Raw genomic sequence first — 55,226 nt, forward strand, 5'->3', positions numbered from 1 at the left:
GGATTCGGACCAGCCTACCCTCGCGTTCCAGTTCGACGAGATCGCGGCGGATCGTCATGTCGGAAACGGCAAGTTCGGCCGCTGCCGCGGCGACGGTGAGCGACCCCGTCCGGCGCAGCAAAGCCAGGATGCGTGCCTGCCGGTCGTGCGCGAGAAGGCGCTGACGATCGGCGTCGCGCGGTGCGCCATGCGGCGATGTCTCGGGAAGGGTGGTGTCGTCTGCCATCGATGTATCCGGTGGGTAAGCCGCCGACGAAGCGGTCTGCTGATCTTCACACTACCGCATGATCAAACATTTTCAAACAAAAATATGTTTGCAGTGTTCGATTTTATTGGTATGCATCTCGATATCAACAAAATGCGTTCCGCCATCAAGCAGAGAGAATACGACCATGCCGGCTGTCTCCGTCACGCCTCCCGTGCTTGCCGAACTCGCGGGCAAGCGAGCCTTCGTGACGGGCGGTGGCGCGGGGATCGGCCGGGCGATCGCGACCGCCCTGACGCGGCAGGGCGTCGCCGTGGCGATCGGCGATCTGGATCCCAAGGCGGCACGTCAGGCGGCTGAGGAAATTGGTGGCGGTGCCGCCGCCGTCACGGTCGATGTCCGCCGCCGCGATTCCGTCGAGGCGGCCTTCTCCACCGTACTGGAAGCGCTTGGCGGCTGCGACATCCTGATCGCCAATGCCGGCGTGTCCACCATGCAGCACGCGCTCGATCTGACCGACGAAGAGTGGGACTTCAACTTTTCGGTCAATGCCCGCGGTGTATTCCTGGCAAATCAGATCGCTGGACGGCATTTTGTCAAGCAGGGCACGGGCTGCATCGTCAACACCGCCTCGCTTGCCGCGAAGGTCGGTGCGCCGCTCCTGGCGCATTATTCGGCATCCAAGTTCGCCGTGCTCGGCTGGACGCAGGCCTTTGCCCGCGAGCTCGCGCCCAAGGGGATACGCGTCAATGCCGTCTGTCCGGGGTTCGTCAAGACCGGCATGCAATCGCGCGAAGTCGAGTGGGAGGCGCATCTGCGGCAAGTCACGCCCGAACGGGTGGTCGCCGACTATATCGCGCAGACGCCGCTCGGCCGGCTCGAGCTGCCGGAGGATGTCGCCGACGTCGTCGTGTTCCTCTGCTCGGATCAAGCCCGCTTCATGACCGGCCAGGGCGTCAACGTGACCGGCGGCGTCTACATGACCTGACGGCCTTTCGGCGGCTGTAGCCGGATCCTGATGCGGGCACGCGCCTATCCAAAAAAGTGAACACATATGATCAGAAGTTAGGCTTTTAATGTTATATTTTGTTCTCTAAGATGACCGTTCGCTCGACTTCGGCCTTCGGCGTCAGCCGGGTCAGACGGGTTCATGAGGAAAGTCTATGGCGTCTATCGAGCTCGATCGCGTTTCCAAGCTCTACGGCAATGGCAATTACGGGGTGCATGAGGTCGATCTCACCATTCCCGATGGTGAATTCGTGATCTTTCTCGGTCCGTCGGGATGCGGCAAGTCGACGACGCTGCGGATGATTGCCGGCCTGGAGAGTATCTCCTCCGGCGATCTCCGCATCGGTGGCAAGAGCGTCGCCAATGTCGCCCCGCGCGACCGAAACGTCGCCGTGGTGTTCCAGAGCTACGCGCTCTATCCGCATATGTCGGTGCGGCAGAATATGGCCTTCGGGCTGAAGATGCGCGGCACCGACGCGGCGGTTATCGATGCCAAGATTGCAGACGCCGCTAACCTGCTCGGTCTGCAGAATCTTCTCGGCCGCAAGCCGGCAGCGCTTTCGGGTGGCCAGCGGCAGCGTGTCGCGCTCGGCCGGGCGATCGTTCGCGAACCGGCGGCCTTCCTGCTTGACGAACCGCTGTCCAATCTCGATGCGCAACTGCGTGCCGAGATGCGGCTCGAACTCGTGAAGCTGCACCGGCGCCTCGGCCGCACCATCGTCCATGTCACCCACGACCAGGTCGAGGCGATGACCATGGGCGATCGCATATGCATCATGCGCGATGGTCGCCTGATCCAGGCCGGCCGGCCGCTTGAAGTCTATGCCGACCCGGTCAACACCTTCGTCGCACGCTTCCTGGCGACGCCGCCGATGAACCTCATTCCGGCCACGCTTCAGGCCGCACCTGGCGAAGGGCTCTCCGTCCTGACCGACAGTGGTGCCGTGCTTGCCGTCCCCGCCCGCCACCGCAACGCTTATGGCGAGCGTGCCGGGCGCCGCGTCATTCTGGGCGTGCGGGCCGAGGATTTCCACGAAAGCCCCGACAAGCCGGACTGGCAGAAGATTGCCGTACGGGTTGTGGCCGTCGAGGCTCTCGGCGCCGAGAACGTCCTGATCGGCCAGATTGCCGGTCAGGCCACCGGCAGGGATGATGCTCACCCCGCGGGGGGCGACAAGCCGTTGGAGATCGCCGCCCGCCTCAGCCGTTATTTCACGGCGCCCGTCGGCTCGATGGTCGAACTCTACATCGACCCGCTGCCGATGCACCTCTTTGATCCCGAAACCGAACTGGTCATCGCGCGGCCGAGCCTCATGGGGGCCACGCGATGACCAGCATGGACAGAAACGAACGGCCGGCCTTTCGTCGCCGCTTCGGCTTGCATTTCGGGCTGATTGTCGTCTGCGCCATCGTGCTGCTGCCGCCGCTCTGGGTGCTGCGGACAAGCTTCGTCCCCGAGCAGTTGTCCTACAGCAACGAGCTGATGCCGGCCTTTACGACGGACAATTATTCGGCGCTGCTGTCGAGCCGCTTCGGTCAATCCTACCTCAACAGCCTGATCGTCGCGCTCGGCTCGGTTCTGCTCGCATTGCCTTTTGCCGCCACCACCGGCTATGCCTTCGCCCGCTTCCGCACGGGCGGTCGTTGGGCGCGTTTTGCCGTTCTGGCGACGCAGATGTTGCCGCCCGTGGCGCTGGTGCTGCCGACCTTCACGCTGTTCCGAAGCCTGGAGCTCAGCAATTCGCTGACGGGGCTGATCATCGTCTATGCCGCGCTCAACCTGCCTTTCCTGACCTGGATACTGATGGGCTTCTTCGAGGGCATTCCAGTGGATCTGGAATGGGCGGCGATGACCGACGGCGCGACCGCCTGGGGCGCCTTCTGGCGTATTGTCCTGCCGGTGTCGATGCCCGGTATCGCGGCCGCCGGCGTGCTCGGCTTTATCCTGGCGTGGAATGAGTTTTTGTTTGCCCTGGTTTTGAGCGGGCCGAAGACGGCAACCATACCGGTTGCGCTTGCGGCGTTGCAGACCTCGAACGGCGTCCAGATCGCCAAGGTTTCTGCCGGCGTCGTCCTTGCCATCCTGCCGCTGGTCGTGGCTTCCCGCTTCATCCAGCGTTTCATCGTCCAGGGCTTGACGTTCGGCAGCGTGAAATAGGCCGGCCGCTCCGAGAGCCGACATGGCTCGCTAGCCGGTTATGAAATCGTGGCGGGATCACCGCCGCGTCCAGAGGGAAAGAGGAGTAGAGAGTTATGACTTGGAACAAGCAGACCTTGATCAAAATGCTGATGACGGCCGTGAGCGGGGCAGCTGTTGTCAGCGCATCGCTTCCGGCCAGGGCGGCTGAGCCCATCACCTTGCACGCCTTGATGGAGGACGTGCCGGAAACCAAGATCATTGAAGCGCTGTTGCCCGAATTCGAGAAGCAGACCGGCATCAAGGTCGAGTTTGAGAAGATCGGCTATCCTGACATGCACGACAAGCTGGTGTCGCAGCTGACCGCGCCGCAGAGCTACTACAATGTGCTCGAGGTCGACTTCCTGTGGGCCGGCGAATTTCCGGCGGCCGGCTGGCTGGCCGACCTGAAACCCTTCGTCGAGAAATCCAAATACGATCTGAGCCCCTTCATTCCCTCGACGCTTGACCTGCTCGGCCGAACCGAGGACCAGCTGTTCCTGGTGCCCATGTACAACTACTCGATGGGCCTCCTCTACCGGAAGGACCTGATCGGCGACGAGAAGCTCAAGGCCGCCTACAAGACGGCAACCGGCAAGGAGCTCGCTTTGCCGACGACGCTCGAAGATTATGTGGCGATTTCCAAATTCATGAAGGCCAATGCCGGTGTCGCCGGGGCCGCGATGCAGGGCCAGCGCGGCGATCCCAACAGCATGGAATTCTCCAACTACCTGTTCTCCGCCGGCGGCAGCTATCTCAATGCCGACGGCAAGGCGAGCCTCGACACGGCAGAGGCCAAGAAGGCGCTCGATCTCTATGTCGACAATATCCAGCACGGCGCCCAGCAAGGTGCCGTGTCGGCCACGCTCGACGACACCATGCGCCTGATGTGCAGCGGTTCCGCCTTCAGCATGGTCACCTATTGGTGGATGCTGCCGCAGATGGACGATGCCGTGAAGTGTCCGACGGTCGCCGGCAAGGTCGGCCTGTCGGTGATGCCGGGCGGCCATGGCGAGAGCGGCGGCTGGGGCTGGGGCATTCCCAAGAACACGTCGCCGGAAGAGCAGGAAGCCGCCTGGACCTTCATCCAGTGGGTGCAGAGCAAGGATGTTTCGGTGAAGCGCGCGCTCGAGGGCCACGCGCCCGTGCGCAGCGATGTCTATGCCGATGCGGCGGTGCTGGCGAAATATCCCTTCTACAAGACCGCCCAGGATGTGGTGGCGACCGGCAAGTCGTTCCCGATCTTCACCTATTCGGCGCAATACGAGGATCTGCTCGGTACCCAGCTTTCGCTGGCGGCTGGCGGCCAGGCGACATCGGACGCGGCGCTGAAGGCAGCTTCCGACGGCCTGCAGGGGCTCCTCGACAAATAGCGGTCCGGCTCGGCAAGGAGATCCGGCGCGGCGGTGTCAGCCGCGCCGGATCTTCCAGACCCCGGATCTTGACGAGATCAGCAACGCCACCCCGACCAAGGCTCGGCCACGATGCACAATGCGATCAAAAAAGGATGGGCTGCCCGTGGCCGCGAGTGGCGGACCGGCTGGGCCTTTGCCTTGCCCGGCCTGCTGCTGCTGGCGATCGTGATGGGCTTTCCCCTGGCCTATGCCTGCATCCTCTCGATCTCCTCGATGACCTTGATCAAGCCGCAGCTCCTGCCGCTTGTCGGGTTCAAGAATTTCGCCTCGATGATCGGCGATGAGCTGTTCTGGAACGCGCTCTGGCTCACCGTGCGCTATTCGGCGGTGACCGTGGTCGGCGAATTCGTGATCGGGCTCGGCATTGCCCTGATGCTCAACCGGACGGTCCGGATGAAGCCGGTCTATTTCGCGGTTCTGACCATTCCCATGGCAATGTCGCCGATCAGCGTCGCCCTGATCTGGCGCATGCTGCTCCAGCCCAATCTCGGCATCGCCAATCATCTCATGGAGATATCAGGCCTGCCGCGCCTCGATTGGCTAGGCACGCCAGGCATGGCGCTCTGGACGATGGCGGCGATCGACATCTGGCAGCAAATGTCCTTCGTCGTGCTGATCCTCGCCGCGGGGCTCGCCGCTTTGCCGCGCGATCCCTATGAGGCGGCTGAAGTGGACGGCGCGCGCGGCTGGCAGCAATTCCTCTACATCACGCTTCCGATGCTTCGGCCGGTCGCGGCGATCACCATCATCATCCAGCTGATCAACGAATTCCGGACCTACGATCTGCCCTATGTCCTGACCAAGGGCGGGCCAGGCAACGCGACCGAAGTGCTGAGCTTCTTTGCCTATCGCCGTGCCTTTCTCGGCCTTTCGCTCAACGAAGGCGCGGCAGCCGCGTTCGTGCTGCTGCTGATCGTCCTTCTGCTCACCGTGATCTTCTTCGCCGTCCTGGAACGCTCGCAATCGGGAGAGGGCCGGAAGTAGGGCTGTTAAGCCTTGAGCAATCTATGCGGTCTATCCTGGTTTGCAGATTGTCGAGGGAACATGAAACGCAAGCCGCTCCTGCTTTTCGCCTTTCCGTTTCTCATTCTGGCGGTCCTGGCAGGGGAGCGCATGGCGACCTTGTTGCTGGGCATCTATCCAGCCAGCCCCACCGCATGGTGGCTATGGCTTGAACTGCGCCCCTTGTCGACGGTGCTTTGGCAGCAGGTGGATGTCTGGCTGGGCGGTTCCATGGCTTTCGAAGCCGCTATCCTTGCCGCCGCATCGATCGTCTGCTGGATGGCGTGCCACGCCAAGCGGTCGGCTTTCTTCTTCCTCGCCAACCATATCGCCCTGATTTTCGCCGGGCTGATGATCGCGGTCGGCAGCCATTCGGAAACGGCGAGCACGATTGCTGAATTCACGTCGCCCAAGGGTCTTCCCTATTCGCTGGCCGTCGATTTCACCTTCAAGAACAGCTTGGTGCTGCTTTTGGGCTTCGTGGCCTGTGCCTACTGCCACATCGCCTTCCTCACCGAGGCGCGGGAGCGGTCCGTCCGGGCCATCCGCATCCTGGCGCTGCAGCGCGATCTCTAGATCGTTCGCCACTTACACCTTGCACGATCCGGGCTCTGCTGGGTCTAGTTGATCCGGCGGTAATAGACCTTGCCGTCGGGCTGCTGGATGCGCTGGTAATTGGAGCTGGGAGCAGGGGGCGACGCCGAGGCGATTCTCCTCCTGGGTGCGGGCGCTTCGATGACGCCGGGCTCGCTCGCGCTTTCGCCGTCGAGGGCTTCGGGCGCTTGCGCCAGCGTGCTGGTAGCGATCTCGGATGGCTCTTCCGCACCCGGCATGGCCTCGCCGCCGGCGACCGGCATAGTCTGCCCCAGCCGGGCAATGCTGGCATCGATCTCGTTGAAGCTGCCTTGCAACTGGCTGTCCAGTTTCTCGAACCGGCTCTGAAAACCGTTGTTGACCGTGTCGAGCCGGGCCGCGATCCGCTGCTCGAACGCGCCGAGTTGCTCCAGCCGCGCCTCGACGAAACGCAGGTCGCTCATGCCCCGATAGAGATAGACCGCGGCCGCCATGTTGACCGTGGTGATCAAAAGCGCGCCACCGGCGACGATGAAGCCGATCGTCTTTGCCTTGCTGGGTTTCCCGGCGGCAGCCGGTTCGCGCTGTTCCTGGTTTCCGATATCGATCGCCGGCATGTCCGGTTCGCTGATCATCGTCATTGGACCACCACCTTTGCGCCGACCGCGACGCGTTTGAAAAGATCGATCACATCCGTGTTGGTGAGGCGAAAACAGCCCGATGTCCCGTCGAAGCCGACACCCGACGGGTCGTTGGTGCCGTGTATGCGGTAGAGCGTGTCGCGCCCGTCCCGAGACAGGTAGAGCGCCCTTGCGCCGAGCGGATTGTAAGGGCCGGCGGGCACCATTTTCGGCAGCTCCGGCTGGCGCGCGCGCATTTCCTGCGGCGGGCGCCACTCCGGCCATTCGGTCTTCGCCCCCACCTTGACGATGCCGGTCCAGCCGAACCCGTCGCGCCCGACGCTGATCTGGTAGCGCAGCGCCTGGCCCTGGCGGGTCACCAGGTAAAGCGCCTTCTCGTCCTTGCGGATGATGATCGTTCCCGGCTGCTCGGCGGTTCTAAAGGCAACGGCCTTGCGCAGGCTGGGTCCCATCGCCGGCAGAGGCGGCCGCTCCGAAAGTGCTGATCGCGCCTCGGCGAAGCCGTGGACGAACAGCGCCAGCGCCATGCCGAGCACGCAGGCGCCGGCGAGCTTTGGGGCGATCCGGTATCTATCGGGCAGCGTCATCGAGCCGCTCTTTGAACATCCGCTTCAGATCCTTGTTGAAGCGCGCCCGCCCATCCACTTCGGAAGGCGGGATGGCCCTGTTCAGCGCATCGGTCAGAAGCGCATTGTCCAGCGCGACCGACTTGATGTGCGGCGCCTTGAAGATCTTTTCGAGCTCGCTGCGCGAAAAATGGTTCCCGAACCATTTGCGCTTGTGCTTGTTGGCGACCAGCGTGATGCTGACCGCATTGCCGCGCAGCTCGCGGATCTTCTTGTAGAGCCGCTTGCCTTGCCGCAGCGAAGCGACATTGAGTTCGAACACGATGAAGATCTCGTCGCTCGTCGACAGCACGGAATTGTGCCAGGGCGTTTCCAGATTGGGCAGGTCGATGACGATGTCGTCGAAGCGGTAGGCGACGAGGTCGAGCAGCCGGAAGACGAAATCGCTGCCATGCGGCTCGAACGGCAGTTGCGGCCGCTCGAATGCATAGAGGGTGAGGCCGGACGGGCGCGACAGCTTGATGACGTCCATCAGCTCGACATCGAGCCGCTCCGGCTGGCCGATGATGCCGGCAAGATCGAACTGGTTGAACAGATTGAGATAGGCGCCGCAATTGGCGCTCTGGAAATCCAGGTCGACGAGGCAGGTGGACGCAGCGCGCTCAGCTGATTTCGACGCCAGGAATTCGGCAGCCGAGAGCGCCAGCGGCGGCGCCGGCGCCACGACGCTGGCGCTGATGAAGGTGATGATCCGGCTCTTGGTTCCCTGGTTGCCGGTGTCGTGGAAGGTCACCGCATTGAGCAGTTCCTTGCCGTCGAGCGGCTTGTGCAGCCAGTCCGAGGCGTTCATGCGCACCAAAACGCGCGTCTGCTCCGAGGTCAGCTCGTCGGAAACCGCGATCAGCGGCACGCTGGCCCACAGCGCGCGCGCCTCGACGATGCCCGGCCTGCCGAGCAGCTCGCCATTGCCGAGATCGAGGATGACGATGCCCGGGCGCGTGTCGGCCGGCGGCCCCTTGAGGAAGTCGCTCGTCTCGGAAACCCTGACATCATAGATCGCCAGCGCATCGAGCCGCGTCGCCACATCGCGCTTGAAATTCGGATCCGACGAAAACAGCGCCACCTGCTTGCGCTTAGTCGGCGTAACCTTGGTGTTGATGGCGTTCATGGCGTGTACGTGCTTTTCATGTCTTCGCCCGTGACCGTGCTCAGCATGGAGGGCATGGTGATGGTTCCGAACCCAAGCAGGCCGCCCAGAAAGAAGAACTGGAAGGGATGGTTGGTGATGCTCACCGTTATGGTTGGCACCGGGCCATTGGGGCGACTCCAATAGCCGAGGCCGGAGGCTTGATACTGGATCCTGACTTCGGATTTCTTCAGGTTGGGCAGGAATTTCTGCATTCCGGCGCGGATGCCGCTGCCGTTATAGATCGCGTCGAATGAGGCTTGGCTCGCATTCGAGGATTGGCACGCGCCTGTTCCGACACTGCAGCACGCGGTGCCCGCTACGCTCGCTGTGCAGACATAATTGTACGTGCCGGCCGGCACGGCACTGCCAACCAGCGTCGCATCACTGGGTGTCTTGGTCTCCAGGGGTAGCCCGGTCGCCACGGGTGTCGAAATCCGTGCGAGCCTCGCGCCCATCTGCACAGCCTTGTTGGCGCTGTTCCACTGATAAAAGGCATAGCCGAAATCGACGAAACCGAGCAAAAGGGTCAGCAGCAGTGGCATGACGATGGCCATTTCGACCATCGTTGCGCCGGACTGGTCCGAGCTAAACCCAATGCGTGCCATCACCATCCGAAGACACGCTCCTGATGCGATGCCGTTATGTTGAGCGTTCCGAAACCCAGATAGCCCCAGAGCCCGATACCATTGTAGGGTACTGAGGTGCTGACCTTGACGACATCCACATTGGCAGTGCTGCTGAGATAAAGCTCGGTTTTGGTGGTGGTGTCTACAGCAGGCGTATGGCTCACGGTGACCGCCACCTGCGCCGTCGTCCAGCCGGAAACCCTCGCGCTGCCATTCGTAACCGCTCCATTCACCGCGAGGTTCGTTCCATATGAAACGCAATTGGCCCAGCTGCTGTCGTTGCAGCGCGCCATGTAGCGCGCACCATCCTCGACGCCGGCCTCGAGCAGCAGGCGGGTATTCAGTATGTTCGAGAATTCGAACACGCCCGCCGACAGCAGCAGCACGAAGGGGGCCACGATGGCCGTTTCGACCAAGGCTGCGCCTTGCTCGTCGCCGCGGAATCGCCGAATGAATTGTCTGAGTGCGATCAGCATGGGCCTACCGGTACAGTTGTGCTTCGTTGCGCTGAAGCTTCTTCAGCGTGCCCAGTCCGACCAAGGTACTGATGTCCTCGATTTCGCCGTAGATGTCGGCGTTGGGCGCGCCGCCTGCCGGCTCCGTCACGAACACGCTGGCAAAGGCCTGCACTGGCAAGGTCTGTCCGCCACCATGAACATTATTGGCCGTACAGTCGACAATCGCGACGTAGAGCAGCCGCCTGTCTGGCCCTTGAGTTGTCGCATTGCACTGGGGCGAAGTCTGTTCGAAACTGCTCTTCAGAGCAGCATCATTCTTGTGCTGAAGTTCATAATTGTAGACACAATATCGACTGGGGTTCGCACCACACACGTCTTTGACGATTTGGCCTTTGGAGGTGTCCTTCGGCCAGTTCGTGTCCCAATATCCCGGCTTCGCACTGGTGCCGTAGAAATTCCAGTCGCCCGTGCCGAGAGATCCGGCATTCGAGCACCCACCGGTAATGAAGCAATTGTCCCTGGGCAGCGCCATGTAATTCTTGGCCTGACCACTATTGGGCGCAGCATAGCTGCAGTTGTTTTTTCCTACGTTCGAAGCGACCATCCCCATTCGAACATTAGGTGCCGGTGGATTGATGGCCGGATCGGTCTTGTAGGGGCCGCCATTCGTGAAGATGTCGAAGCGGGTGTTGATACCGTCGTTGACTGGGGGAATGTTGCCCGGCCGGGTCGTCACCCCACTCTGATCGTAGCAGGCGGGCGGATTGGTGACCGCGAACATTTCGGTAATCGAGCCCGTATCTTTGTCGCCCTCGGGTGATGACAGGAATCCGTAGTTGCCCGGACCATACTGAGCGCTGGTGCCGCCTTGCTGCTGCTTCAGCCAGATCATCGGTTTCTTGGTGCCCGAGACGGCAGTCTGCAAATCGTTCAGCGACGTCGAACTGTTGGTAAAGGGATTGCAGATGAACATCGGCGTGAACTGGCATAGCGCGTTGGTGAAGCCGGCCACGGCCTGCGTCTGCACGTTGAAGCCATTGCTGCCGCCGAGAAAGCTTGCCGGAAAGATCGCCGCGAAAGCGGTTGGGTTCACCGTTACTTCTGCGAATTTTGCCACTTTGGGGTCGGTGGTGCTCCAATTGTGGCCATTGGCGTCGACACCCGCCGCGTTGAGCGCAATAGTGTCGTTAGCGGGTATCCCACTCAGATACCTCACGGTCAGGTCGGCGGCGACCAGCGTATGGTCGCCCGAGGTGGAAAATTTTGTCGTGTTGGCATTGGTGTTGGTGAGGAGACTGTCACGTACCCGATTAGCCCGAGTGATCGCATCGGGGTTGCCGTCCAGCTCTGCCGCCATGGCAAGCGCATAGGCGTCGGCGCCCTTCTGCATATCATTGTGCAGTCCGTTGGCCCGACTCATATCGATGGCCAGCAGGGCGAAGCCGACAAGCACCGGCAGCATGATGGCAACGAGGATCATCGCTATGCCGCGTTGATCGTTCCAGAAGGCACGAATGGTCCCCAACATGACCTTACTCTCTGCTTTCTTGCGCCAGAGCCCCTCGCATGCCCGGCGCCCTGCGCATCCCTTCGTTCAGTTCACTGTGTCACACCCGACCCGCCGACATTGACCGTGATCGCTGGTGGCGGCGGCGGTGGCGGTGGATATTTGTACCCTTGGGCAACGGCTGCGGCGCGTGCGCCGTCGCCTTCGATATGTGTGTTTCGGGACGCCGGGTTGAGCGGGTCGACCGTCTGCAGCAGCGAATTGAACTTCTGCGTGTCGCCGGCGGCCAGGGTCACCGAATCATAATGGTTCAGATAGTCCGCGGCGCAGCCCGACAGCGCGCTGGCGCACAGAATGAGGATCAAGGCGCTATTTCTTGACATAGAGCATCTTGTCCTTCGATTTGAAGTCGAGCATGTGGCCATAGGGGCCGGTGACGCCTTCGCCGGTTTCATATTTGCGGACCATGTCCTTGGTCACTTCCAACTGGCCGAGCACGAAGAACTCCGGATCGTTGGCGGGCCGTGTCTTGTCGAACGGCGTCGCCAGCTGTTCGCCGGGCTTCACCGGCCGCACGATATGCGGCGTGACGATCACCACCAGTTCGGTCTCTTCCTTCTGGTTGCTCGAACTGCGAAACAGCGTCCCGATCACAGGCACTTGGCCGAGCCAAGGCACCTGATCCTGGAGCTTGGTGGTCTTGCTGGACAGAAGCCCGCCGACCGCGAAGCTCTGGCCGTCGCGCAATTCGACGACGGTCGACAGTTTGCGGTTGGTGAAGATCGGGTCGCCGGCGGTGGTGAAGCCGGTCAGGTCACTGACCTCCGGCGCCAGGTTCATATGAATCTTGCCCTCGTCGAGTACGACCGGCGTGAACAGCAGATTGACGCCGAATTGCTTGTAGACGATGCTTATCTCACCGTCCTTGTCGAGAGTGCGGATAGGCACTTCCCCGCCGGCGTTGAAGCTGGCCTGCTCGCCGGAAAGCGTGGTGAGGTTGGGGTTCGCGAGCGTGCGCACCGCGCCTTTGGACTCGAGCGCCTCTATGATCAGGTCGACCTTGATGTTGCTGTCGATGACGCGCGTGATAAGCGCTCCGAAGGGCGCCGAGTTGGACAGGAGGCCGCTGAGCAGACCGCCCGGTCCGAGCACGACACCGTCCTCGTCAACGGCAGCAACACCGGTACCGGTACGGGTTGTGCCATCGCCGTTCCTGCTTTTGATCGACACGCCGAGGTCGCGGCCGGTGTTGCGCTTGGCTTCCAGCACGCGCACTTCCAAATTGACCTGCTGGCTGTCATCGACGATGACGGAGTTGATGACGGCATCGGGTCCATATTGCTGCGCAACCGCCATGATCGACGCCAGCGTAGCGCCATCTTTCACATGCCCGCCAAGCCTGACCCTGCCGTTGACCGAGCCCACTTCGATGCGCGACTTTGGCGCGACCTGGCGGATCGCCTGCGCCATGTCGCTGACATCGACGCCGACCTCGATCTGGAGGGCGCCGAGCGAGCGCTTATCGGTGGAGAACAGATTAACCGTGGTGGTGCCGGCGCCCTTGCCGATGACGTAGAGCGTGCGGTCGGTCATTGGCTGGGCATCGGCGATCTTCTCGTCGCCAACGACGATGTCGCCCAGATTGGCACTCACCTGGATCGTTACCGATTGCGACATCGGCAGGAAAATCCGATGGACGCTGGGGGTCGACACATCGATGAAGCGGTCGGCCGCATTGGCCGCCAGGCCCGACAGCAACAGCGCCCCTAGGCACGACAACGCGGCCGTCGCTATCCCTAAGCAATATCCCCGCATCCCCGTCTCCCCACTCGCTGCCGGTGGCAGTCCCGTTTATTAGCCGCACCTTATCATGGTTGTCGCGGCACGTCATATGTCTCGAGCTTCACACCCCGAAAAACGCCGATCGTTGCCCGCGCCGGCGGCTCAGGCTGCACATATTTGACCACTTCCTTGACGACCGGCTGCGGTGCCGCCATCACGATCGGAGCAGGCTTTACCTTGCCCAACTCGTCGAGGCGGCTTCCCACCCGCTCCACAGCCTGGGTCAACCCGGCAATCTTGTCCTCGGCGCGCTTGCGCTCGGCTGCAGCCTCCGCTTCGGCCGCTGCCTTCCTGTCGAGCTCCGCCTGCCTGGCGGCGACATCGGCCGGCGTTTCGCCGGTCAGGTCGGAAAGCGTCACCCGCTCGGTCATTTCGCCCTTGCTGGCGGCGGCCTGGCGCAGCGCCAGCGACAATTGGCCGGCGCCTGCCGCCAGCGTCAGCTTCTGCGCGTCCTTGGTGCTGGCTTCCAGCGTTACGGACTTCACCACGGTTGGGCTATCCTTGCTCACATCGGCCACTTGGTCGATGGCGAGCACCTTCATGCTCTGCAGCAGCACATCGACGAAACTCTTGTCCGCCCCATCATCGCCGCGCACCGTTCGCGTCAGCAGCACATCGACCCGGTCGCCCGGGAAGACGAAGCCGGCGACGCCAAGCACGTCGTTGACCCTGATGGACACAGCTTTCATGCCTTCGCCAAGCACGGCCGAAAGCGTGGCGCGTTGGCCTGGTCCAGTGATCTTGCTGGCGAGGACAGGTTCGTTGGCGCTAATGGTCTGCAGCGCCTGCCTGGTGCCTTCGCCGGCCAAGGCCTCTTTCGTTGTCTTGAAGGCGCCCGTTGGAATCGAGCCCGCAGGCCATGCGACTTCGCGCAATGTGTCTGCGCTCAGCGTATCGCCGAATTTCAGTGGTATTGCCGCGACTACAACCGTGCTGGCTTGAACGATTCCCGTTTGCGCCATGGCGCTACGCTGACCGGCCAGCCAGATGTTGACCAGAACCACGGCCAGGACGCCGAACACGCCGGCGAGCACTATCATGATGAGTGTGTTGGCGCGCATAACCCCAAACCCCAAAAGGCAAGATATCGGCGGAACAGGGCCCGGATCAGTTCATCCGGGCCCTGGCATTACTAGTGATTAGCCCGCAGCAGGGCAGGTCACGCCCGCCTGAGCCGAGGCACCCTGCAGCGTTGAGCAAAGGCTGGTGAACTGCCCTGAGACCCAGGCTCCGATCGCGATGATCGCAAGGATCGACGCAGCAGCAATAATGCCGACCAGGATAGAGTATTCGACCATGGCAGCGCCGTTTTCATCGTCGCGGAACTGCCGGGTCATCGTCATGAGCTTCTTCATGTCAATTTCTCCCTTTGGAGGTTGGAACCCGACGAGACAGAGCAAAGGATGAAAACCATACCCAAGCATCCCCCGTCATCTCGATCCTAGGTCCCGAGAAAATGCAGAGTCAAACGACATTAAGGGTTCCTTAACTTTCATATACGTGATTCGGCAAGAACATTGCAAAGTCAAATCTTATCAAGCGGTTGATTCTTTTCATTTTTTGATAGCCCTTAACCATTCGTTCACAATTTGGCCGCTCATGTGGCGAAACCAGGGAAGAATTAGCAGAAATGCATATTCCTTTATATCTAAGGACTTAAGCGAGAGTTTTGCCCGTTTTCGCGGCGTGGCCGGATGCGTCCGAGATCCCCGGATAAATTTGGGGGAAGCCTGCATGCCCTCTGCATCAAATAACCAAGGGATTTGTGGTCTTTGATCTTAACTATGTCGAAAGTAATGGCTGTGCGCCGGGCATCCAGGCGCTTGTGTGCCCGTTGGTTAACGTTTAGTTTCGGCTAATGCGTGTCCAAGGGGAGTATAAGCAATTATGCTGGGGCGGTTCATAAAGGGGCCAAGCGAGCAGCAGGCAGCGCCAAAGGCCGAGTCGCTGGCTGTTATGCCTGTTGCTTCTGCCCTTTCACCAACTGCCGACACTGAAGCGCATGGTGACGATTTTCTGACGATCAAGGTCGAGCTGCATCGCCACTTGATCGACCGGTTCAACCTGACCGCTCTTGAAAGTGCTTCCAAGGATGAGATCCTGAACGAGATCCGTCCAATCGTGCGCGAGTTCGTTCGCGCTCGCGCGGTGCCGCTGAATGCGCGCGAACTCGATCAACTCACCAGCGACACCGCCGACGAGATGCTGGGCCTCGGGCCGATCGAACCGTTGCTCAAGGATGATTCCATTACCGACATCCTGATCAACACTCACAAACGCGTTTTCATAGAGCGGCGTGGCATAGTCGAAGAGACGCCAATCCGGTTTCGGGATGAGGCGCATCTGCTGCGCGTCATCAACAAGATCGTTTCGGCTATCGGCAGGCGTGTCGATGAATCGTCGCCGATGGTCGATGCCCGGCTGGAAGATGGATCACGCGTCAACATCGCCGTGCGGCCGATCTCGGTCGACGGTCCGCTGGTGTCGATCCGCAAATTCTCGAAAAATCCCTATTCGCTCGAACGCCTGATGGCATTCAATTCGATCCGTCCGCCCATGATCGAACTGCTGCGGATCGCCGTGCAGGCGCGCAAATCGATTCTGGTTTCGGGCGGCACCGGCAGCGGCAAGACCACTTTGCTCAATGCCTTGTCGAGCTACATCCCCTCAAAGGAGCGGCTGATCACCATCGAGGATGCGGCCGAACTGCAACTGCAGCAGCCGCATGTCGGCCGCCTCGAAACGCGCCCGCCCAATGTCGAGGGGAAAGGTGAGGTTCGCCAGCGCGAATTGCTGAAGAACGCGTTGCGCATGCGGCCGGACCGCATCATCGTCGGCGAGGTGCGCGGCGAGGAAGCCTTCGACATGCTGCAGGCCATGAATACGGGCCATGAAGGCTCGATGACGACAATCCATGCCAACACGCCGCGCGATGCGATCTCGCGGCTGGAGCAGATGGTCGGCATGGCCGGCATGCCGATGACGCATGAATCAATCCGGGCGCAGATTGCTTCGGCCATCGACATCATCGTGCAGACGCAGCGTCTTTCCGACGGCGGCCGGCGCGTCACCTCCATATCGGAACTGACAGGTATGGAGGGTAATGTCGTCCAGCTTCAGGAAATCTATCATTTCGTCCGCCGTGAGGTGACGGCCGAGGGCAAGGTGATCGGAGACTTTCGCGCAACCGGTGTCCGTCCGCGCTTCGCTCCAGAGGCCGCGACGCTTGGCCATCATTTCGCCAAGGACGCCTTCAACCCGCAGGTTGCCCTCTGATGCCGACGGGTCAAGCTCTGCTCTACTTCATCTACATGCTGGCGGCAGCTTCCCTCATTCTCGCCGGCGAAGCCTTTTATCTTTCATTTGCCGGCCGCCGCTCCCGGTCCGTGGCGGTCAATCGCCGATTGAAGCGGCTCGCTGGCGACGTCTCGGCGGAACAAACCTTACAGGGATTGCTGCGGGAGCGTGGCCTCACCGACTCCGGCGATTTTCTCTTTGGGATGGTCTGGTTGAACAGGCTCTATACCCAATCCGGCATCACTGGAAACCCACTGACCTTCGCCGCAACGTTCCTGTTTGCGGGGCTGGCGATGGCATTGCTGCTGGCGTTCCTCCTCAATTTCTCCATCTTGGCGTCACTCATTATCTTTCTGGTCGTCGGGCTCGTCTTGCCGCTTCTCGTTCTCCGGCGTGCGCGCAACAAACGAATCCTGAAGTTTGCCAAACAGCTGCCGGATGCGCTCGACATGATCGTACGTTCGCTGCGCGCCGGACACCCGGCTTCGGTCGCCATTGGTCTGGTCGCGCGCGAAATGCCCGATCCGCTAGGAACCGAGTTCGGCATCGTCTCCGATGAGATAACCTTTGGTCTCAGCATCGAGCAGGCTGTGCGAAAGCTTTCGCAGCGCGTCGGCTTCGAGGGGCTTCAGCTATTGTCGGTGTCGCTGTCGATCCAGGCGAAGACGGGCGGCAATTTGACCGAAATTCTGGCCAATCTTTCTTCGGTCCTGCGTGAACGGCAGAAGCTGCGCATGAAGATCAGGGCGCTTTCGGCCGAAGGTCGTGTCTCAGCTTGGATCATCTCCTTGTTTCCTGTTGTGATGTTCCTGATACTTCAACTCATTGCCCCGGCCTATTACGGCACTGTCTGGGGCAGCCCGCTCATTCTTCCGGTGTTCCTGATCTTCGGGCTGTGGGCGCTGCTTGGCGACTTCATCATGTACCGGATGGTCACTTTCGATTTTTGAGTGGAGCGACGAAAGAAATTGTTTTCGAACATTCAGGACCTGGGCTTCTTGGTGTCTATTGCCGTCTTTGTGGCGGCGGTGTCCCTCTTCCTGTTCGGTGCGCTTGTCTTCCTCCCGGCTCTGCAGACGCGAAAGCTCGTCGCGCAGAGCCTGATGGGCGAAGGAATTACGGACCGCCGATCGATGCTCGGACAAGACCAGCTTGCCAAGCTTTCGGCGCAACGGCCGGTCGATGCATACTTCAAGGCGATCGAAAAGGAGCGCGATGAGCCGAATGCTTTGGAGGCGAAGCTCTTTCGTGCCGGCTTTTACAAATCAAGCGCACCGCTGGTTTATACCCTGTCCCGTCTGGTTGCAGTCTGCATTGGGTTTTTGGCCATCTATGCACTGCTGTCGTGGGTCCTTCCACCAGAACTGCCCGGTTTCATAACCTTTGCCGGCTCTGCTTTGTTCGGCCTCGCCTGCATCGTGATTCCCGCCATTCTGCTCGACCGCTTCGAGAACAGCCAAAAACAGGTCTATCGGCGGGCTTTCCCCGACTTCATGGACATGATGATTACCTGTGCCGATGCCGGCATGAGCCTGGAGGCGGCGGTCGAGCGCGTCAGTCATGAAATGGCTGCCACCCACAAATGGCTGGGAATACAGCTGTCGATCATGAATCTGCAACTACGCGCCGGCAAGCCGTTGCGGGAAGCACTACGGGAACTCTCGGATCGCATCGGTCTTGAGGAGGCGCGGGCACTTGCCGTGCTGTTCCGGCAATCGGAAGAACTTGGCACCAGCCTTACTGATGCCTTGCGTGTTTATAGTGCCGAAATGCGTGGGCAAAGAATCCTGAGTGCGGAAGAACGCGCCAATTCTCTGCCCGTCAAGATGATGATCCCGCTGGGCCTCTGCATCTTTCCGGTCGTTATGATGGTCATCATGTTGCCGGTCATCATTCGCATGAAGGGCATTTTCTTCTAGTTTGGTATATGATTTGGTCCTAATGTGAGTCGGGGACCCTAGGGGACACATTTATGAAGAGGGTTATCGCGGCCGCGGCCTGTCTGCTCATGGCGGTGCTTGCCGGTTGCCAGACGGCGGACACAACCGACGGTGTCGTGCGCACCAACGAGCCGTCGAAGGGCGACGTGACGTCTTTTGGCGATGCTTTCGACGGGCTGAAAACGGTCAGCGACGTCGAGTATTACGCCTCCGACCAGGCCGTCGCGGAGGCCAAGAACCAGTTCCGCGCCGAAAATTACGGCAATGCCGGCGCGCTGTTCTTCAAGGCGACGCAACTGGCGCCCAATGACGGCAACGCCTGGATGGGGCTGGCCGCCTGCACCGACCGGATCCACCGCTTCGACCTGTCCGACCGGGCCTATGCCAGGGCCTTCAAGCTGGGCGGCGCGACGCCCGAATATTACAACAATGTCGGCTATTCCTATCTACTGCGCGGCAAGTTGCAGGATGCCCGCTCGAACTTCCTCAAGGCTTACGAACTGGCGCCCAACGACCCGACCGTCGCCAACAATCTGAAGCTGCTGTCGTCCAGCGTGCAGAATATCGAGCGCTAGCATGCTGCTCGTCGAAGCACTGCTGCTGAAGGTGCTCGCAATCCCTCTGCTGGCAAGGATTGCCTGGGTCGATTTTACCACCCAGAAGATTTCCAATCGCGACGTGCTGCTGCTGCTTTGCCTGGGCGCGGGGGGCTTGCTGCTGCTGTCGCTCCAGTCCGGGTCGTGGTGGGACATGGGACTGAGCGCCGGTGCAGGGCTTCTGTTGTTCGTCGCGTTCTTGCCGTTCTGGGCCTTGCGCAAGATCGGCGCCGGCGATGTCAAGCTGATAGCAGTCGTACCCTTCCTGGTCGGCGGCAGCGGTCTCGCGGTGTTTTCGGTGCTGCTTCTGGTTTTCGCCTTGGCCACCGCGGCGATCGTGAAAAACCCCTTCCTGCTGCCCGCAGGTGCTTTTCGGCTCATCGTCCAGCATCTGGACCGCAAGGGCGTGGTGCCGTTCGGCGTGCCGATCTCGCTGGCCGCGATTTGTACGCTGGCGTTCCTGATCTACAAAAGTTTGGTGCTGGCGAGCGGTTCCGGGATCCTGAATCAGCTTAACTGAACGGCGGCAGCCCGATCTGCTATGCGAAGCGCGGGCCACGCCGCCGCATTCAGAGGCAACGCCAACCAAAACGCAAACGTTGCGCTGTGAGGATCAAGCGCGATCATGGTGGTGGCTGAAATCACAATTGAGATCGGCGCCAGGACACGAAGCACGGGAAGAAGGTTCGGCATTCGGCCACGATAGGCCGGACGGGTTAATCAAAAGTTCAGACGGCCTAGCCGTTGCCTCTTTCTTGTCGGGCGTGGAAGCGATGTTTCAATGACTGCTTAGGTAAGGGGGTGAAAATGTTGAGCGAGGATTTTTTTGGTCGTATAGCCATCATCTTTGTCATGACGGTTTTGGTGACATCCGGTGCGATACCTCTGTTCCTCTATTTCCGGCAGGGTACCTCGGCAGGTTCGCTCGCAGTCGTCACTCAACTGGCGTCAACCGCGTTTCTGTTGTTGCAGCTTGTGATGACAATCATCCGCCTACCGCCGAAGGGAACTGCGCAGGGAATTGAACCGAGGATAACCTCAGTAGCTGGAACATTTATGGTCCTGCTCGCACTAACCCTGACACCGGCATTGAAAAATGAGGCGGTGCAAGTGACGGCGCTCGGCTTGGTTTTGATCGGTACGGCCAGTTCGATTTTCTGTCTCTATTGGCTGGGCCGTTCCTTCTCTCTCATGGCGACAGCTCGTCGCCTTGTTACTACCGGCCCGTACTCGATCGTTCGGCATCCGCTCTACATCTGCGAGGCGGTATTCGTTCTCGGGATGATCCTTTCGCACTTTTCAATGCTGATGGTGGGACTGGGTGCGTTTCAGTTCTTTTTGCAGTATAGACGCGCGAGAAATGAAGAGTCTATCCTTGAGAAAACCTTCCCAAAGTACGGCGATTACGCTCGGCGCGTCCCCATGATATTACCGGGGTTCCTTGGTGGGGCCATACCAGACCCTGGGGCCAACAGTCAGGACTAGCCCTGTTGGTTTCGCCCGTGCAAATACTTCGTTTCGTTGCCGCGCTGATGGTCGTATATGTCCACGCTGCGCAGACTGCCGTTGAGGTCACCGGATCTAATGGTTTGTTGCCTCATGATTTTCAGGTGGTCGGCTACGCAGGGCTGACGGCTTGGGTCACTGGCGCAAATCAGCACCATGGACAAAAATGTACCATAGCTGAGTGCAGGGAGTCAAGAAAAAATTCCTATCAGGTTGATGGCTAGATAACAATCACAGGGAGAAGGCAGCATGGCACTTCACCTTTCGGCGGATGCTCCGGTCTCGGTCGCGGCGCCTCCACAGAAATACCTGTTTGGTCCGTTCATCGATTTTTTCATGCTCGGCGGGAGCGCGTTCCTGATCCTGCCGATCCTGTATTTCGTGCCGCTCAAATATGAGGGCGTCGTGGCGCTGGCGGCGTTCTTGCTGTCGCATCTCATCAACCAGCCGCACTTTGCCCATTCCTACCAGATTTTCTATCGCAATTTCGCACGCAAGGTGCGCGGTGACGGATACGACAGGAATCTCCAGATACGCTACATCATCGCGGGCATTGCCGTCCCAATGATCATGGTCGCTTTCTTCGCCTATGGCTCCGTAACCGGCAACGCCCGCCTGCTGGGATATGCCACCAACGCGATGGGCTTTTTCGTCGGCTGGCACTACGTCAAGCAAGGCTATGGCATGCTGATTGTGGACGCGGTGCTGAAGCGCAAATTCTTCAGCGATCAGGACAAGAAAGTGCTGCTGTTCAACGGTTATGCCGTGTGGCTGTTCGCCTGGCTCCAGACAAACGTGGTGATCACCGAAAGGCAGTACTGGGGCCTGGACTACTACACATTCGCTGTCCCGCCCTGGCTCCTCAACATCGCGCTCGCGGTCGCCGCTGCCTCCTCGGCGGCCACCGCCGTGATGTTCGTCAATCGCTGGCGCAAACATGGCGGCGCGCTGCCGTATAACGGCGTCGTCGCTTACGTCGTGTCGCTCTATGCCTGGATTCTGTTCGTGGCCCTAAATCCGCTTTGGCTGCTCGTGGTGCCGGCGCTCCATTCGTTGCAGTATCTGGCGGTCGTCTGGCGTTACCAGACCAATGTCGAGCGCGACCGCGCGGATGCCGTCAAGGATCCGGAATTCAGGGTGCTGTCCATTCTTGGGCCGATGTACAGGCTGCGGGTGCTGATATTCATCATCGCCGGCACAATTCTCGGTGCTCTCGGTTTCTGGCTCGTGCCGATGGCGCTGAGTGCCCTGGTTCCCTACGACAAACAGGTGCTCGGCTCGTCGCTTTTCCTCTTCATCGCGTGGATATTCATCAACGTGCACCATTACTTCCTGGACAATGTGATGTGGCGTCGCGGCAACCCGGAAGTCTCGAAATATCTGTTCCGCTAACCCTCAGTCCGTTGGATGTTCAGTCCCGCAGGAGATCGAACATCAGCTTGAAGAAGCGGTCCGCGTCGACCTCATGGGCGATGCGGGCATTGTCCTTTTCACCGCGCTCGCCCCAGTAGTCGGCGATGGTCGCGCCGAAGGCGTAGGTGCCGGACAGATCGACGCCGATATGGGCAGGGCGCGTGCGCACCAATGTCGGGTCGATGGCCAGCGCCAGCGCCAGCGGATCGTGCATGGCGCCGCCGACGCCCATCGAGTTGCGGTGCAGCTTCTCGTAGAACAGCAGCCAGTCGTTGACGAGCCGGCCGAGCGGCGTGTCGATGGTGGCGAGTTCGGCATATTGCGGCGCCTCGATCAGCACCTGCATGGTGACGTCGAGGCCGACCATCAGGATCGGCACGCCGCTGTCCAGCACGATCTTCAGCGCTTCGGGATCGCAGAACGCGTTGAATTCGGTCGGCGTGATGATCTCGCTCTTGCGGTAGAACACGCCGCCCATCCAGATCAGTTCCTTGATCTTGGGCAGCACGTCGCGATGCTTGAGGATCATCAGGCCGATATTGCTGAGCGGGCCGGTGGCAACGACCAGGATCGGTTCGGGCCCGGCGCGCAGCCTGTCGGCCAGGAAATCGACGGCATGCTGGTCAACCGGCTTGATCGTCGCCTGCGGCAGGTAGGGCGAGCCCTCGAGCCCGCTCGGGCCATCGGCGGTGCCGAGCACCAGCGGGCGCGCCAGCGGACGGTGGCAGCCCTGCGCGACAGGCACGTCGCCGGCGCCGATATACTCCAGGATGCGCAAGGCATTGGCGGTCGTCTTCTCGACCTCCGCATTGCCGCAGGTCGTGGTGACGCCGATGAGTTCGATGGCCGGCGAGCGATGCGCCATGACCAGCGCGATGGCGTCGTCGTGGCCGGGGTCGCAGTCGAACAGGATAGGAGTTGGCTTGGTCATCATGTCGTCTTTCACGCCGCCCGCTCGTAGCGCGCTATGGTTTTCTTGAAGCCGTCGAGGAAACGCCGGCCGTCCAGGCCGGTGCAGATGCGGGTGGTTTTCGGCCCGCCGCCGGGCAGCAATTGCCGGCCGCGATAAGCGACGGTCTGGCCGCGCGCCAGCCTGCCGTCGAGCACGACGTCGGCGAACAGCGGCTCGGTCATCGTCGCCAGGCCGGGATCGAAAGCCAGCGCCACGGTGATCACGTCATCCATCGGGAACCCGACGAGGTCGAAGAATTCGCGCCAGATGTCGATGTAGATCGGGAAGCTGTCGGCGATCATCTCAAGGACGGGATTGTCCCTGGCGACGGCCTGCATGTCGGCGATGTCGTCGCGCGTCAGCATCGAGTCGGCGACGCGGTTGTCCTCGCAGATGTCGAGGGGGACGAGGATCTTCTCGACATCGGCGTTGAGCACGATGCGCGAAGCCTCCGGATCGGCCCAGATGTTGTACTCCGACAGGGGTGTGATGTTGCCCGGCGTCTGGAAATTGCCACCGAGCACGATCAGCCGCTTGAGTGCACCGGTCAATCGCGGCTCCTGCAACAGCGCCATCGCCGCGTTGGTCAGCGGGCCGGTCGTCACCAGCGTGATCTCGCCCGGATTGGGCATGACCGTCTCGATTATGAAATCGACCGCATGTCCCGACGTGGCCTGCCGCACCGGCGTCGGCGCCGGCGGGTTGAACTTCTTCAGGCGATCGCCGAAGCGGGCGACGAGCCGTTTTTCGAAATGCACCGGCGCCTCCATGTCGGCCTTGGCGTTGCCGACGATCGGCCGCCACGCACCGGCGTGAACCGGGATGTCGTCACGCCCGGCGAGCGTCAGCGTGTTGAGGACGACGTTGGTGACCTGTTCGATCGGGCCGGCCGCACCGGTCACGGTGGTGACACCCTCGAGCCGGAGTTTGGGATTGACCGCTGCAAACAGCACGGCGAGAATATCGTCGCCGGCTGAATCCACGTCGAGGATTATGCGTTCCATAAAGGCTTCCTTCACTGGGGATTTTTGCCGCCGGGTTCGGTGTTCCTGTCTACCGACAGCAGTTTCCGCATCGATTCCAGCGTCTCCGCGATGATCCTCGGGCGCGCCCGGTAGGACAGCGCGAACAATGCGATCAGCGCGACGACATAGGGGACGGTGAGAACCAGGTAGGACGGATAGCCAAACGTCTGCAGGCGCAACGAAAAGGCATCGGCGAAGCCGAACAGCAGGCAGCCGGCCAGCACCTTCAGCGGATCGCCGTTGGAAAAGATCAGGATCGCCACCGCCATGAAACCACGGCCCGACGACATGTTTTCGGTGAACATGGTGATGTAGCCGAGGGACAGATGCGCGCCGGCGAGGCCCGCCAGCAATCCGCACAGCAGGGATGCGATGTAGCGGACGCGGGTGATCGAGATGCCAAGCGCCTCGGCGGCTTCCGGCTTTTCGCCGACGACGCGGATATAGAGGCCGAGCCGCGTCCTGTTGTAGCAGACGACCAGCAGCGGCACGGCGATGAAGGCGGCATAGACGAGCGGCGTGAAGCCGGAGATCAGCGGCGCCCAGGAGCCGAGAAGGTCGCGGGCGCCGGGCAGCTGGACTTTCGGCAGGCCGACGATGCCGTGACCGACGATCGAACCGCGCGTGCCGAAGATCGCTTTCATCAGCGAGATCGTCATGCCGCCGGCCAGGATGTTGAGCGCCAGCCCGACGACCACTTCATTGGCCTTGAAGCTCACCACCAGGACAGCAAAAACCAGGGCGAAGACGAGCGCCGCCGCAACGCCGCAGGCGACGCCCGCCAGTGCGGAACCGGTCCAGATCGAACCGAGGACGGCGAAGAAGGCGCCGACCAGCATCTGCCCCTCGAGGCCGATGTTGAAGATGCCGGCCTTGGTGGTGAACGAGCCGCCAAGCGCGACCAGAAGGATGGGCGCGGTGGTGCGAAGCGTCGCCGCGATCAGCGCGACGTTGATGAGCTTGTCTAGAATTTCCATCGCCGCTCCCCTGCCTGGCTGTCGCCGCGCTTTCTCACCAGCACCTGGGCCGACACGCTGAGGATGATCAGCGCCTGGATCACGGTGATGATCTCGCGCGACGCGCTGGTGTCGACCTCGAGCAGCAGCGATCCGTTGCGCAGGGCGCCGAAGAACAGTGCGGTGAAGATGGTGGCGACCGGCGAGCCATTGGCAAGCAGGGCGGCGATCAGCCCGTCGAAGCCGAAACCGGGGGCAAATCCTTCCATGAAGCGGTGATGGACGCCGAGCGTCTCGACGCCGCCGGCCAGCCCGCCGACGGCCCCTGAAAGCAGCAGGACCAGGAAACCCTGCCGTTTCACGTTGACGCCGCCATATTCGGCGAATTTCGGCGCCGAACCGACCATCGTGACGCCGTAACCCCATCTGGTGTAGCGGAAGACAAAGGCCGCGCCGACCGCCAGCACCAGGCCAATGACCAGGCCCCAGTTCAACCGCGAGAAGGCGAAGATCTCCGGCAGATAGGATGTCGCCAGGATCGGCGGCGTCTCCGACCAGCCGCCCGGCCGCTTGAACAGGAAGATGGTGAAGTAGGATGTGAGCAGCACCGCCACGTAGTTCGACAGGATCGTCGAGACGACCTCGTTGGTGTTGTAGCGGGCGCGGAAATAGGCGGGGATGGCGACCCAGGCCGCGCCTGCCACGACCGCCAGCGCCAGTGCTGCCAGCGTGTGGATGCCCGCGGGCAGGGGCATGGCAAAGCCGACCCAGGCGGCGGCGAAGCCGCCGAGGAACAGCTGGCCCTCGATGCCGACGTTGAACATGCCGCCGCGCAAGCCGATGCAGGCAGCGACACCGCAGATCAGGATCGGCGTCGTCTGCAGCAAGGTCCCGGCAATCTTCTCCTGATCGCCGAAGGCGCCGCGCAACAGTGTCATGAACACACGCACCGGGCTTTCGCCGACCATGAGGATGATGATCGCGCCCATCAGCAGTGCCACGCCGATGGCGATGACCTGGCCGGAAACGGCATGCAAATGGTCTCTCATGATGCGGTCTCCGCGGCGAATTCCGGCGCGGCCACGCCTGCCATCATCATGCCGATGCGCTCCTCGTCGGCGTCATCGCCAGAGACCTCGCCCATGATCCGCCCGTTGAACATTACCAGGATGCGGTCGGCAAGGGCGGCCAGTTCGTCGAGTTGCACGGAAATCAGCAGGATCGCGCGGCCGGCGGCACGCTGGCGCATGATCTCGTCATGAATGGCCTCCTGGGCGCCGATGTCGACGCCGCGCGTCGGCTGGTCGATCAGCAGGAAATCGGCGCCATTGGTGAATTCGCGTGCCAGAACGACCTTCTGGATGTTTCCGCCCGAAAGCCGCTTGACCGCATCGCTCGGTCCGCGCGCGCGAATATCGAAGCTCTTGATCAGCGTTTCGGCGTTTTGATTTATGGCATTCCAGTTGAGCATGCCGCCACGACTCCATGGTGCGCGATGCTGGCGGCCCATCAGGGTGTTGGCCGCTATCGAAGCGTTGCGATCGACCCCGCGTACCATGCGGTCGCCTGGAACATGGGCGAGGCCTGCCTGGCGGATCGCGGCGGGCGAGAGATCGGTGAGATTCTGGCCCTTCAGCCAGGCCCCGCCATGGCTTGCCGGCCGCAGGCCCGAAAGCACTTCCGCCAGCTCCGTCTGTCCATTGCCGGCCACACCCGCGATTCCCACCACCTCGCCGGAGCGGACCGTGAAACTGGCATCGCGAAGAGCCGGCAGCAGGCGATCGTCGCGCGCCCACAGATCCTTCACTTCGAGCACTACGTCGCCGTGCAGCGAAGCGCGCGGCCGGCGGTCGAAGCTCACTTCGCGGCCGACCATCATGTGCACCAACTCGTCCTTGCTGAGCTCGGCCGTCGGCCGGGTCGCCACCTTCCTGCCGTTGCGCAGCACCGTCACCGTGTCGGACACTTCCATCACCTCTTCCAGGTGGTGCGAAATGAAGATCACCGTCATGCCTTCGGCCACGAAGCTGCGCAGCGTCTGGAACAGTTCACGGCTCTCCTGCGGCGTCAGCACGGCGGTCGGTTCATCGAGGATGATGGTGCGCGCGCCGCGCACCAGGACCTTCAGGATTTCGATGCGCTGTTCTATGCCGACCGAGAGCAACCCGACGCGCTCGGTCGGATCGACCTGCAGGCCGAAGCGCTTCGACAGGTCGCGCGTTCGCGCCACCTGCGCAGCGTGGTCGATCAGTCCATGGCGACGGATTTCCATGCCGAGAAAGACGTTGTCGGCAACCGAGAGCGAGGGAACCAGCTTGAAATGCTGGTGAACCATGCCGAGGCCGGCCTTTATCGCCATGGACGGGTCGGCGATCACGATCTTTTCACCGTTCAGCCGGATCGAGCCTTCGTCCGGCTGCAAGAGGCCGAACAGGATGTTCATCAGCGTCGTCTTGCCGGCACCGTTCTCGCCGATGATGGCGTGGATCTCGCCGCGGCGGACCGCAAGATCGATGCCGTCATTGGCGACGAATGCGCCAAAACGCTTGGTGATGCCAGTCAACTCGACGGCCATCGCGGCATTGCTGTGGAGGGTCGGCGACCCCGGCGTGTTCGACAACATGGCTCTCGCAGATTGGACACTGATCCGCCGCGGCAAGCCGCGGCGGATCAGTCTAGCGCTTTCTTGGGAGGGAGGCGCTGGTGTTGGCTTATTTCGCCTTGGCGATCACGATCTTGCCGTCGACGATGCCCTTTTTGATCTCGTCGAGCTTGGCGGTCATCTCTGCCGGGATCTTGGCGGCGATGTCATCGCAGACCTTGACCTCGACACCGCCCGAGGCGAGGTCGAAAGTGCGGGTGCCGGCGGTGATCTTGCGGCCCTCGACCTCGTCCTTGATCAGCGTATAGACGGCGATGTCGCCGCGCTTCAGCATGCTGGCGAGCACATTTCCGGGGGCCGAGCCGCACATGTCGATGTCGACGCCGATCGAATATTTGTCGACCGCGGCACTTGCCTGCATCACGCCTTCACCCGTCGGGCCGGCGACGTTGTAGACAATGTCGGAGCCTTGGCCGTAAAGCGCCTGGGCAAGTTCGCTTCCCTTGGCCGGGTCGTCGAAGGTTCCGGCGAAGACGGAGTTCACCTTGACGTCGGGCGCGGCATATTTGGCGCCTTGCTCGTAGCCGCCCAGGAAGTTGCGGATCACCGGGATATCGCGGCCGCCGACAAAGCCGATGGCCTTGCCGTCGCCGATCTTGTCGAAGGCGGTGCCCTTGGCTTCGATCATGCCGGCAAGCGCGCCGGCGACGAAGGATCCCTGCTCCTCGGCGAAATTGGCGTAGATCATCTTGGGGTTGTCGAGGACGCCATCGATGAACACGAAGCGTTGGTCAGGATATTCGGCGCTGACCTTTTGCAGCGAGTCCACCAGCTCCCAGCCCATCACGAAGATCAGGTCGTACTGTTTGCCCTTGGCAAGATTCTCGAACTGCTGCTGGTAGTCGAGCGCGCGATTGCCGGTGTCGACCAGCTTGAGATCGATGCCGAAATCGGTCTTGGCCTTGTTGAGGCCGTTGACGATCGAAACGCCAAAACCCTGTGCAAAGTATCCCGAGATGGCGGCCACGGAAACCTTGGCCTGTGCGGCGGCCGGTCCGAACGAAATGGCAAGCATCGTGCCGGCCAGGAATAAACTCTTGAGCGCCCTTTTCATGTCATTCCCCTTCAGCTTTTTTCAGCTTTTGAAGCCACGCTTTGACCATCCCCCACACATCGCCGGGACAACGGCGAGTTCGTTGATGGTCATATGAGTTTAGGAGCGGCTTAACAGGCTGTCAATCGTCATCCGATGCAGTTTTCTTGGCCCTTCACCCGCTTGCTCGACGTCTGTGCTTGACAAATGTCGATAGGCATAATTGTTGATACTCTAACGAGTTTTATGAACGACGGGATGAAGGAAGCGAACAATGCCGGCTGTGGTGGTCAGGAAATTTCTGGTTCAGATCGAAGAGATATTCCATGAGGGCGGACCCCACGCGGCACGCCCGCTCAAGCGAGGCGCGATCGTCGCGGTCATCGCCAACCCTTTTGCCGGACGCTATGTCGAAGAGATCACCGGCTTCATGGAAGACCTGAAGCCGCTCGGTCTCGATATGGCTCGGCGCCTGATCGACGCCATTGGTGAGGGCGGCCAGGCCATCGAAGGTTATGGCAAGGGTGCCATAGTCGGCGCCGCCGGCGAGCTTGAACATGGCGCGCTCTGGCACAATCCGGGCGGCTACGCGATGCGCGAACTGCTCGGCAATGCCAAGGCGATCGTGCCTTCGACCAAGAAAGTCGGCGGCCCCGGAACGCGCATCGACATCCCGATCACGCACATAAACGCCTCCTATGTGCGCAGCCATTTCGATGCGATCGAGATCGGCATTGCCGATGCGCCGCGCAGCGACGAAATGGCGGTCATCCTGGCGATGACCACCGGCGGACGCGTCCATGCACGGGTCGGCGGCCTTGCCGCCGCCGACATCAAGGGCGAGGACGGATTGCGATGAGCCCGGAAATCCGCCGTATCATCACCATCGTCGAGGAAACCCGGATCGAAGGCGGGCGGCCCGTCGATCCGCCGACGCGGCGTGCCGCAGCCATTGCGGTCATCCGCAACCCCTATGCGGGTACCTACGTCGAGGATCTGTCGGCACTCAGCGCCATCGGCGAAGCGTTGGGAGATATCTTGCCCAGGCGCGCCGTCGCTGCTCTGGGCATTGCCGGCAACCGGGTCGAGAGCTTCGGCAAGGCGGCCGCCGTCGGCGCCGATGGCGAGCTCGAACATGCCGCCGCCATCCTTCATCCAAAGCTCGGCGCCCCGTTCCGCGACGTGCTCGGCAAGGGCGCCGCGCTCATTCCCTCATCGAAGAAGCGCGGCGGCCTCGGTGTGCCGCTCGATATTCCGCTCGGCCACAAGGACGCGGCGCGGGTGCGCAGCCATTTCGACGGTATGGAAGTTCGTATTCCCGACGCACCGCGTGCCGACGAGATCGTCGTCGCTATCGCCGTCACCGATTCCGGCAGGCCGCACCCGCGCGTCGGCGGGCTGACCAAGGACAAGATTGTCGGGATTGACGGCGTCGGCTGACCGTCAGGCCGCCAGGACTTCCGGCACCCGCATCGCGGGCGGGGTGTTGCGGCTCCGGCCGGTCCGCACCACGCCGTCGATGACGACCATTCCAATGCCTGGAAGATTGCCGAGCGCCACGCTGTCGAGCAGCCCGTCGCCGGCGCCGCCGATCGCCTGATCCATGAAGATCAGGTCGGCGGCGCGACCGACCTCGATGATGCCGCGATCATCCAGTCCGCGCACGCGCACCGTGTTGCCGCTGGCAAAACAGAACGCCACTTCCGGCGCGATACCACCAAGCGAAGCCAGCATGGTCAGGGTCCGCAGGATACCGAGCGGCTGCACGCCGGATCCGGCCGGGCTGTCCGTGCCCAGGATGACGCGCGAAAGTTCGCCGCGCTGCCTTGCCAGGTCGAGCACGAACAGTCCGGTGCGCAGATTGCCGTTGTGGACGATCTCAAGCGCCCTCGAACCCTTCTCGCAGATCTGCCGTATTTCCGCGTCGGGCAGGGCGGTTGGCCCGCCATTGACGTGGGCGACGATGTCGGCGTCGACCTCCAGCACGACATCCGCGCCGATACGGCCGGAACCGGGCAGTGACGGACCGCCCGTGTGGGTCATCGAGGTCATGCCGTATTTGCGCGCCCAGGCGATCATCTGCCGGCCGGTCGGACCGTCCTTGACGCCGCCAAGTCCGACCTCGCCGACAAGTGTCACGCCGGCCTCGGCGAGACTGCGGAAGTCTTCCTCGGTAAGGCCGGGTTCCAGGATCGGTGCCCCGGCCAGGATCTTCATGCCGTTCGGACGGAAGTTGGAGAAGGTGCGCTGCGCCGCGATCGCCAACGCCTTCAGCCCGACAAGATCGCGCGGTCGGCCCGGTGTGTGGACCTCGCCAGCCGAAATGATCGTGGTGACGCCGCCATGCACGGTCGAATCCATCCAGCCGATCTGGTTCTGCCGTGGCGTCCAGTCGCCGGCCACTGGATGGGCGTGGTTGTCGATAAGCCCTGGTGTGACCGCGCAGCCCATCGCATCGATGATTGTTGTCGCATTGCCGCTGTCGACGTTATCCGCCTTGCCAATGCCTGATATGCGCCCGTCGGTCACGACGATGGTGTCGGCGTCGATGATCGGTTGTGCGAGATCGCCGCTCAGCATGAGACCGATATTGCGGACGACGAGCGTGTTGGCAGACGACTGGAGGTCGGACGACATCGGTTCTCACTTTTGCTGTTATGGAAAAAAGGACTGGACGCGGCTTATTTGCCGCCGTCGCCATTCGTTGGGTCGTCGTCATTGATGCGCTGGAGCAGGCGAAGCAGCGTCGCCTGCTCAGCCGGGGAGAGCGGCGACAGGAACCGCCGCCCGACCTCGACGCTGCGTTCGAGCCGCTCCAGCGTATAGTCGGTTCCTTTGCTGGTCAGCGCGATCATCGTCAGGCGTTGGTCGGTTTCGGAGGCGCTGCGCGTGATCAGCCCGTGTTTGAGCAGTTTGCGCATGACGATGCTGATGGTCGACGGGTCCATCGCCGTCAGCCGGCCGAGATGGTTCTGCGAGACTTCGCCATGTTTGAGGATCGTGGCGAGCGCCGCGAATTGCGTTGGCGAAAGGTCTTCACCGGCCATGACCTGCTGGAAGCGCAGTGTCGCGCGCTGATGCGCCCGGCGGATGACGTGCGCCGGGTGACGGTCCAGTTCATAGCCGGTCTCGGCGTATTGCTGCAGCACTTGCTCGCGGCTCGGGGGTGCATCGCCGCTCGGCGTTTTCGAGGTCGCGCCTTTTTCGGATTGCGGTTTCTTTTCAGTCGTCACACCGGACTCCTATCGCCGCTGTCTCGGATGTCGCCGGTTTGGAAAAGCTCAAGCCGCGACCTCCGCTGGTTGAAGCGACGTCCCGTCGCGGAGGGCTGCGACGACATCAGCCGAATCGCTGACCACGCCGAAATGGGTCGCTATGTCGTAGAGCGAGCTTTCCTGCTCGCGTGGTCCCGTTGCCGCGCAGCAATCGCTTGGCACCACCACCTCATAGCCCTGGAAAAAGGCATCATGGACGGTCGAGCGCACGCAGATGTTGGTGACCACGCCGAAAATGACCAACTGATCGACCTGCATGTCTTTCAGCGTCAGGTCCAGGTCGGTTTGAAAGAAGGCCGAGTAGCGCCGCTTGATGACATGGATCTCATCATCGCGGGCGCCGAGATCCTCGATGATCTCCGGCCCCCAGCTTCCATCCAGGCAATGCGGTGTGCGCTTCAGCCATTCGCGCTCGCGTCGCATGCCCGGCCGGTGGCTGTCATGGACCCAGATCACCGGCACGCCGGCGGCGCGCGCGGCCTCGATCACGGCCAGTTGCGGCGCGACCAGCGTCTCGTACCCAGGCAGGACCATGGCCCCGCCGGGCTTGCAGAACTCATTGACCATATCGATGACGATAACGGCTGCACGGCGTGGATCGAGGCGCACCGCATCATCGTGCCGATGTGAGGAAAAACTGTCCACGGACATGGCGAGCTCCTTTGACCGATCGTTGATGCTCATACAAAAAACCCTAGTGGATGCCAAGTCAATCCCGTTCGACGCAAAGCGTGCTGGTCGGCCTTGCGCACCGCGCTCCGACAAGCGTATGCGCTATTTGCCCATCGCGAAATGGCCTTGACAACGCTTGTCAGGCATGTGCTCGATTTGTATGACCATCAATGATATTCAAGCCGCTGAATTGCGGAGCCGAGGCCGAGATATGAAAACCATCGTCACCGGAGCCAGCGGCCTGCTTGGCCGCCATGTGGCCGAGGCTCTGGTTGCGGCCGGCCACGATGTGCTTGGTGTCGATGCCGTGGTGCCGGGTGAGGTCGCATGGCGCCACGCAACCGCCGATTTGACCGATCTGGGATCGACACTGCAGCTGGTGCGCGATTGCGATGCCGTTGTGCATGTCGCGGCCATTCCGCGGCCGACCGGCCGGGCCGGCGGCGAGGTGTTCAAGACCAACATCGCGACCGCCTACAATGTGGTCGAGGCAGCCGCCATGGCCGGCGCTAGGCGCTTCATCTATGCCTCATCCTTCAGCGTTTTCGGCTATCCCTTTTTCGAAAAACCTGTGCGGCCGCCCTATCTGCCGGTCGACCTGGACCACCCGGTCGGCGCGCAGGATCCGTACGGCCTGTCGAAATGGCTGGGCGAGGAAATCGTCGACGCGGCAGTGCGCCGCGGCGCCTTTTCGGCGGTCAGTATCCGCATGCCGTGGATCCAGACGCCGGGTTCATTTTTCGAGGGCGTCGGGCCGCGCCGCGCCACGGCCGACAGTGCCCGCGACCTGTGGGCCTATCTCGACGCGCGCGACGCCGGGCAGGGCTTCCTGCGGGCGCTTGAATGGCAAGGCGACGGCCATCTGCGCGTCCTGCTCAGCGCCGCCGACACCTTCATGGAAGAGGAAACCGAAGCGCTCGTGCGCCGGGTCTATCCCGATGTCGCTCTATCGCGGCCGATCGCCGGCTTTGGCGCCGTGCTCGACACGGTCCATGCGCGCGAAACGATCGGCTTCGAACCACAATATTCATGGCGTTCCTATCCAAAGCCGGAGACCGGGGGATGAAACGATTCGACCAGAAGAAGATCCTTGTCACTGGCGGCGCCGGCGCGATCGGCGGCGCGGCGGTGCGGCGTTTCCTTGACGAAGGCGCGCGCGTCGCCATTGTCGATCGCAATGGCGCGGCGGCGCAGCAACTGGCTCGCTCACTGGGTGAAAACGCCATTGCCATCGAAGCCGACGTCACCGATGAAGCGGATGTGCGGCGCGCCGTCGAGGCGACCGTCGAGACGTTCGGCGGCCTCGACGTGGTGTTCAACAATGCCGGCATTTCCGGCGTCGTCGCTCCCGTTCACGACCTGCCGGTCGAGGACTGGGATACGACCATCCGTATCAATCTGCGCGGTATCTTCCTCGTCCTGCAGGCATCGCTTCGGGCGATGATCAAGGCGGGGACAGGTGGCTCGATCGTCAACATGGGCTCATCCATGGCCGGTTGGGACGTCCTTTCGGGCGGTGCCGGCTATGTCGCTTCCAAACACGGCGTGGTCGGCCTGACGCGGGTTGCGGCGCTCGATGCCGCGCCCTACGGCATACGCGTCAATGCCATTTGCCCCGGCGTGATCGAGACGACGCTTGGCGTGCCGGCTTCCGGTGACGGCGAATTCAAGAGCAGCGTCCAGCATTTCGCCGACCGCATTCCATTGCGCCGCATCGGCCAGCCGGACGATGTCGCGGCCGCCGTGGCTTTCCTGGCCTCGGACGAGGCGAGGCACGTCACAGGCGTGGATTGGCTGATCGACGGCGGCCAGACCTTGCAGAGCTGGGCCAACGCCCCTGATGGCGGTGCGTTTCCGAAATTTCGCTAAAGCTCAATTTCGCTGCTCGATTTGCTTGAGCATTGATCTGCAAGAATTCGGCAAACCAATTGTCGGATGCCGGCCGCTCCCGCTAAAGGCCAGGCCCCATTCGCGATCTACTTCACGCCGATGCCGGCGGTCAGGCCGCCATCGATCTTGTAGTCCGCGCCAGTGCAGAATCCGGCCTTCGACGAACACAGGAAAGCGATAAGTTCGGCCACCTCCTCCGGCTCGCCGATGCGCCCGATGGGGTGCGCTTCGCCGAAGCGCTTGTAGGCGGCCTCGACATCGGCGTCCGTGCCGTCCTCGCCGCGGGCGGCCTTCTCCAGGATCGGAGTGCGGATCGAGCCGGGGCTGACGGAATTGACGCGGATGCCGGAGCGCGCATGGTCCAGGGCCAGGGCACGCGTCAGCGTGTGGATGGCGCCCTTGGTGGTGGCATAGGCGGCGACGTTTTGCTGGCAGGCAAAGCCCTGCACCGAAGCGACGTTGACGATGGCGCCGCCGCCCCTGCGGACCATTTCCGGGATGCCGAAATGCGCGGTCAGATAGATCGACCCGACATTGACCGACATCGCCTTGTTCCAGGTCTCGAAATCGGTGCTGACGGCGGTTCCGTACGGATGCACCGCCGCCGAATTGACGACGATATCGAGGCCGCCGAACCGCTCCACGCCGGCCGCGACCGCGTCGCGAACCTGATCGGGCACGGAGACGTCGGCGCCTATCACCAGCGCCCCGGCTCCGGAGCTTTCCAGTTCCGCTTTCAACGCAGCGTTGGCCGCGCGGTCGATGCCGCAGGCGATGATCGCAGCGCCCCCTGCAGCGAGGCGTCTGGCGGTTGCGAGGCCAATCCCGGTCGTCCCCGTCACCAAGGCAACCTTGCCGTCGAAATCCTTCATTGGGAAAACTCCTTCATTCGCTGTCCGAAACCGGTTCCTAGTTTGACACCCATTGTGGTCCAACAATAGGTTGCCATCCTCTCGCAGAAGGAAGCGGCAATGGAACAGTGCTGGCGCTGGTATGGACCAAACGACCCGGTAACGCTCGATCATGTCAGGCAGGCCGGTGCGACCGGCGTGGTGAGCGCCTTGCACGATATCTATGACGGGCGCGCCTGGCCGCTCGAGAGCATTCTGGAGCGCAAGCGTGTCATCGAGGCTGCCGGCCTGACATGGTCGGTGGTCGAGAGCATTCCGGTCCACAACTCCTTCAAGATCGGCGCGCCGGAACGCGAGCGCTACGCCGGCTACTATCGCGACTCAATCCGCGCGCTCGCCAAGGCCGGCATTGCGACGGTCTGCTACAATTTCATGCCGGTGGTCGACTGGACCCGCACGGATCTCACCTATCGGCTGCCGACGACGGGCTATGCGCTGCGTTTCGACGCCATCGATTTCGCAGCCTACGACCTGTTCGTGCTGAAGCGCGTCAATGCCGAAGCCGGCTATACCGCTGCCCGTATCGCCGAAGCGGAAGCGCGGCTGAAGGAATTGAGCAGCGAAGCGATCGACAGGATCGAACGCAACCTGATCGCCGGCCTGCCGGCGACCGAGCGCAGCTATGACAGGGACAGTTTTCGCGAGGCCCTGGCGGACTACGATGCGATCGGACCAAAGGAGCTGCGCCAAAACCTTGCCTGGTTCCTGCGCGAGATCATTCCGGTGGCCGAAGAGGAGGGGGTGCGCATGTGCATCCATCCCGACGACCCGCCCTTCTCGCTCTATGGCTTGCCACGCATCGTTTCGACAGCCGAGGATGCGCGTTTCATCCTTAACGCCGTCGACAGCCCCGCCAACGGCCTGACGTTCTGCACCGGCTCTTATGGCACGCGCGCCGACAATGACATCGTCGCCATGGTCAAGGAATTCGCCGACCGCATCCACTTTGTCCACCTCCGCAACATCACCATCGAGGATGACGGCTCGTTCTACGAAGCCGAGCATCTCGAAGGCGGCACCGACATGGCGCATGTTATCCTCGCTCTGATGCAGGAAGAGGCGCGCCGTCGCAGGGAAGGCCGTGCCGACTGGCGCATTCCGATGCGACCAGACCATGGCCATCTGCTTGCCGACGACATCGGCAAGACCAGGATCAACCCCGGCTATTCGCTGATCGGCCGGCTGAAGGGCCTCGCCGAGCTGCGCGGCATCATGCGCGCCATCGAGCGGTTCGAGCTGGCTTGAAGCCGTCTTGCCGGTCGGCTGGCGGGATTTACAGACGATCACGCGCGATTGCGCTTCCGCTGCGACTTATACGCTGTCGCACTGGAAAGTGCGGTCCACGAGAGGCATGGCGGGTAAAGCACTTGTCGGGAAATTATTTGCCGACAGGTCATAATATGCAGCGCTGACGTTCTTCCATCCGGCCCGGATTGGACTTCCTGTTGCTTTGATCGGCACGCCTTGCGTGTCACTTTGAGATGCATTCATGCTCGAAGCTCTTGCCGGTGGTCGCTTCTACTTCTCCTAAGCCAGGGCAGAGAAAAGAAGGAAGCTGACCATGCCCAGAATTGTGCCGGTGCTTGACCTGAGCCGCCTCGAACAAGGTGCGTCCGAGTATCGTACCTTTCTCCTGGACCTGCGTACGGCAGCCCGGGACGTTGGCTTCTTCTATCTCAGCGGCCACGGAATTTCCGCCCCGGAGATCGACGACGTGCTCGATGCCTCGCGACGGTTCTTCGCGTTGCCGGAGGCCGACAAGCTGGCCATCGAAATGGTCAAGTCCCAGCAGTTCCGCGGCTACACCCGCGCCGGCGGCGAACTGACCAAGGGCGCGGCCGACTGGCGTGAGCAACTCGACATCGGCGTCGAGCGCCAGCCCATAGCGCAGGGACCTGGAGTTGCACCGTGGACACGGCTGCAGGGGCCGAACCAGTGGCCGTCTGCACTGCCGGAGCTCAAGCCGGCACTGCTTGCATGGCAGGCCAAGGCGACCGCGGTGGCCATTCGGCTGCTGAAAGCCTTCGCACTATCGCTCGATCAGCCCGAGGACGCCTTCGACGCGATCTATCGGGACTCGCCCAACCATCGCATGAAGATCGTCCGTTATCCCGGCCGTGACGCGACCGAAGGCGACCAGGGCGTCGGCGCGCACAAGGATGGCGGTTTCCTCACCCTGCTGCTGCAGGACGACAACAAGGGCCTGCAGGTCGAATATGACGGAAGCTGGGTGAATGTGGATCCGCTCCCTGGAACGCTGGTCGTCAACATTGGCGAACTGCTCGAACTGGCATCGAATGGGTATTTGCGTGCCACCGTTCACCGCGTCGTGACGCCGCCTGCCGGCGTCGAGCGGATCTCCGTTCCCTTCTTCTTCAGTGCGCGGCTGGACGCGACCATACCGCTTCTGACCCTGCCCGAGGAATTGGCGGCCGAAGCGCGCGGGCCGGCAAGCGATCCGGACAATCCGTTGTTTCGCGATGTCGGCACCAATGTGCTCAAAAGCCGACTGCGTTCACATCCCGACGTGGCACGCCGCCACTATGCCGATCTTCTCGAGGCCGGAGCGGCGGGTTCGTGAACTCAGCTCTGCACGAATTTTTGCCGTTTCATATGTTTTTTGGAATGCCATTCGTCGCCAAGGCTTCGAGATAGGCGCAAAAAGGTAAAATCGTTTAGCGGTTTCCTCCCATTCCGCTGGACGGTGTTCCCCTCTGAAGGTTCAAACCTTCTTTTGGCCGGGCCGCATTCGAGCCCGGCCATTTTTTGTCCTGGTCCCGGACAGCGCAAAACCTATGCTGCAAAAGGCCGGCGTGGAGGAACAGGATATCTTCCCGAGTTGCGCGGACCGTCCGATCCTGAGTTTAGGATTCGAGCGCTAGTGCTCGACTGTATCGATCGGTCGAAACGACTTTCATGACACAAAAACAATTGCACCTCGGCGCCTTCATGCGCCCCGTCAGCCTGCATACCGGCGCCTGGCGCTATCCGGGCGCCTATGCCGACGCCAATTTCAATTTCGCGCATCTGAAGCGCTTCGCCCAGACCTTGGAGGCGGCGAAGTTCGACGCCTTCTTCATGGCCGACCATCTGGCCGTTCTCAACATGCCGATCGAGGCGCTGCGGCGCAGCCACACGGTCACCTCGTTCGAGCCGTTCACGCTTTTGTCGGCGCTCGCCGCCGTCACCGACCATATCGGGCTGGTCGCCACCGCATCGACGACGTTCGACGCGCCCTATCATGTTGCCCGCCGCTTCGCCTCGCTCGACCATATCAGCGGCGGACGCGCCGGCTGGAACATCGTCACCACGTCCAATCCGGATGCGGCGCTCAATTTCGGCCTCGACGAGCATGTCGAGCATGACGAGCGCTACCGGCGGGCCCGGGAATTCTACGATGTCGTCACCGGCCTGTGGGACAGCTTTGCCGACGATGCCTTCATCCGCGACGCCGAAAGCGGGTTCTATTTCGACCCGGCCAGGCTGCATGTGCTCGACCACAAGGGTGAGCATCTCTCGGTGCGCGGCCCACTCAACATCGCGCGGCCAATCCAGGGCCGGCCGGTCATCGTGCAGGCCGGCGCCTCGGAGGCAGGACGCCAACTGGCGGCGGAGACAGCGGAGGTCATTTTCGCCGCCCATGCCGATCTCGCGGCGGGGCAGCGCTTCTTCGCCGACGTCAAAGGCCGTGCGGAAAGGCTTGGCCGGTCGCGTGACGACATCAAGATCCTGCCCGGCGCCTTTGTCGTTGTCGGCGACAGCGTCGAGGACGCGCAGGCCAGGCGGGCGAAGCTCGACAGTCTCGTCTACTACGAGAGCGGCATCGCCTCGCTGTCGATCGCCATCGGACATGACGCGTCCGGTTTTGATCCCGACGCGCCCTTGCCCGAAATCCCCGAGACCAATGCCTCGAAGAGTGGCCGCGAGCGCGTCATCGAACTGGCACGCGAGGAGAACCTGACCGTCAGGCAGCTTGCGCAAAGGCTGGGCGGCTATTCCGGCCTTGCTTTTGTCGGCACGCCTGAAACAATCGCCGACGAGATGGAGGAATGGCTGATCGGCGAGGGTTCCGACGGGTTCAACATCATGTTTCCATACCTGCCCGCCGGGCTCGATGATTTTGCCGAGAAGGTGGTGCCGGAATTGCAACGGCGAGGGATCTTCAGGCGGCAATATGAAGGGTCGACACTGCGCGAGAATCTCGGCCTGAAGCGTCCGCCCAACCGGTTTTTCGAGTAGAGCCTTCTTCGCAGGGAGATTTTCGATGTCGATCCAGTCCAACACCCGCATCGTGCTCGCGGCGCGGCCACAAGGCCGGCCAAAGCCGGATGATTTCCGCATCGAGACGGTTGATGTCGTCCAGCCGGGAGAGGGCGAACTGCTGCTGCAGATCCTCTATCTGTCGCTCGATCCCTATATGCGCGGGCGCATGAACGCTACGAAATCCTATGCCAGGCCCGTCGATGTCGACGGCGTGATGGAAGGCGGTACCGTTGCGCGCGTCGTGATCTCTCGCCACCCGGAATTTACCGAAGGGGATATCGTGTTGTCCCATTCCGGCTGGCAGAGTTTTGCCTTGTCCGACGGTGTCGGGCTGCGCAAGCTGGATCCCGCTGCGGCACCCATCACTACGGCGCTTGGCGTGCTCGGCATGCCGGGCTTCACGGCCTATGCCGGTCTGCTCACCATCGGGCAGCCGAAGCCTGGCGAGACGGTCGTCGTGGCGGCCGCCAGCGGCGCGGTCGGGTCGGCCGTTGGCCAGATCGCGCGCATCAAGGGCGCGCGTGCCGTCGGCATTGCCGGCGGTGCCGACAAGTGCGCCTTCGTGCGAGACGAACTCGGCTTCGATGCGGTCGTCGATCACCGTGCCGATGATTTTGCCGAGCAGTTGAAGGCAGCCTGCCCCGGTGGCATCGACATCTATTTCGAGAATGTCGGTGGTCCTGTCTGGGACGCGGTGTTTCCGCTGCTGAACGAATTTGCGCGTGTGCCGGTCTGCGGGCTGATCGCGCAGTACAACGTCATCGCGGATGCCGGCGTCGACCGGTTGCCGGTATTGATGCAGCAAGTGCTGCACCGCAGCCTGACGATCAGGGGGTTTATCCAGCGTGAATTTGTCGACCAGCGCCCGGCCTTCTATCGTGAGATGGCCGAATGGATATCGTCCGGCCGCGTCCGCTACAGGGAAGATATCGTCGATGGCATCGAAAATGCACCACAGGCCTTTCTCGGCCTTCTCGATGGCAAGAATTTCGGCAAGCTGATCGTGCGTATCGCGGAATAAATGCCGCGCAACGATCAGGCGGGGCTGCTTGGGTAATTTCTGCCGCAGCCGTGGCCGCGGGGCGTGATTGCCAGCAGCCGCCGATCAGCCGGTTGCCCCGGCTGCCGATGACGCCGAGCGGCGAGAAACGCAACTTGCCGATCTGGGCGATGGTCGCGGCGTCGCGCTCGCGCAGGCTTGGATTGCTCACGGCACGGTTTCTGTCTCGAGTGCCGGCAGTGCCGCCGCCAGCCGGTCCGCCCATTCCTCGATGCCGGACCGTGTCGACAAAAGATCCTGCCGGATCTCGACGAGGACGGCGGCGATGCCGCGATCGTCGCCATGGATGGGCACGGCGTAGTCGGCGTCGCGGCTGATCACATAGGGTACATTGGCCGCAACATTGAGCGCCGCATCGGTGCGCAGGCCCGAAAGGATCGCTTCGGCGAGACCTCTTGCTTGGTCATGCAGCACGCCGGCATGCCAGGGCCTGCTGACGCCGAGGAAGACCGGCGTGAAAGAATGGATCGTCACGATCCGCGTCTGCCGGCCTGCTTGTGCCCGGCGGTCGAGATAAGCGGTCACCCGGTCATGGAACGGCGAAAAGATGATCTCGGCGCGCCGGGTCCGCTCCGCCGCATCGATGCCGACATTCCCGGGAATGTCGGTGTCTTCCGACAGTACCGGAATGCTGCCTGGCGTGCCCAGTGGCCGGTTGAGGTCGATCAGCAGCCGCGAATAGCCGCTGAGGAAGGCCGGAGCATCGAGCTTCGACGACAGCAGGCGGGTCACTTCGGCGGCGCCGATATCCCAGGCGATGTGGCGCTGCAGATGGTGGGCATCGAGGCCAAGCTGTCGATACTCGACCGGCATGTGGTTGGACGCATGCTCGCACAACAGCACGATATCGGAACGGCCGTGCTCGTTGAGGGCCTCGACGGCCTCGGGCCAATCTTTTTTTGTCACTGCGGTCATCAATAGAGCGTCCGGTAGAGATCGCAGATGGAGGCCGGATCGAGACCGGCAAGACGCTCGGCTTCATGTCGCTTGAGGCCGACGAAGGTTTCGATGAAGACGGGCGCGAACCATCCCGTCACGGTGCCGTCGGCCAGCAGCGCGTCCAGTGCCGCGGGCAGGGTTTCGGGCAGGCGCACCAGACCAAGACTTGCCCGCTCCGCCTCGCTCATCAGTGTCGGGTCGCCGGTGACCAAAGGTGGCGACGGCAGGCCCGCCTCCAGCCCCTCCAACCCGGCGCGGATGATCGCCGCCAGCGACAGATAGGGATTGCCGGTGGCGTCGGCGGCCCGGTATTCGATGTTGTATTGCCGCGCCGGATCCCGTCCGCCGATCGTCACCGTCGGGCAGATGCGCAGCGACGCCTCGCGGTCGCGGTCGGCAAGCCAGGTGTAGGAAGAACTCCAGCTGTGCGGCTTCAGCCGGTAGAAGGACGACACGCTCGACGCCGTCATGGCGGTCATCCCAGGCAGATGGCGCAGCACGCCGGCACAGAAGGCGCCCGCTTTGGCGGAAAGGCCGCCCGCCAGTGCCGGATCGTAAGTCATCGGCTTGCCGGCCTCGTCGACGAAGCTGAAATGGATGTGGACGCCGTTGCCGACGGCGGTTGGCGCTGTCTTGGGGGCGAAGCTCGCACGCCAGCCGGCATTGCGCGCCAACTCGCGCGTGATTTCGCGGATGGCGACGGCGCGGTCGGCCGCCGTCAGCGCGTCCGCCGGCTCGTGCGTCACCTCGAACTGCTCGTCGCCGAATTCGGCGATGACCACCTCGGGCGCGACGCCGGCTTCCTCGAGCGCCGCCATCAGATTGGGCGCGAAAGGGTCGGCGCGGCGCAGTGCGGCGAAAGACATTGAATGCGCCTGTGCGAAGCCGCCGTCGGCAACGTTGAATTCGTGCTCGAAAGCGGCGATGACCGACAGGCCGGTTGCGGCTTTCAAATCGGCCAGCGCGTCTTTGAGCATCGTGCGGGTGCAGCCGAGCCATGGGCTGCCGTCGAGCTCGACGATGTCGCCGGCGACCATATCGAATGGCGTTGCCGATCCGGTGCGTGTCGTGCGAAAGCGCGCTTCGAGATCGGGGATCAGCCGCAGGTCGCCCGACGAGCCCCAGGGGTTGGGATCGACGATCGAGTTGAACGGTGTCAGCGACAGATTGGCCTGCAGCCAACCGACGCCGGTCGTGGCGGTCTTCTGCAACTTGCTTTCGGCAACGAAACGGCCCCGCGTGACGGCGGAGAGATCCGTGGTGACGACGGCAACCAGAGGCTCGACAGTCGACGTCATGCCGGTTTTCCCAAAGCGTTGAAGCGGTCGACGACCGTGTCGGTGTCAGCCACCCAGCAGTAGCCGCCGAAGGCCTTGAGCGCGATGTCGTGGCGTTTCTGGGTGATGGTGGCGCAGGCATCCGATACGCAGGTGACAAGATAGCCGCGGTCGGCGCCGTCGCGCACCGCCATGTCGACGCATTGATCGGTCAGCACGCCGACCACGACGAGATAGCGGATGCCGAGGTTCTTGAGGAGATAGTCGACATTGGTCGAATTGAAGATGCCCGACGACGTCTTCGGCAGCATGATCTCGTCGCCAACCGGCGCCAGCGATGCCACCGGCAGTCCTTCGGGGAGACTGGGCGCAACATGGATCGGTGTCAGCTTGTGGTCGAGCGAGCGCTCACGGCCGTCTTCGGTCAGGCTCTGAATGATGGTGTGCAGCACCTCGACGCCATTGGCCCGCGCCGCCGCCAGCAGGCGCTCCTGGTTGGGGATCGTCTGCGAGGATGTCTGCCGGTAAAAATAATGATCGGGGCCACGTTCCGGATGCGACGGATCGGCGCCCGGCTCCAGCCAGATGCGCTGCATGTCGACGAGCAGCAGTGCCGTTTCGCCGGCACGGAAGGCTTCGTCTCGTTTGGGTAGGGCCTGGGTCATGCTTTGTCGTCCTGCTTTGCTGATTTGGGTCCCGGTGTCTTGCGGGGGCCGGGTGTCTTGCGCGCGCCGTTCTCTTGCGGTTCGCTGTCGAGCGTCACGGCATTGGCATGCCGCACCTTTTCGAGTCGCTCGATGCGGGCGCGGGCCTCGTCGCCCAGCGTCGAAACGATATGGGCGACCAACGCTTCCATCTGTGCGATCGCAGGCGCCAGCGTGTCGTAAGGTGAGGCGACTTCGAGCGGGCTGACGATGGTGACTTCGGCGAGATCTGATATCGGCGACAGCCATTGGTCGGTGAACAGGACGATGCGCACATCGAGCGCCGCCGCCTGTTTTGCATAGGCCATCACATCGAGTTGGTAGCGGCGGTAGTCGAAGACGACGAGCACGTCGCGCCGGCCGAGGTCGGCCAGCGTGTCGAAGATCTGCGGAGAGAGCACGCCAAGATCGCGAACCCCGGAGCGGAACTGCACGAGATAGCCGGCCAGCATGCCGGCGATGTGGCGGCTGAACCGGCCGCCAACCATCACGATCTCGCCCTTGGCCTCCATCAGCAAGCGGGCCGCCCGCTCGTAAGTCTGGACGGGTGTCGCGGCGGTGGCTTTCTGCAAGGCCGTGGTGACGCTATCGAGATAGGCCAGCACGGCGCTGTCGTTGGAACCGCTCTGCCGCTTGGCCTCCATCATCAGCAGCGGCGAGTGCAGTCTTGCCTCGACTTCGGCCAGAAGCCTCGCCTGGAAATCCGGAAACCCTTCATAGCCGAGCTTCATCACCAGCCGCACCACGGTTGGATCGCTGACGCCAGCGCGCCGGGCGAGCGATGAGGCGGTACCGAGGCCGGAGGTCGGATAGTCCGTCAACAGCAGTCGGACGATCTTCTCCTCCGACGGCGTCAGCGCAAGATCCCCGCGCATCAGAACATCGCGTATCGCCATGGGCCTCCCCGGAATCCGTGTTCTCTTGTTTTGTCGAGTTTATTACAGAGATTTAAATCTCGGTCAACAATGAAGAGATGTTGACATTGCGCGATCGCTGGCCCTACCTTGTCGAAAAGCAGCCAAGAGACTGTGGGGAACAGCCATGCGAAATGGAAGCGACGTCATCGTCGTCGGTGCCGGTATTGTCGGATCGAGCGCGGCCTATGATCTGGCCAAAGCCGGTGTGAAGGTCACGCTGGTCGAGCAGACCCATCCCGCCGGCGGCCCGTCGGGCAGATCGTCGGCGCTGCTGCACGCCTTCTACCTGATGCCGGAACTGTCGCAGCTATCCATCCGTGGCCGAGAGATCCTGGTGTCGCTGCCCGAAATCGCTGGCGAAGGATCCTTTGTCACCGAAATCGGCATGATGTGGGTCTGCGGCAACGACAACAAGGCGAGCTGGACGTCGGCAGCCGAACGCATCCGCGGCGAGGGCGCGCGCATCGAGACATTGTCGCCGCAGGCCTTTGCCGATGCCGCACCGGGCTTTGCGCTGGACAATGTCGCCGTCCTGGTATCCGCGCAATCCGGTGCGCGACAGCGCGCCGACCTGGAACTTTGCCGTCGTGCATTGTCATGGGCATCCGGTGCCGCTCGACGATCACGGCACCGCCCGGCATCTCCTGCAGCTTGTCGATGTGCTGGAGAAGGATCGCGACGATCGCTGGCGCATGCGTGAGCTCGGACCAGGCGGCATGGAGCGGCGCATACCTGGTATCATAGGGTTTGACCTGCCGATCGGGCGGCTCGAAGCCAAGTTCAAGATGGGCCAGGATGAGCGCCTCTACGACACAGGCGGAGCCATCAGGGTGCTGGAGCAAAACGATCCGGCGCTGGCAACGATGATGAAGGCGCACAACGCGCATCGCCAGGACTGAGCGCCTGCATGCGGCAAGGAAAAGAAAAATGATCCCCAATCTCAACATCGTGCCCTTCGTCAGCGTCGATCATATGATGAAGCTGGTGCTGAAGATCGGCGTCGAACGCTTCCTCGTCGAACTCGCCGGCTACATCGAGAATGATTTCCGTCGCTGGGAGCTGTTCGACAAGACGCCGCGCGTCGCCTCGCACAGCGCCGAGGGTGTCATCGAACTGATGCCGACCAGCGACGGCGAGGTCTACGGCTTCAAATATGTCAACGGCCATCCCAAGAACATGCGCGAGGGACGCCAGACCGTGACCGCCTTCGGCATGCTCGCCGACGTCCACAATGGCTACCCGGTATTGCTGTCCGAAATGACCATCCTGACGGCGCTGCGCACGGCGGCGATGTCGGCTCTGGCCGCCAAGTATCTGGCGCCGGCCGGCTCCAGCTGCATGGCGCTGATCGGCAACGGCGCCCAGGCCGAATTCCAGGCGGTGGCCTTCAAGGCGCTGCTCGGCGTCGACAGGCTGAGGCTTTACGATATCGACCGCTCGGCCACCGAAAAATGCATCCGCAATCTCGCCGGTCTAGGCTTCGACATGGTCGCCTGCGGCACCGCGCAGGAGGCGGTCGAGGGGGCTGACATCATCACCACCGTCACCGCCGACAAGCAGTACGCCACCATCCTCACCGACAACATGGTCGGCTCCGGCGTGCACATCAACGCGGTCGGCGGCGACTGCCCCGGCAAGACCGAATTGCATCGCGATATCCTGCTGCGCTCAGACATCTTCGTCGAATACCCGCCGCAGACCCGCATCGAGGGCGAGATCCAGCAGCTTGCGCCGGATCATGAGGTGATCGAGCTGTGGCAGGTGATGTCAGGCGCCGTGCAAGGCCGGCGCGATTCCGGCCAGATCACGCTGTTCGATTCGGTCGGCTTCGCCATCGAGGATTTTTCGGCGCTGCGCTATGTCAGGGATCAACTGCGCTCGACCGGCCTCTACCAGGAACTCGACATGCTGGCCGACCCCGACGAACCGCGCGACCTGTTCGGCATGCTGTTGAGGGCGGCCCAGCAGGGTTGAGGCATAGAGTGTTCAGCCAGCCGAACCCCACATGGCATCCGGCACCACCACCAGCTTGCCGACGAAATCCTTGGCAATGAAATCCGCCTGCGCATGGTGGAAATCGGAGAGCTTGTAGACGCCACCGACCAGCGGCCGGATTTTCTTCGCCTCGATGTAACCAACGATGCGACGGAAATCCGCGCGCGTGCCCTGGCTCGAACCATGCAACTGCAACTGCTTGAGATACATGGTCCTGAGATCGAGTTGCACGACCGGACCGGCAATCGCGCCGGCGGTGGTGTAGCGGCCTTCGGGCCTGAGAATACGCAAGAGGTCGTTGAAGATCGCGCCGCCGACCAGGTCGGCCACCACGTCGATCGGTTGGCCGCCGGTCGCTTCAATCACGGCTTGCGGCAGGTCTGCGACGCCACGGGTGATGACCGCCTCGGCGCCGATGTCCAGCACCGCCTGTTCCTTGCCCTTGCCGACGACGGCATAGGGAATGGCGCCGCGCGCCCGTGCCAGTTGCACGATGCCGGAACCGACGCCGCCCGAGGCGCCGGTGACCAGCACGCGCTCGCCGGCCTTCAAGCCGGCGCGCTCCAGCATCTGTTCACCGGTCAGGTAAGCGCAGCAGAAGGTGGCGAGTTCGACGTCGCTCATGTCGGTATCGACGACATGCGCATTCTCGGCCGGCACGGCCTGATATTCGGCGTAGCCGCCGTCGCGGCCGTGGCCCATATAGTCGATGTCGGCGAGCGAATCGTCGTCGCGATTGTAGATGGAGAAATCGACCATCACCCGTTCGCCGATACGCTCCGGCGACACACCTTCGCCGACGGCGGCGATGGTACCGACGGTATCGGTGCCCTGGATGCGCGGGAAAACAAGCGTGTTGCCCTGGCGTCGCCATGTCGACACGGCGGCAGCATCCTCCTCCGTACCATAGGCGCCCTGGCGCACCCAGACATCGGTGTTGTTCATGCCGCAAGCGCTGACCTTGACCAGCACTTCACCTGGCGCAGGCGAGGGCACTTTCACATCGCTGCGGTAGACGAGTTTTTCCGGCCCGCCGTGCCCGACAAGCAGCACGGCGGCCATGGTGGCGGGGAGGGTTCTGGTCATGGCATTCATAGTCGATCTCAGAGATTGGCAAACACGCTCTTGACCGCATCGGCGGTCTTCGACACGACGATGTCGGCTTCCTCGCGGGTCAGGCAGAGCGGCGGCGCGAAGCCAAGAATGTCGCCCTGCGGCATGGCGCGGCCGATGACGCCGCTTGCGGCAAGCGCTGTCGCCACCTGCGGTCCGATCTTCTGCGAAGCGTCGAAGAACACCCGGTCGTCCTTGTCGGCAACGAATTCCACCGCTGCCAGCATGCCGTCGCCGCGGACGTCACCGACATGCTTGTGGCCGCCGACCGCCTTGGCCAGCTCGGCGCGGAAATAGGCGCCGGTCTCCTTGGCATTTGTCACAAGATCCATCTCGTCGATCAGCTCGAGATTGGCGACGCCGGCGGCAACGCAGATCGGATGTGCCGAATAGGTCCAGCCATGGCCGAGCGAACCGAGCTTGTCGGAGCCCTCAACCAGCACCTGCCACATCTTGTCGGCGACGATGACGCCCGACAGCGGCGCATAGGCCGAGGTCAGGCCCTTGGCGATGGTGATCAGGTCCGGCTTGATGCCGTAATGGTCGGAGCCGAACATGGTGCCCAGTCGGCCGAAGCCCGTCACCACTTCGTCGGCGACCAGAAGCACGTCGTACTTCTTCAACACCGCCTGGATCTTTTCCCAATAGCCGGCCGGCGGCGGCACGATGCCGCCGGTGCCGAGGATCGGCTCGCCGATGAAGGCAGCGACGGTTTCCGGGCCTTCGGCCAGGATCATCTCCTCGAGCTTGTCGGCACAATGCTGCGAAAACTGCTCCTCGCTCATCGAGCGGTCGGCGCGGCGGAAGTAGTAGGGTGCCTCGGTGTGCAGGATCGGCGCGCGCGGCAGGTCGAAGGCGTTGTGGAACAGGTCGAGCCCGGTCAGCGATCCCGTCATCACGCCCGAGCCGTGATAGCCGCGCCAGCGCGAAATGATCTTCTTCTTCTCCGGCCGGCCGAGCACGTTGTTGTAGTACCAGATCAGCTTGATGTTGGTTTCGTTGGCATCCGAACCGGAGAGGCCGAAATAGACCCGCGACATGCCCTCCGGCGCGCGATCGATGATCATCTTGGCCAGCGTGATCGAGGCCTCGGTACCGTGGCCGACATAGGCGTGGTAATAGGCGAGGTTCTTCGCCTGGGCGGCGATGGCGTCAGCGATCTTCTGGCGGCCGTAGCCGACATTGACGCAATAGAGCCCGGCGAAGGCATCGAGGCTCTTCCTGCCATTGTTGTCCCACACGGTGACGCCTTCACCGCCGGCCATGATGCGTGTCGGGCTTTCGCCCCGCGCATGCGTGCCCATATGGGTCGAGGGATGGAAGAAGTGGTCGCGATCCCAGGCGGCGAGTTCGTTGGACTGGTCGAGCATTTTTTTGACTCCTTGAGGGATGGCAGGACGAACCTAGGCGACGTCCAGACAGAGATACTTCAGATCGGTGAAGGCTTCGAGCCCGTGGCGCGAGCCTTCGCGCCCGATGCCCGATTGCTTGACGCCGCCGAACGGGATCGGCGCGCCGGTGATCTTGACGCGGTTGATGGCGACCATGCCGTAGTCGAGCGCGCGGCCCATGCGCTGCTGCCGGCCACCATTCTCGGTCACGACATAGGCGACGAGGCCATACTCGGTGGCGTTGGCGCGGGCAATCACGTCATCCTCGCTGTCGAACGGCGTCACGGCGGCAACCGGGCCAAACGTCTCCTCGCGCATGATCAGCGCTTCGTCACTGACATCGGCCAGCAGCGTCGGCTGGTAGAACAGCGGGCCGGCCTGGTGCCGTTTGCCCCCGGTGAGGCAGCGCGCGCCGTGAGCGATGGCATCGGCGACCTGTTCCTCCACCTTCTTGATGGCGCGCTCATGCATCAGCGGCCCGATGTCGATCTTCTCGGCTAGGCCATTGCCGGTCCGCAGCGTCTCGATGCGCTTGGCGAAGGCGGCGCAGAACCGATCGTAGATCGGACGCTGGACGTAGATGCGGTTGGCGGCGAGGCAGTCCTGGCCCGACGTGGCGAATTTGGCGTCGATGGCGATATCAACCGCTTTGTCCAGATCTGCATCGGCAAAGACGATCAGCGGGGCATGACCGCCAAGCTCCATCACCAGCCGCTTCATGGTCGGCGCGCTCTGGGCGGCGATCAGCCGGCCGATCTCGGTCGAGCCGGTGAAGCTCATGGCACGCACGCGCGGATCTTCGCACATCCGGCCGACGATCGTCGAAGCCTTGCCGGTGACGATGTTGAAGACGCCCACGGGCAGGCCGGCGCGTTCGCCGAGTTCGGCCAGCGCCAGCGCCGACAGCGGCGTTTCCGAGGACGGATGCGCGACGATGGTGCAGCCGGCGGCAAGGGCGGCGGCCGCCTTACGGGTCAGCATGGCCGACGGAAAATTCCACGGCGTGACGACGCCGACGACGCCGAGCGGCTCGCGCCGCACCATCATCTCGGCGTTCGGCAGATGGCTGGTGACGCTCTCGGCGTTCAGGCGTTTTGCTTCTTCGGCATACCATTCGACGAAGGAGGCGGCGTAGTCGATCTCGCCCAGCGATTCCTGCAGAGGCTTGCCCTGTTCAAGCGTCATCAGCAGAGCCAGATCATCCTTGGCGCCGACGATCAGCTCGAACCATTTTCGTAAAATTTTCGAGCGCTCCTGCGGCAACAGCGCCCGCCAGGCCGGGAAGGCGCGCGCCGCGGCATCGATCGCCTTTGTCGTCTGCCGGCCATCGAGCGCGGCGACGAAAGCGACGGTCGTGCCGGTGGCCGGATCGGTGACCTCGAAGCTTTCGGCAGCCTCGCTTGCGGTCCAGTGGCCATCGACATAGGCGAGTTCGCGCAGCAGCCGGCGGTCGGCGAGGCCGTCGAGCGCTTCATGGCGATGCGAGCGGGCGAAATGCGCGGACATGGTCAAAGCCTCCCGGTTCGGACTGATAAGGGAAGACTATCCGCCCGATGCAGATAGAGAGGCTGTTTGGAAGTCCTGGCGTAGAGAGACTCTCTCTATCGGGTTGCCCGGCGAGAGAATCTCTCCGCTCCTATGACGACGCCGGCAAAAGCTCTGCGAGGGGCAGCGCCACCTCGTCCTTCACGGTCTTGATGACGATGTAGGTGAAGTAACGATCGATGCCGATCTCGCGGTCCAGCAAGCCATCGACCAGCCGCTGATAGGCGTCGATGTCGCGCGCCATTACCTTCAACAGATAGTCGACGCCGCCGCCGACAGACCAGCAGGCGACGATCTCGGGAACATCGCGTATAACGCGCTCGAAGCGGTCGAAATCGGCCTGGCGGTGGTTTGCCAGCGTCACCTCCATCAGCACGGTGGCAACGGGTGCCACGACGCGCATGGCGATCCTGGCGTGATAGCCCGAGACGATGCCGGCCTTTTCCAGCTTGCGCAACCGCATCCAGCACGGCGTCGGAGACAGGCCGACCTGCTCGGCCAGCGCCAGCTTGGTGATGCGTCCGTCGCGCTGGATGGCGTCGAGGATTTTCAGGTCGATCGGGTCGAGTTTCGCTGATGTCATCAGGGCTCACTTTTTCGTCCGAGCACCATGACGGCGCATTATTTCGATTGTCAATTGCACTGATTTCGATCTCTAATAAGTCATGACATTGTGGCAACCCGATCCCGCGCTTATCCGGCGGCCGGCCTATCAGTCGCTGGCCGACCAGTTCGCGCGCGCCATCCATGACGGACGCCTTGCCAATGGCGCGCGGTTGCCGACCCATCGCAGGCTGGCCGACGACCTCAAGCTTTCGGTGCAGACGGTCAGCCGCGCCTATGAGGAACTGATCCGCCGCGGCCTGATTTCGGGCGAGATCGGCCGCGGCAGCTTCGTCCAGACGCAGCGCCGCGAGCCCGAGCCGCCCTATCTGCCGGAGCGGCTCGGTGAAGTCATCGACCTTTCGATCCTGAAACCGGTCTGCGAGCCGATGCATCTTGAGCGGCTGAAGCAGGCACTGGGATGGCTGGCTGAGAACCTGCCGTCGAGTTCAGCACTTTCGTTCCGGCCCAACATGGTGTTTCCCCGCCACCGCGCGGTGGCGGTCGAATGGTTGAGACTGTGCGGCCTCGATGCATCGCCGCAGAACGTCAGCCTGACCAACGGCGCCACCGCCGGCATGACAGTGGCGCTGATGAGCGTCGCGCCGCCGGGCTCTACGGTCGCCACGGAGGCGATCGGCCACCATACGCTGGTGCCGTTGGCACGCTATCTCGGCTTCAACCTGGAAGGCCTGCCGATCGACGACAACGGCCTGATTCCGGAAGCGCTGGACGAGGCCTGCCGGCTTTCCGACATCCGCGCGGTCTTCGTGCAGCCCTCGGTCATCAATCCGACGGCGACGCTGATGGATGCGCGGCGGCGAGAAGAGATCGCGGCGGTCGCGCGCAAGCACGATATCGCCATCATCGAGAACGATGTGCTGGGTCCGCTGGTCGAAGACCGGCCGCCGCCGGTTGCCGCGTTCGCGCCGGAGCGTACGCTCTACGTCACCTCCTTCACCAAGATCACCGTGCCCGGCCTGCGCATCGGCTATCTGGCCGCACCCGACCGCTACGTCGCCGCCGTCGCCAACCGGCATCTGGTTTCGAACTGGATGGCGACGCCGCTGGTGGCCGAGATCGCCACCAAATGGGTGACCGACGGCACGGCGATGGAGCTTGTCCACTGGCAGCGCGCGGCTTTGCGGCGCCGGCAGGATATTGCAGCGCAGGTGCTGGCGGGGGTCGACTATCGCGCCCGGCGAGACGGGCTGCATGTCTGGCTTCAACTGCCCGCGGACCGTGCCGAGGAAAGCTTTGTCGCCCAGGCCCGCCTGCAAGGCGTGGCTATCGCGCCCGGAACATCCTTCCGTATTTCGGGTGCGCCCTGGCATCCGGCGGTGCGTATCTCGCTGGGTTCGACCACCGAGGGGGAACTGCGCGCCGGCCTCGGCGTTGTCACCAAGCTGCTGCTTGGCGATCCGGAGCATCTGCTGCTCGCAATCTAGGTCCGGTTTGCCCGGAAATTGTGCGGAATCAGAATAATTGTCATGATATTATTTTCCCAATTGACATGATTTGGCGCGTTCCGCATCGTTAAGGGGCATAAGCTTCTCCAGCACGGGGAAATAGATTTGTCCGCACCAGCGCCCATCATCAAGATCGACAGCATCTCGAAAAGCTTCGGCAGCTTCAAGGTGCTGGACGGCCTGTCGATGCAAGTCATGCCCGGCGAGAAGCTGGCACTGATCGGCCCATCGGGTTCGGGCAAGACGACGATCCTGCGCATCCTGATGACGCTGGAGCGCATCGATGGCGGTCATATCCAGATCGACGGCGAGCAGCTCTATCACATGGAGCGCAATGGCCAGCTGTTGCCCGCCGATGAGCGGCATCTGACAAGGATGCGCCAGAAGATCGGCATGGTGTTCCAGCTGTTCAACCTGTTTCCGCACAAGTGCGTCATGGACAATGTCACGCTGGCGCCGATGCTGACCAAGGGCACGCCGCGTGCCGCCGCCGAAAAGCGGGCGATGGAACTGCTCGAAATGGTCGGCATGGCCGACAAGGCCAAGAACATGCCGGCGCAGCTGTCCGGTGGGCAGAAGCAACGCGTGGCGATCGCTCGGGCGCTGGCGCTGTCGCCGAAGATCATGCTGTTCGACGAGGTGACGTCGGCGCTCGATCCAGAGCTGGTCGAGGAGGTGATGAACGTCATGCGCAAGCTCGCCGCCGAGACCGACATGACCATGCTGCTGGTCACCCACGAGATGGGCTTTGCCCATGATTTCGCCGACCGGGTGCTGTTCTTCGATCGCGGCAGGATCGTCGAAGAAGGCAAACCGGACGAGATTTTCCGCAATCCCAAGCAGGAGCGCACGCAAGGTTTCCTGAAGAAGATCATCGCGGCCGGACATCGGGTCTGACCGCAATGCCCAGGGCGACGAAGTCGTCCCGAGGCGGCGAGGGCCGCCATGCAACAAAGCAAGACAAGAAACAAGGAGTTGGGAACAATGAACAAACTTGGCATTCTGGCCGGCGTTGCCGGTCTTGCACTGACGGCGGTGCTGGCCGCCTCGATCCCCGGTTCGGCCGATGACAGCAAGCTCGAGCAGCTCAAGGCGCAAGGTTTCGCCCGCCTCGCCATCGCCAACGAGCCGCCCTATACGGCGGTCGCCGCCGACGGCAAGGTTTCGGGTGCCGCGCCTGATGTGGCCCGCGAGATATTCAAGCGGCTCGGCGTCGCCGACGTTGCCGCTTCGATCTCCGAATATGGCGCCATGATCCCCGGCCTGCAGGCCGGTCGCTTCGATGTCGTCACCGCCGGCCTGTTCATGAAGCCGGAGCGCTGTGCTGCGGTCGCCTATTCGGAACCCGTGCTGTGCGACGCCGAGGCGATGCTGGTGAAGAAAGGCAATCCAAAGGGCTTCAAGAGCTATGAGGATGTCGCCAAGGATACGACTGCGACCATCGGCGCGCCGGGCGGCGGCACCGAGGAGAAGCTCGCGCTCAATGCCGGCGTGCCACGCGATCGCGTCATCGTCGTGCCGGATGGCCAGAGCGGCGTGAAGATGCTCCAGGATGGCCGCATCGACGCTTATTCGCTGCCCGTCCTGTCGATCAATGATCTGGTCAAGAAGGCCAACGATCCGAACCTCGAAGTCATCGCTCCGGTGCAGGGCGCACCGGTCTATTGCGACGGCGCCGCTTTCAAGAAGGGCGACGAGGCACTGCGCGACGCCTTCGATGTGGAACTGGCCAAGATGAAGAAATCAGGCGAGTTCGCCAAGATCATCGAGCCCTACGGCTTCTCGGCGGCAGCCGCGATGTCGACCAGCCGCGACAAGCTCTGCGCGGCGAAGTGATTCTTCCTTCTCCCCGTTCAACGCGGAGAAGGTGTCACGAAGTGACGGATGAGGGGCGGCGCCAAACCTTCGCAAGTTCGCGCCGCCCCTCATCTGCCTGCCGGCATCTTCTCCCCGTAAACGGGGAGAAGATGCTAAACCCAACGTTGGAAACCGAATGACCCAGTGGTCCGGCTATTTCGGCCTGATATTGCAGGGAGCGCTTGTCACCATCGAGCTGACGCTGATGGGGTCGGTGCTGGCGCTGATCATGGCCTTCCTCGCCGGCATGGGGCGCGTGTCGCGCTTCTTTGCGCTGCGTTGGTTGGCCACCGCCTACATCGAGTTCTTCCGCGGCACCTCGATCTTCGTGCAGTTGTTCTGGGCCTATTTCGTGCTGCCCTTCATCGGCATTTCGCTGACCCCGTTGCAGGCCGGCGTGCTGGCGCTCGGCCTCAATGTCGGCGCCTACGCCGCCGAAGTGGTGCGCGGTGCCATCCAGTCGATCGGCCGCGAACAGTATGAGGCCTGCACAGCGCTCAATCTCGGCCGCTGGCAAGGCATGCGCCACATCATCCTGCCACAGGCGCTGCTGGTGATGCTGCCGACCTTTGGCAACAATGCCATCGAATTGCTCAAGGCGACCGCCGTGGTGTCGCTGATCTCGCTCACCGACCTGACCTTCCAGGCGCAGGTGGTGCGCGCCCAGACCGGCAACACCCTGGTGCCGTTCACCACCATCCTGATCATCTATTTCATCCTCGCCCTGCTCATCTCGTGGGGCGTGCGCTCGCTGGAA

At 62.5% G+C, this 55,226-nt stretch carries 56 protein-coding genes and 1 pseudogene (1 of these 57 running past the window's edge); 28 read left to right on the forward strand and 29 right to left on the reverse strand.

What is annotated here, in order from left to right; translation table 11 throughout:
- The coding region (locus EN949_RS03320; RefSeq protein WP_127371630.1) for a DeoR family transcriptional regulator at window positions 1-226 on the reverse strand (226 nt) is incomplete at its 3' end.
- Between the two features lie 166 nt (window positions 227-392).
- On the opposite strand from EN949_RS03320, the gene EN949_RS03325 reads away from it, so the two are divergent.
- The 6 genes from EN949_RS03325 to EN949_RS03350 all read left to right on the forward strand — a co-directional run bounded on the left by EN949_RS03325 (window position 393) and on the right by EN949_RS03350 (window position 6,382).
- Entirely contained in the window at window positions 393-1,193 is an 801-nt protein-coding gene (locus tag EN949_RS03325; protein WP_024502263.1) for an SDR family NAD(P)-dependent oxidoreductase, read from the forward strand.
- A gap of 175 nt (window positions 1,194-1,368) precedes the next feature.
- Window positions 1,369-2,544, forward strand: a complete 1,176-nt coding sequence (locus EN949_RS03330) for an ATP-binding cassette domain-containing protein (protein ID WP_024502264.1) — start codon at window positions 1,369-1,371, stop codon at window positions 2,542-2,544.
- Between the two features lie 5 nt (window positions 2,545-2,549).
- The gene (locus EN949_RS03335; protein WP_032808731.1) at window positions 2,550-3,371 is read left to right on the forward strand and encodes a carbohydrate ABC transporter permease; all 822 of its coding nucleotides are present in this window, start codon (window positions 2,550-2,552) and stop codon (window positions 3,369-3,371) included.
- 95 nt (window positions 3,372-3,466) lie between these two features.
- Window positions 3,467-4,762 (forward strand): sugar ABC transporter substrate-binding protein, encoded by a 1,296-nt coding sequence (locus EN949_RS03340; protein ID WP_082827473.1) that lies wholly within the window; start codon window positions 3,467-3,469, stop codon window positions 4,760-4,762.
- Between the two features lie 111 nt (window positions 4,763-4,873).
- Window positions 4,874-5,788, forward strand: coding sequence for a sugar ABC transporter permease (locus tag EN949_RS03345; RefSeq protein WP_013530273.1), 915 nt, complete (start codon window positions 4,874-4,876; stop codon window positions 5,786-5,788).
- Window positions 5,789-5,848: 60 nt separating this feature from the next.
- Entirely contained in the window at window positions 5,849-6,382 is a 534-nt protein-coding gene (locus EN949_RS03350) for a hypothetical protein (RefSeq protein ID WP_063170086.1), read from the forward strand.
- A 44-nt stretch (window positions 6,383-6,426) separates the two neighbouring features.
- Here EN949_RS03350 and EN949_RS03355 read toward each other — a convergent pair whose 3' ends face one another.
- The 10 genes from EN949_RS03355 to EN949_RS03400 all read right to left on the reverse strand — a co-directional run bounded on the left by EN949_RS03355 (window position 6,427) and on the right by EN949_RS03400 (window position 14,563).
- Entirely contained in the window at window positions 6,427-7,020 is a 594-nt protein-coding gene (locus EN949_RS03355; RefSeq protein WP_127366256.1) for a hypothetical protein, read from the reverse strand.
- The gene (locus EN949_RS03360; protein ID WP_127366255.1) at window positions 7,017-7,607 is read right to left on the reverse strand and encodes a L,D-transpeptidase; all 591 of its coding nucleotides are present in this window, start codon (window positions 7,605-7,607) and stop codon (window positions 7,017-7,019) included. The genes EN949_RS03355 and EN949_RS03360 overlap by 4 nt, the downstream gene beginning before the upstream one ends.
- Window positions 7,591-8,754 carry a pilus assembly protein gene (locus tag EN949_RS03365; RefSeq protein WP_127371631.1) on the reverse strand — a complete coding sequence of 388 codons (1,164 nt, stop codon included), beginning with the start codon at window positions 8,752-8,754 and terminating at the stop codon, window positions 7,591-7,593. The genes EN949_RS03360 and EN949_RS03365 overlap by 17 nt, the downstream gene beginning before the upstream one ends.
- Window positions 8,751-9,386 (reverse strand): TadE/TadG family type IV pilus assembly protein, encoded by a 636-nt coding sequence (locus EN949_RS03370; RefSeq protein ID WP_127366253.1) that lies wholly within the window; start codon window positions 9,384-9,386, stop codon window positions 8,751-8,753. Before EN949_RS03370 ends, EN949_RS03365 begins: the two co-directional genes overlap by 4 nt.
- Window positions 9,380-9,877 carry a TadE/TadG family type IV pilus assembly protein gene (locus EN949_RS03375; protein ID WP_127366252.1) on the reverse strand — a complete coding sequence of 166 codons (498 nt, stop codon included), beginning with the start codon at window positions 9,875-9,877 and terminating at the stop codon, window positions 9,380-9,382. The genes EN949_RS03370 and EN949_RS03375 overlap by 7 nt, the downstream gene beginning before the upstream one ends.
- A 4-nt stretch (window positions 9,878-9,881) precedes the next feature.
- Window positions 9,882-11,387 carry a pilus assembly protein TadG-related protein gene (locus EN949_RS03380; RefSeq protein ID WP_127366251.1) on the reverse strand — a complete coding sequence of 502 codons (1,506 nt, stop codon included), beginning with the start codon at window positions 11,385-11,387 and terminating at the stop codon, window positions 9,882-9,884.
- 71 nt (window positions 11,388-11,458) lie between these two features.
- Entirely contained in the window at window positions 11,459-11,731 is a 273-nt protein-coding gene (locus tag EN949_RS03385; RefSeq protein ID WP_245459162.1) for a hypothetical protein, read from the reverse strand.
- Window positions 11,732-11,735: 4 nt separating this feature from the next.
- The gene (locus EN949_RS03390) at window positions 11,736-13,181 is read right to left on the reverse strand and encodes a type II and III secretion system protein family protein (protein ID WP_127366250.1); all 1,446 of its coding nucleotides are present in this window, start codon (window positions 13,179-13,181) and stop codon (window positions 11,736-11,738) included.
- Window positions 13,182-13,234: 53 nt separating this feature from the next.
- On the reverse strand, window positions 13,235-14,269 hold the full coding sequence (gene cpaB / locus EN949_RS03395; RefSeq protein WP_127371480.1) for a Flp pilus assembly protein CpaB: 1,035 nt from the start codon (window positions 14,267-14,269) through the stop codon (window positions 13,235-13,237).
- Window positions 14,270-14,347: 78 nt separating this feature from the next.
- On the reverse strand, window positions 14,348-14,563 hold the full coding sequence (locus tag EN949_RS03400; RefSeq protein WP_127367637.1) for a Flp family type IVb pilin: 216 nt from the start codon (window positions 14,561-14,563) through the stop codon (window positions 14,348-14,350).
- A gap of 532 nt (window positions 14,564-15,095) precedes the next feature.
- Between EN949_RS03400 and EN949_RS03405 the strand changes: the two genes are divergently transcribed.
- From EN949_RS03405 to EN949_RS03435, 7 genes are all read left to right on the forward strand, one after another.
- Window positions 15,096-16,484: a CpaF family protein gene (locus EN949_RS03405; protein ID WP_127371632.1), complete on the forward strand. Its 1,389-nt coding sequence runs from the start codon at window positions 15,096-15,098 to the stop codon at window positions 16,482-16,484.
- A 35-nt stretch (window positions 16,485-16,519) separates the two neighbouring features.
- A complete protein-coding gene (locus EN949_RS03410; RefSeq protein WP_245459103.1) occupies window positions 16,520-17,455 on the forward strand; it encodes a type II secretion system F family protein in 936 nt (311 codons plus the stop codon).
- 18 nt (window positions 17,456-17,473) lie between these two features.
- The gene (locus EN949_RS03415; protein ID WP_127366104.1) at window positions 17,474-18,424 is read left to right on the forward strand and encodes a type II secretion system F family protein; all 951 of its coding nucleotides are present in this window, start codon (window positions 17,474-17,476) and stop codon (window positions 18,422-18,424) included.
- Between the two features lie 53 nt (window positions 18,425-18,477).
- Window positions 18,478-19,020 (forward strand): tetratricopeptide repeat protein, encoded by a 543-nt coding sequence (locus tag EN949_RS03420; protein ID WP_024502281.1) that lies wholly within the window; start codon window positions 18,478-18,480, stop codon window positions 19,018-19,020.
- Between the two features lies 1 nt (window position 19,021).
- Window positions 19,022-19,561, forward strand: coding sequence for a prepilin peptidase (locus EN949_RS03425; protein ID WP_127366105.1), 540 nt, complete (start codon window positions 19,022-19,024; stop codon window positions 19,559-19,561).
- Window positions 19,562-19,848: 287 nt separating this feature from the next.
- A complete protein-coding gene (locus EN949_RS03430; protein WP_127366106.1) occupies window positions 19,849-20,526 on the forward strand; it encodes an isoprenylcysteine carboxylmethyltransferase family protein in 678 nt (225 codons plus the stop codon).
- Between the two features lie 270 nt (window positions 20,527-20,796).
- A complete protein-coding gene (locus EN949_RS03435) occupies window positions 20,797-21,939 on the forward strand; it encodes a hypothetical protein (RefSeq protein ID WP_127366107.1) in 1,143 nt (380 codons plus the stop codon).
- Between the two features lie 19 nt (window positions 21,940-21,958).
- Here EN949_RS03435 and EN949_RS03440 read toward each other — a convergent pair whose 3' ends face one another.
- The 6 genes from EN949_RS03440 to EN949_RS03465 all read right to left on the reverse strand — a co-directional run bounded on the left by EN949_RS03440 (window position 21,959) and on the right by EN949_RS03465 (window position 28,609).
- Window positions 21,959-22,906: a nucleoside hydrolase gene (locus tag EN949_RS03440; protein ID WP_164754812.1), complete on the reverse strand. Its 948-nt coding sequence runs from the start codon at window positions 22,904-22,906 to the stop codon at window positions 21,959-21,961.
- Window positions 22,903-23,916 (reverse strand): nucleoside hydrolase, encoded by a 1,014-nt coding sequence (locus EN949_RS03445; RefSeq protein ID WP_127366108.1) that lies wholly within the window; start codon window positions 23,914-23,916, stop codon window positions 22,903-22,905. Before EN949_RS03445 ends, EN949_RS03440 begins: the two co-directional genes overlap by 4 nt.
- Before the next feature lie 11 nt (window positions 23,917-23,927).
- Complete coding sequence (locus EN949_RS03450) at window positions 23,928-24,914, reverse strand: ABC transporter permease (protein WP_013530293.1); 987 nt, start codon at window positions 24,912-24,914, stop codon at window positions 23,928-23,930.
- Window positions 24,902-25,942: an ABC transporter permease gene (locus tag EN949_RS03455; RefSeq protein ID WP_127366109.1), complete on the reverse strand. Its 1,041-nt coding sequence runs from the start codon at window positions 25,940-25,942 to the stop codon at window positions 24,902-24,904. The genes EN949_RS03450 and EN949_RS03455 overlap by 13 nt, the downstream gene beginning before the upstream one ends.
- The gene (locus EN949_RS03460) at window positions 25,939-27,516 is read right to left on the reverse strand and encodes an ABC transporter ATP-binding protein (protein ID WP_127370769.1); all 1,578 of its coding nucleotides are present in this window, start codon (window positions 27,514-27,516) and stop codon (window positions 25,939-25,941) included. The genes EN949_RS03455 and EN949_RS03460 overlap by 4 nt, the downstream gene beginning before the upstream one ends.
- 88 nt (window positions 27,517-27,604) lie before the next feature.
- Window positions 27,605-28,609 carry a BMP family ABC transporter substrate-binding protein gene (locus tag EN949_RS03465; protein ID WP_013530296.1) on the reverse strand — a complete coding sequence of 335 codons (1,005 nt, stop codon included), beginning with the start codon at window positions 28,607-28,609 and terminating at the stop codon, window positions 27,605-27,607.
- A gap of 253 nt (window positions 28,610-28,862) precedes the next feature.
- Between EN949_RS03465 and EN949_RS03470 the strand changes: the two genes are divergently transcribed.
- Window positions 28,863-29,447, forward strand: a complete 585-nt coding sequence (locus EN949_RS03470) for an amino acid synthesis family protein (RefSeq protein WP_013530297.1) — start codon at window positions 28,863-28,865, stop codon at window positions 29,445-29,447.
- The gene (locus tag EN949_RS03475) at window positions 29,444-30,028 is read left to right on the forward strand and encodes an amino acid synthesis family protein (RefSeq protein WP_127370768.1); all 585 of its coding nucleotides are present in this window, start codon (window positions 29,444-29,446) and stop codon (window positions 30,026-30,028) included. Before EN949_RS03470 ends, EN949_RS03475 begins: the two co-directional genes overlap by 4 nt.
- Window positions 30,029-30,031: 3 nt before the next feature.
- Here the strand turns inward: EN949_RS03475 and EN949_RS03480 are convergent, their stop codons facing one another.
- From EN949_RS03480 to EN949_RS03490, 3 genes are read right to left on the reverse strand one after another with little or no spacing between them, the layout of a single operon-like run.
- Entirely contained in the window at window positions 30,032-31,225 is a 1,194-nt protein-coding gene (locus EN949_RS03480; protein ID WP_127366563.1) for an amidohydrolase family protein, read from the reverse strand.
- Window positions 31,226-31,269: 44 nt separating this feature from the next.
- Complete coding sequence (locus tag EN949_RS03485; RefSeq protein WP_024502291.1) at window positions 31,270-31,821, reverse strand: MarR family winged helix-turn-helix transcriptional regulator; 552 nt, start codon at window positions 31,819-31,821, stop codon at window positions 31,270-31,272.
- A 48-nt stretch (window positions 31,822-31,869) separates the two neighbouring features.
- A complete protein-coding gene (locus tag EN949_RS03490; protein ID WP_063173769.1) occupies window positions 31,870-32,514 on the reverse strand; it encodes an isochorismatase family cysteine hydrolase in 645 nt (214 codons plus the stop codon).
- Window positions 32,515-32,746: 232 nt separating this feature from the next.
- Between EN949_RS03490 and EN949_RS03495 the strand changes: the two genes are divergently transcribed.
- Together EN949_RS03495 and EN949_RS03500 are read left to right on the forward strand one after the other, a co-directional pair.
- Complete coding sequence (locus tag EN949_RS03495; RefSeq protein ID WP_024502293.1) at window positions 32,747-33,601, forward strand: NAD(P)-dependent oxidoreductase; 855 nt, start codon at window positions 32,747-32,749, stop codon at window positions 33,599-33,601.
- Window positions 33,598-34,404, forward strand: coding sequence for an SDR family NAD(P)-dependent oxidoreductase (locus EN949_RS03500; RefSeq protein WP_024502294.1), 807 nt, complete (start codon window positions 33,598-33,600; stop codon window positions 34,402-34,404). Before EN949_RS03495 ends, EN949_RS03500 begins: the two co-directional genes overlap by 4 nt.
- Before the next feature lie 107 nt (window positions 34,405-34,511).
- On the opposite strand, the gene EN949_RS03505 is transcribed toward EN949_RS03500, so the two are convergent.
- A complete protein-coding gene (locus EN949_RS03505) occupies window positions 34,512-35,297 on the reverse strand; it encodes an SDR family oxidoreductase (RefSeq protein WP_127366562.1) in 786 nt (261 codons plus the stop codon).
- 99 nt (window positions 35,298-35,396) lie between these two features.
- Here EN949_RS03505 and uxuA point away from each other — a divergent pair, with 99 nt between their 5' ends.
- The 4 genes from uxuA (at window position 35,397) to EN949_RS03525 (ending at window position 40,620) form a co-directional block, all read left to right on the forward strand.
- Window positions 35,397-36,581: a mannonate dehydratase gene (gene uxuA / locus EN949_RS03510; protein WP_127366561.1), complete on the forward strand. Its 1,185-nt coding sequence runs from the start codon at window positions 35,397-35,399 to the stop codon at window positions 36,579-36,581.
- Between the two features lie 316 nt (window positions 36,582-36,897).
- A complete protein-coding gene (locus EN949_RS03515) occupies window positions 36,898-37,917 on the forward strand; it encodes an isopenicillin N synthase family oxygenase (RefSeq protein ID WP_127370766.1) in 1,020 nt (339 codons plus the stop codon).
- A gap of 335 nt (window positions 37,918-38,252) precedes the next feature.
- The gene (locus EN949_RS03520; protein ID WP_127367203.1) at window positions 38,253-39,575 is read left to right on the forward strand and encodes an LLM class flavin-dependent oxidoreductase; all 1,323 of its coding nucleotides are present in this window, start codon (window positions 38,253-38,255) and stop codon (window positions 39,573-39,575) included.
- Window positions 39,576-39,600: 25 nt separating this feature from the next.
- A complete protein-coding gene (locus tag EN949_RS03525; RefSeq protein ID WP_024502301.1) occupies window positions 39,601-40,620 on the forward strand; it encodes an NADP-dependent oxidoreductase in 1,020 nt (339 codons plus the stop codon).
- Window positions 40,621-40,806: 186 nt separating this feature from the next.
- On the opposite strand, the gene EN949_RS03530 is transcribed toward EN949_RS03525, so the two are convergent.
- From EN949_RS03530 to EN949_RS03545, 4 genes are read right to left on the reverse strand one after another with little or no spacing between them, the layout of a single operon-like run.
- The gene (locus EN949_RS03530) at window positions 40,807-41,574 is read right to left on the reverse strand and encodes an N-formylglutamate amidohydrolase (RefSeq protein ID WP_024502302.1); all 768 of its coding nucleotides are present in this window, start codon (window positions 41,572-41,574) and stop codon (window positions 40,807-40,809) included.
- Window positions 41,574-42,896 (reverse strand): glutamine synthetase, encoded by a 1,323-nt coding sequence (locus tag EN949_RS03535; RefSeq protein ID WP_013530317.1) that lies wholly within the window; start codon window positions 42,894-42,896, stop codon window positions 41,574-41,576. Before EN949_RS03535 ends, EN949_RS03530 begins: the two co-directional genes overlap by 1 nt.
- Window positions 42,893-43,540, reverse strand: coding sequence for an isochorismatase family cysteine hydrolase (locus EN949_RS03540; protein WP_127367474.1), 648 nt, complete (start codon window positions 43,538-43,540; stop codon window positions 42,893-42,895). The genes EN949_RS03535 and EN949_RS03540 overlap by 4 nt, the downstream gene beginning before the upstream one ends.
- Window positions 43,537-44,475, reverse strand: a complete 939-nt coding sequence (locus EN949_RS03545) for a MurR/RpiR family transcriptional regulator (protein WP_063170109.1) — start codon at window positions 44,473-44,475, stop codon at window positions 43,537-43,539. Before EN949_RS03545 ends, EN949_RS03540 begins: the two co-directional genes overlap by 4 nt.
- Window positions 44,476-44,620: 145 nt before the next feature.
- Between EN949_RS03545 and EN949_RS03550 the strand changes: the two are divergent.
- The 3 genes and pseudogenes from EN949_RS03550 to EN949_RS03560 all read left to right on the forward strand — a co-directional run.
- A pseudogene (locus EN949_RS03550) lies at window positions 44,621-44,989 on the forward strand (FAD-dependent oxidoreductase); the annotation flags it as partial.
- 28 nt (window positions 44,990-45,017) lie between these two features.
- Window positions 45,018-45,395: an FMN-binding negative transcriptional regulator gene (locus EN949_RS03555; protein ID WP_245459476.1), complete on the forward strand. Its 378-nt coding sequence runs from the start codon at window positions 45,018-45,020 to the stop codon at window positions 45,393-45,395.
- A 28-nt stretch (window positions 45,396-45,423) separates the two neighbouring features.
- Entirely contained in the window at window positions 45,424-46,470 is a 1,047-nt protein-coding gene (locus tag EN949_RS03560; protein WP_127367634.1) for an ornithine cyclodeaminase, read from the forward strand.
- A gap of 12 nt (window positions 46,471-46,482) precedes the next feature.
- Here EN949_RS03560 and EN949_RS03565 read toward each other — a convergent pair whose 3' ends face one another.
- The 4 genes from EN949_RS03565 to EN949_RS03580 form a co-directional block, all read right to left on the reverse strand.
- Window positions 46,483-47,586: an alcohol dehydrogenase family protein gene (locus EN949_RS03565; protein ID WP_127370765.1), complete on the reverse strand. Its 1,104-nt coding sequence runs from the start codon at window positions 47,584-47,586 to the stop codon at window positions 46,483-46,485.
- 8 nt (window positions 47,587-47,594) lie between these two features.
- Window positions 47,595-48,974: an aspartate aminotransferase family protein gene (locus EN949_RS03570; protein ID WP_127371633.1), complete on the reverse strand. Its 1,380-nt coding sequence runs from the start codon at window positions 48,972-48,974 to the stop codon at window positions 47,595-47,597.
- Between the two features lie 33 nt (window positions 48,975-49,007).
- Window positions 49,008-50,501, reverse strand: coding sequence for an NAD-dependent succinate-semialdehyde dehydrogenase (locus tag EN949_RS03575; RefSeq protein ID WP_127371462.1), 1,494 nt, complete (start codon window positions 50,499-50,501; stop codon window positions 49,008-49,010).
- Between the two features lie 130 nt (window positions 50,502-50,631).
- Window positions 50,632-51,123: an Lrp/AsnC family transcriptional regulator gene (locus tag EN949_RS03580; RefSeq protein WP_127367341.1), complete on the reverse strand. Its 492-nt coding sequence runs from the start codon at window positions 51,121-51,123 to the stop codon at window positions 50,632-50,634.
- An 82-nt stretch (window positions 51,124-51,205) separates the two neighbouring features.
- On the opposite strand from EN949_RS03580, the gene EN949_RS03585 reads away from it, so the two are divergent.
- The 4 genes from EN949_RS03585 to ehuC form a co-directional block, all read left to right on the forward strand.
- A complete protein-coding gene (locus EN949_RS03585; protein ID WP_013530325.1) occupies window positions 51,206-52,591 on the forward strand; it encodes a PLP-dependent aminotransferase family protein in 1,386 nt (461 codons plus the stop codon).
- 126 nt (window positions 52,592-52,717) lie between these two features.
- Entirely contained in the window at window positions 52,718-53,509 is a 792-nt protein-coding gene (gene ehuA / locus EN949_RS03590) for an ectoine/hydroxyectoine ABC transporter ATP-binding protein EhuA (protein WP_027162225.1), read from the forward strand.
- 87 nt (window positions 53,510-53,596) lie between these two features.
- Window positions 53,597-54,448, forward strand: coding sequence for an ectoine/hydroxyectoine ABC transporter substrate-binding protein EhuB (gene ehuB / locus EN949_RS03595; protein ID WP_013530327.1), 852 nt, complete (start codon window positions 53,597-53,599; stop codon window positions 54,446-54,448).
- A 157-nt stretch (window positions 54,449-54,605) separates the two neighbouring features.
- Window positions 54,606-55,226: the 5' portion of an ectoine/hydroxyectoine ABC transporter permease subunit EhuC gene (gene ehuC, locus EN949_RS03600; RefSeq protein ID WP_013530328.1), read on the forward strand. It continues 39 nt past the right edge of the window; the window shows 621 of its 660 coding nt (coding positions 1-621); the start codon lies at window positions 54,606-54,608; its stop codon lies beyond the right edge, outside the window.

Origin of the sequence: Mesorhizobium sp. M7A.F.Ca.US.007.01.2.1 (genome assembly GCF_003998165.1) — a bacterium.
Taxonomy (GTDB): Bacteria; Pseudomonadota; Alphaproteobacteria; order Rhizobiales; family Rhizobiaceae; genus Mesorhizobium; species Mesorhizobium ciceri.

Excerpts from the sequence above, each read along its gene's own strand:
- EN949_RS03515 (WP_127370766.1), top strand. The coding sequence starts at position 36,898 with ATGCCCAGAATTGTGCCGGTGCTTGACCTGAGCCGCCTCGAACAAGGT.
- EN949_RS03400 (WP_127367637.1), bottom strand. The coding sequence starts at position 14,563 with ATGAAGAAGCTCATGACGATGACCCGGCAGTTCCGCGACGATGAAAAC.
- EN949_RS03570 (WP_127371633.1), bottom strand. The coding sequence starts at position 48,974 with ATGCTCGACCAGTCCAACGAACTCGCCGCCTGGGATCGCGACCACTTC.
- EN949_RS03500 (WP_024502294.1), top strand. The coding sequence starts at position 33,598 with ATGAAACGATTCGACCAGAAGAAGATCCTTGTCACTGGCGGCGCCGGC.
- EN949_RS03360 (WP_127366255.1), bottom strand. The coding sequence starts at position 7,607 with ATGACGCTGCCCGATAGATACCGGATCGCCCCAAAGCTCGCCGGCGCC.
- EN949_RS03325 (WP_024502263.1), top strand. The coding sequence starts at position 393 with ATGCCGGCTGTCTCCGTCACGCCTCCCGTGCTTGCCGAACTCGCGGGC.
- EN949_RS03365 (WP_127371631.1), bottom strand. The coding sequence starts at position 8,754 with ATGAACGCCATCAACACCAAGGTTACGCCGACTAAGCGCAAGCAGGTG.
- EN949_RS03555 (WP_245459476.1), top strand. The coding sequence starts at position 45,018 with ATGTCGCCGTCCTGGTATCCGCGCAATCCGGTGCGCGACAGCGCGCCG.
- EN949_RS03565 (WP_127370765.1), bottom strand. The coding sequence starts at position 47,586 with ATGAATGCCATGACCAGAACCCTCCCCGCCACCATGGCCGCCGTGCTG.
- EN949_RS03545 (WP_063170109.1), bottom strand. The coding sequence starts at position 44,475 with ATGGCGATACGCGATGTTCTGATGCGCGGGGATCTTGCGCTGACGCCG.
- cpaB (WP_127371480.1), bottom strand. The coding sequence starts at position 14,269 with ATGCGCGCCAACACACTCATCATGATAGTGCTCGCCGGCGTGTTCGGC.
- EN949_RS03480 (WP_127366563.1), bottom strand. The coding sequence starts at position 31,225 with ATGTCGTCCGACCTCCAGTCGTCTGCCAACACGCTCGTCGTCCGCAAT.
- EN949_RS03525 (WP_024502301.1), top strand. The coding sequence starts at position 39,601 with ATGTCGATCCAGTCCAACACCCGCATCGTGCTCGCGGCGCGGCCACAA.
- EN949_RS03430 (WP_127366106.1), top strand. The coding sequence starts at position 19,849 with ATGTTGAGCGAGGATTTTTTTGGTCGTATAGCCATCATCTTTGTCATG.
- EN949_RS03520 (WP_127367203.1), top strand. The coding sequence starts at position 38,253 with ATGACACAAAAACAATTGCACCTCGGCGCCTTCATGCGCCCCGTCAGC.
- EN949_RS03505 (WP_127366562.1), bottom strand. The coding sequence starts at position 35,297 with ATGAAGGATTTCGACGGCAAGGTTGCCTTGGTGACGGGGACGACCGGG.
- EN949_RS03370 (WP_127366253.1), bottom strand. The coding sequence starts at position 9,386 with ATGGTGATGGCACGCATTGGGTTTAGCTCGGACCAGTCCGGCGCAACG.
- EN949_RS03405 (WP_127371632.1), top strand. The coding sequence starts at position 15,096 with ATGCTGGGGCGGTTCATAAAGGGGCCAAGCGAGCAGCAGGCAGCGCCA.
- EN949_RS03475 (WP_127370768.1), top strand. The coding sequence starts at position 29,444 with ATGAGCCCGGAAATCCGCCGTATCATCACCATCGTCGAGGAAACCCGG.
- EN949_RS03345 (WP_013530273.1), top strand. The coding sequence starts at position 4,874 with ATGCACAATGCGATCAAAAAAGGATGGGCTGCCCGTGGCCGCGAGTGG.
- EN949_RS03340 (WP_082827473.1), top strand. The coding sequence starts at position 3,467 with ATGACTTGGAACAAGCAGACCTTGATCAAAATGCTGATGACGGCCGTG.
- ehuB (WP_013530327.1), top strand. The coding sequence starts at position 53,597 with ATGAACAAACTTGGCATTCTGGCCGGCGTTGCCGGTCTTGCACTGACG.
- EN949_RS03575 (WP_127371462.1), bottom strand. The coding sequence starts at position 50,501 with ATGTCCGCGCATTTCGCCCGCTCGCATCGCCATGAAGCGCTCGACGGC.
- EN949_RS03355 (WP_127366256.1), bottom strand. The coding sequence starts at position 7,020 with ATGACGATGATCAGCGAACCGGACATGCCGGCGATCGATATCGGAAAC.
- EN949_RS03330 (WP_024502264.1), top strand. The coding sequence starts at position 1,369 with ATGGCGTCTATCGAGCTCGATCGCGTTTCCAAGCTCTACGGCAATGGC.
- EN949_RS03445 (WP_127366108.1), bottom strand. The coding sequence starts at position 23,916 with ATGGAACGCATAATCCTCGACGTGGATTCAGCCGGCGACGATATTCTC.
- EN949_RS03580 (WP_127367341.1), bottom strand. The coding sequence starts at position 51,123 with ATGACATCAGCGAAACTCGACCCGATCGACCTGAAAATCCTCGACGCC.
- EN949_RS03470 (WP_013530297.1), top strand. The coding sequence starts at position 28,863 with ATGCCGGCTGTGGTGGTCAGGAAATTTCTGGTTCAGATCGAAGAGATA.
- EN949_RS03420 (WP_024502281.1), top strand. The coding sequence starts at position 18,478 with ATGAAGAGGGTTATCGCGGCCGCGGCCTGTCTGCTCATGGCGGTGCTT.
- EN949_RS03495 (WP_024502293.1), top strand. The coding sequence starts at position 32,747 with ATGAAAACCATCGTCACCGGAGCCAGCGGCCTGCTTGGCCGCCATGTG.
- EN949_RS03375 (WP_127366252.1), bottom strand. The coding sequence starts at position 9,877 with ATGCTGATCGCACTCAGACAATTCATTCGGCGATTCCGCGGCGACGAG.
- EN949_RS03450 (WP_013530293.1), bottom strand. The coding sequence starts at position 24,914 with ATGGAAATTCTAGACAAGCTCATCAACGTCGCGCTGATCGCGGCGACG.
- EN949_RS03460 (WP_127370769.1), bottom strand. The coding sequence starts at position 27,516 with ATGTTGTCGAACACGCCGGGGTCGCCGACCCTCCACAGCAATGCCGCG.
- EN949_RS03535 (WP_013530317.1), bottom strand. The coding sequence starts at position 42,896 with ATGACGTCGACTGTCGAGCCTCTGGTTGCCGTCGTCACCACGGATCTC.
- uxuA (WP_127366561.1), top strand. The coding sequence starts at position 35,397 with ATGGAACAGTGCTGGCGCTGGTATGGACCAAACGACCCGGTAACGCTC.
- EN949_RS03335 (WP_032808731.1), top strand. The coding sequence starts at position 2,550 with ATGGACAGAAACGAACGGCCGGCCTTTCGTCGCCGCTTCGGCTTGCAT.
- EN949_RS03540 (WP_127367474.1), bottom strand. The coding sequence starts at position 43,540 with ATGACCCAGGCCCTACCCAAACGAGACGAAGCCTTCCGTGCCGGCGAA.
- EN949_RS03435 (WP_127366107.1), top strand. The coding sequence starts at position 20,797 with ATGGCACTTCACCTTTCGGCGGATGCTCCGGTCTCGGTCGCGGCGCCT.
- EN949_RS03585 (WP_013530325.1), top strand. The coding sequence starts at position 51,206 with ATGACATTGTGGCAACCCGATCCCGCGCTTATCCGGCGGCCGGCCTAT.
- EN949_RS03560 (WP_127367634.1), top strand. The coding sequence starts at position 45,424 with ATGATCCCCAATCTCAACATCGTGCCCTTCGTCAGCGTCGATCATATG.
- EN949_RS03350 (WP_063170086.1), top strand. The coding sequence starts at position 5,849 with ATGAAACGCAAGCCGCTCCTGCTTTTCGCCTTTCCGTTTCTCATTCTG.
- EN949_RS03390 (WP_127366250.1), bottom strand. The coding sequence starts at position 13,181 with ATGCGGGGATATTGCTTAGGGATAGCGACGGCCGCGTTGTCGTGCCTA.
- EN949_RS03465 (WP_013530296.1), bottom strand. The coding sequence starts at position 28,609 with ATGAAAAGGGCGCTCAAGAGTTTATTCCTGGCCGGCACGATGCTTGCC.
- EN949_RS03455 (WP_127366109.1), bottom strand. The coding sequence starts at position 25,942 with ATGAGAGACCATTTGCATGCCGTTTCCGGCCAGGTCATCGCCATCGGC.
- EN949_RS03410 (WP_245459103.1), top strand. The coding sequence starts at position 16,520 with ATGCTGGCGGCAGCTTCCCTCATTCTCGCCGGCGAAGCCTTTTATCTT.
- EN949_RS03490 (WP_063173769.1), bottom strand. The coding sequence starts at position 32,514 with ATGTCCGTGGACAGTTTTTCCTCACATCGGCACGATGATGCGGTGCGC.
- EN949_RS03425 (WP_127366105.1), top strand. The coding sequence starts at position 19,022 with ATGCTGCTCGTCGAAGCACTGCTGCTGAAGGTGCTCGCAATCCCTCTG.
- EN949_RS03380 (WP_127366251.1), bottom strand. The coding sequence starts at position 11,387 with ATGTTGGGGACCATTCGTGCCTTCTGGAACGATCAACGCGGCATAGCG.
- EN949_RS03530 (WP_024502302.1), bottom strand. The coding sequence starts at position 41,574 with ATGACCGCAGTGACAAAAAAAGATTGGCCCGAGGCCGTCGAGGCCCTC.